This is a genomic window from Geofilum sp. OHC36d9 (genome assembly GCF_052400685.1).
In the GTDB taxonomy this organism is placed as follows: domain Bacteria; phylum Bacteroidota; class Bacteroidia; order Bacteroidales; family Marinilabiliaceae; genus CAZHHH01.
This window is the reverse complement of the sequence record NZ_JBQTGJ010000002.1, coordinates 115,343-173,013: the sequence shown is the minus strand read 5'-3', so window position 1 is coordinate 173,013 and position 57,671 is coordinate 115,343. Positions and strand designations below refer to the sequence as shown.

47 protein-coding genes (2 of these 47 running past the window's edge) are annotated in these 57,671 nt (G+C 39.5%); 29 read left to right on the top strand and 18 right to left on the bottom strand.

The genetic code is table 11. The features are described 5' to 3' along the window. From ACT3CD_RS03570 to ACT3CD_RS03495, 16 genes are all read left to right on the top strand, one after another. Nucleotides 1-273 carry the 3' end of a RagB/SusD family nutrient uptake outer membrane protein gene (locus ACT3CD_RS03570; RefSeq protein WP_444643019.1) on the top strand. Its footprint begins 1,371 nt before the window's first position, so 273 of the gene's 1,644 nt are visible here — the last part of the coding sequence; the start codon falls outside the window, past its left edge; the stop codon is at nucleotides 271-273. A 205-nt stretch (nucleotides 274-478) separates the two neighbouring features. After that, nucleotides 479-589 (top strand): hypothetical protein, encoded by a 111-nt coding sequence (locus ACT3CD_RS03565; protein WP_444643017.1) that lies wholly within the window; start codon nucleotides 479-481, stop codon nucleotides 587-589. A gap of 460 nt (nucleotides 590-1,049) precedes the next feature. Further along, nucleotides 1,050-2,864 (top strand): heparinase II/III domain-containing protein, encoded by a 1,815-nt coding sequence (locus ACT3CD_RS03560; protein WP_444643015.1) that lies wholly within the window; start codon nucleotides 1,050-1,052, stop codon nucleotides 2,862-2,864. Between the two features lie 69 nt (nucleotides 2,865-2,933). Continuing rightward, on the top strand, nucleotides 2,934-4,745 hold the full coding sequence (locus ACT3CD_RS03555) for a heparinase II/III domain-containing protein (RefSeq protein ID WP_444643013.1): 1,812 nt from the start codon (nucleotides 2,934-2,936) through the stop codon (nucleotides 4,743-4,745). Between the two features lie 125 nt (nucleotides 4,746-4,870). Beyond that, the gene (locus ACT3CD_RS03550) at nucleotides 4,871-6,394 is read left to right on the top strand and encodes a cellulase family glycosylhydrolase (RefSeq protein ID WP_444643011.1); all 1,524 of its coding nucleotides are present in this window, start codon (nucleotides 4,871-4,873) and stop codon (nucleotides 6,392-6,394) included. A 146-nt stretch (nucleotides 6,395-6,540) separates the two neighbouring features. Next, nucleotides 6,541-6,690, top strand: coding sequence for a hypothetical protein (locus ACT3CD_RS03545; RefSeq protein WP_444643009.1), 150 nt, complete (start codon nucleotides 6,541-6,543; stop codon nucleotides 6,688-6,690). 955 nt (nucleotides 6,691-7,645) lie between these two features. Further along, nucleotides 7,646-7,777: a hypothetical protein gene (locus ACT3CD_RS03540; RefSeq protein ID WP_444643008.1), complete on the top strand. Its 132-nt coding sequence runs from the start codon at nucleotides 7,646-7,648 to the stop codon at nucleotides 7,775-7,777. A 180-nt stretch (nucleotides 7,778-7,957) separates the two neighbouring features. Continuing rightward, on the top strand, nucleotides 7,958-9,868 hold the full coding sequence (locus ACT3CD_RS03535; RefSeq protein WP_444643006.1) for an Ig-like domain-containing protein: 1,911 nt from the start codon (nucleotides 7,958-7,960) through the stop codon (nucleotides 9,866-9,868). Nucleotides 9,869-10,469: 601 nt separating this feature from the next. Beyond that, nucleotides 10,470-12,263 (top strand): glycoside hydrolase family 2 protein, encoded by a 1,794-nt coding sequence (locus ACT3CD_RS03530; RefSeq protein ID WP_444643004.1) that lies wholly within the window; start codon nucleotides 10,470-10,472, stop codon nucleotides 12,261-12,263. A gap of 79 nt (nucleotides 12,264-12,342) precedes the next feature. After that, the gene (locus ACT3CD_RS03525) at nucleotides 12,343-13,329 is read left to right on the top strand and encodes a nucleoside hydrolase (RefSeq protein ID WP_444643003.1); all 987 of its coding nucleotides are present in this window, start codon (nucleotides 12,343-12,345) and stop codon (nucleotides 13,327-13,329) included. Nucleotides 13,330-13,602: 273 nt separating this feature from the next. Then, a complete protein-coding gene (locus ACT3CD_RS03520) occupies nucleotides 13,603-13,899 on the top strand; it encodes a hypothetical protein (RefSeq protein WP_444643001.1) in 297 nt (98 codons plus the stop codon). Between the two features lie 141 nt (nucleotides 13,900-14,040). After that, nucleotides 14,041-14,880: a sialate O-acetylesterase gene (locus ACT3CD_RS03515; protein ID WP_444643000.1), complete on the top strand. Its 840-nt coding sequence runs from the start codon at nucleotides 14,041-14,043 to the stop codon at nucleotides 14,878-14,880. Between the two features lie 145 nt (nucleotides 14,881-15,025). Further along, nucleotides 15,026-15,925, top strand: a complete 900-nt coding sequence (locus tag ACT3CD_RS03510) for an alpha/beta hydrolase (protein ID WP_444642998.1) — start codon at nucleotides 15,026-15,028, stop codon at nucleotides 15,923-15,925. Nucleotides 15,926-16,117: 192 nt separating this feature from the next. After that, nucleotides 16,118-19,237, top strand: coding sequence for a glycoside hydrolase family 2 TIM barrel-domain containing protein (locus ACT3CD_RS03505; protein ID WP_444642996.1), 3,120 nt, complete (start codon nucleotides 16,118-16,120; stop codon nucleotides 19,235-19,237). 232 nt (nucleotides 19,238-19,469) lie between these two features. Next, nucleotides 19,470-20,582 carry a glycoside hydrolase family 88/105 protein gene (locus ACT3CD_RS03500; RefSeq protein ID WP_444642994.1) on the top strand — a complete coding sequence of 371 codons (1,113 nt, stop codon included), beginning with the start codon at nucleotides 19,470-19,472 and terminating at the stop codon, nucleotides 20,580-20,582. A gap of 1,275 nt (nucleotides 20,583-21,857) precedes the next feature. Continuing rightward, a complete protein-coding gene (locus ACT3CD_RS03495) occupies nucleotides 21,858-22,811 on the top strand; it encodes a sugar-binding protein (RefSeq protein WP_444642992.1) in 954 nt (317 codons plus the stop codon). 409 nt (nucleotides 22,812-23,220) lie between these two features. Here the strand turns inward: ACT3CD_RS03495 and tpx are convergent, their stop codons facing one another. Then, complete coding sequence (gene tpx, locus ACT3CD_RS03490) at nucleotides 23,221-23,733, bottom strand: thiol peroxidase (protein WP_444642990.1); 513 nt, start codon at nucleotides 23,731-23,733, stop codon at nucleotides 23,221-23,223. A gap of 1,207 nt (nucleotides 23,734-24,940) precedes the next feature. Here tpx and ACT3CD_RS03485 point away from each other — a divergent pair. Continuing rightward, the gene (locus ACT3CD_RS03485; protein ID WP_444642988.1) at nucleotides 24,941-25,552 is read left to right on the top strand and encodes a hypothetical protein; all 612 of its coding nucleotides are present in this window, start codon (nucleotides 24,941-24,943) and stop codon (nucleotides 25,550-25,552) included. Between the two features lie 89 nt (nucleotides 25,553-25,641). Here the strand turns inward: ACT3CD_RS03485 and ACT3CD_RS03480 are convergent, their stop codons facing one another. The 7 genes from ACT3CD_RS03480 to ACT3CD_RS03450 all read right to left on the bottom strand — a co-directional run bounded on the left by ACT3CD_RS03480 (nucleotide 25,642) and on the right by ACT3CD_RS03450 (nucleotide 31,608). Continuing rightward, complete coding sequence (locus tag ACT3CD_RS03480; protein ID WP_444642987.1) at nucleotides 25,642-26,622, bottom strand: D-alanine--D-alanine ligase; 981 nt, start codon at nucleotides 26,620-26,622, stop codon at nucleotides 25,642-25,644. A gap of 222 nt (nucleotides 26,623-26,844) precedes the next feature. Then, nucleotides 26,845-27,927: an RluA family pseudouridine synthase gene (locus ACT3CD_RS03475; protein WP_444642985.1), complete on the bottom strand. Its 1,083-nt coding sequence runs from the start codon at nucleotides 27,925-27,927 to the stop codon at nucleotides 26,845-26,847. A 26-nt stretch (nucleotides 27,928-27,953) separates the two neighbouring features. Beyond that, nucleotides 27,954-28,829: a PASTA domain-containing protein gene (locus ACT3CD_RS03470; protein ID WP_444642983.1), complete on the bottom strand. Its 876-nt coding sequence runs from the start codon at nucleotides 28,827-28,829 to the stop codon at nucleotides 27,954-27,956. Nucleotides 28,830-28,961: 132 nt separating this feature from the next. After that, nucleotides 28,962-29,120 carry a 50S ribosomal protein L34 gene (gene rpmH, locus ACT3CD_RS03465; RefSeq protein ID WP_444642981.1) on the bottom strand — a complete coding sequence of 53 codons (159 nt, stop codon included), beginning with the start codon at nucleotides 29,118-29,120 and terminating at the stop codon, nucleotides 28,962-28,964. Between the two features lie 107 nt (nucleotides 29,121-29,227). Next, on the bottom strand, nucleotides 29,228-29,848 hold the full coding sequence (gene rsmG, locus ACT3CD_RS03460) for a 16S rRNA (guanine(527)-N(7))-methyltransferase RsmG (protein WP_444642979.1): 621 nt from the start codon (nucleotides 29,846-29,848) through the stop codon (nucleotides 29,228-29,230). A 30-nt stretch (nucleotides 29,849-29,878) separates the two neighbouring features. After that, nucleotides 29,879-30,484, bottom strand: coding sequence for an RNA polymerase sigma factor (locus ACT3CD_RS03455; RefSeq protein ID WP_444642977.1), 606 nt, complete (start codon nucleotides 30,482-30,484; stop codon nucleotides 29,879-29,881). Then, nucleotides 30,475-31,608, bottom strand: coding sequence for a glycosyltransferase (locus ACT3CD_RS03450; RefSeq protein WP_444642975.1), 1,134 nt, complete (start codon nucleotides 31,606-31,608; stop codon nucleotides 30,475-30,477). The genes ACT3CD_RS03455 and ACT3CD_RS03450 overlap by 10 nt, the downstream gene beginning before the upstream one ends. A 276-nt stretch (nucleotides 31,609-31,884) precedes the next feature. Here ACT3CD_RS03450 and tgt point away from each other — a divergent pair, with 276 nt between their 5' ends. The 7 genes from tgt (at nucleotide 31,885) to ACT3CD_RS03415 (ending at nucleotide 42,430) form a co-directional block, all read left to right on the top strand. After that, nucleotides 31,885-33,015 (top strand): tRNA guanosine(34) transglycosylase Tgt, encoded by a 1,131-nt coding sequence (gene tgt / locus ACT3CD_RS03445; RefSeq protein WP_444642973.1) that lies wholly within the window; start codon nucleotides 31,885-31,887, stop codon nucleotides 33,013-33,015. 61 nt (nucleotides 33,016-33,076) lie between these two features. Further along, the gene (locus ACT3CD_RS03440; RefSeq protein WP_444642971.1) at nucleotides 33,077-34,156 is read left to right on the top strand and encodes an LptF/LptG family permease; all 1,080 of its coding nucleotides are present in this window, start codon (nucleotides 33,077-33,079) and stop codon (nucleotides 34,154-34,156) included. Between the two features lie 160 nt (nucleotides 34,157-34,316). Next, nucleotides 34,317-35,003 carry a hypothetical protein gene (locus ACT3CD_RS03435; RefSeq protein ID WP_444642969.1) on the top strand — a complete coding sequence of 229 codons (687 nt, stop codon included), beginning with the start codon at nucleotides 34,317-34,319 and terminating at the stop codon, nucleotides 35,001-35,003. Nucleotides 35,004-35,203: 200 nt separating this feature from the next. Then, nucleotides 35,204-36,748 (top strand): acyl-CoA carboxylase subunit beta, encoded by a 1,545-nt coding sequence (locus tag ACT3CD_RS03430; RefSeq protein ID WP_444642967.1) that lies wholly within the window; start codon nucleotides 35,204-35,206, stop codon nucleotides 36,746-36,748. Nucleotides 36,749-36,760: 12 nt separating this feature from the next. Continuing rightward, complete coding sequence (locus ACT3CD_RS03425; RefSeq protein ID WP_444642965.1) at nucleotides 36,761-37,081, top strand: biotin/lipoyl-containing protein; 321 nt, start codon at nucleotides 36,761-36,763, stop codon at nucleotides 37,079-37,081. Nucleotides 37,082-37,245: 164 nt separating this feature from the next. Continuing rightward, on the top strand, nucleotides 37,246-38,685 hold the full coding sequence (asnS, locus tag ACT3CD_RS03420) for an asparagine--tRNA ligase (RefSeq protein ID WP_444642963.1): 1,440 nt from the start codon (nucleotides 37,246-37,248) through the stop codon (nucleotides 38,683-38,685). A gap of 406 nt (nucleotides 38,686-39,091) precedes the next feature. Next, a complete protein-coding gene (locus tag ACT3CD_RS03415) occupies nucleotides 39,092-42,430 on the top strand; it encodes a ligand-binding sensor domain-containing protein (protein ID WP_444642961.1) in 3,339 nt (1,112 codons plus the stop codon). An 11-nt stretch (nucleotides 42,431-42,441) separates the two neighbouring features. On the opposite strand, the gene ispE is transcribed toward ACT3CD_RS03415, so the two are convergent. Continuing rightward, nucleotides 42,442-43,257: a 4-(cytidine 5'-diphospho)-2-C-methyl-D-erythritol kinase gene (gene ispE / locus ACT3CD_RS03410; RefSeq protein ID WP_444642959.1), complete on the bottom strand. Its 816-nt coding sequence runs from the start codon at nucleotides 43,255-43,257 to the stop codon at nucleotides 42,442-42,444. A gap of 144 nt (nucleotides 43,258-43,401) precedes the next feature. On the opposite strand from ispE, the gene dnaB reads away from it, so the two are divergent. Then, the gene (gene dnaB / locus ACT3CD_RS03405) at nucleotides 43,402-44,940 is read left to right on the top strand and encodes a replicative DNA helicase (RefSeq protein ID WP_444642957.1); all 1,539 of its coding nucleotides are present in this window, start codon (nucleotides 43,402-43,404) and stop codon (nucleotides 44,938-44,940) included. Between the two features lie 39 nt (nucleotides 44,941-44,979). Here dnaB and ACT3CD_RS03400 read toward each other — a convergent pair whose 3' ends face one another. The 4 genes from ACT3CD_RS03400 to ACT3CD_RS03385 all read right to left on the bottom strand — a co-directional run bounded on the left by ACT3CD_RS03400 (nucleotide 44,980) and on the right by ACT3CD_RS03385 (nucleotide 48,265). Beyond that, the gene (locus ACT3CD_RS03400; RefSeq protein WP_444642955.1) at nucleotides 44,980-45,672 is read right to left on the bottom strand and encodes a YjjG family noncanonical pyrimidine nucleotidase; all 693 of its coding nucleotides are present in this window, start codon (nucleotides 45,670-45,672) and stop codon (nucleotides 44,980-44,982) included. A 91-nt stretch (nucleotides 45,673-45,763) separates the two neighbouring features. Then, nucleotides 45,764-46,636, bottom strand: a complete 873-nt coding sequence (locus ACT3CD_RS03395) for a Cbp1 family collagen-binding glycoprotein adhesin (RefSeq protein WP_444642953.1) — start codon at nucleotides 46,634-46,636, stop codon at nucleotides 45,764-45,766. Between the two features lie 178 nt (nucleotides 46,637-46,814). Further along, nucleotides 46,815-47,489, bottom strand: coding sequence for a 16S rRNA (cytidine(1402)-2'-O)-methyltransferase (rsmI, locus tag ACT3CD_RS03390; protein ID WP_444642951.1), 675 nt, complete (start codon nucleotides 47,487-47,489; stop codon nucleotides 46,815-46,817). Nucleotides 47,490-47,491: 2 nt separating this feature from the next. Beyond that, on the bottom strand, nucleotides 47,492-48,265 hold the full coding sequence (locus tag ACT3CD_RS03385) for a hypothetical protein (protein WP_444642949.1): 774 nt from the start codon (nucleotides 48,263-48,265) through the stop codon (nucleotides 47,492-47,494). Between the two features lie 286 nt (nucleotides 48,266-48,551). Here ACT3CD_RS03385 and ACT3CD_RS03380 point away from each other — a divergent pair, with 286 nt between their 5' ends. After that, the gene (locus tag ACT3CD_RS03380; protein ID WP_444642947.1) at nucleotides 48,552-49,136 is read left to right on the top strand and encodes a thymidine kinase; all 585 of its coding nucleotides are present in this window, start codon (nucleotides 48,552-48,554) and stop codon (nucleotides 49,134-49,136) included. A 14-nt stretch (nucleotides 49,137-49,150) separates the two neighbouring features. Continuing rightward, nucleotides 49,151-51,604 carry a bifunctional UDP-N-acetylmuramoyl-tripeptide:D-alanyl-D-alanine ligase/alanine racemase gene (locus ACT3CD_RS03375; RefSeq protein WP_444642945.1) on the top strand — a complete coding sequence of 818 codons (2,454 nt, stop codon included), beginning with the start codon at nucleotides 49,151-49,153 and terminating at the stop codon, nucleotides 51,602-51,604. Between the two features lie 13 nt (nucleotides 51,605-51,617). On the opposite strand, the gene ACT3CD_RS03370 is transcribed toward ACT3CD_RS03375, so the two are convergent. The 4 genes from ACT3CD_RS03370 to ACT3CD_RS03355 all read right to left on the bottom strand — a co-directional run bounded on the left by ACT3CD_RS03370 (nucleotide 51,618) and on the right by ACT3CD_RS03355 (nucleotide 55,381). Then, entirely contained in the window at nucleotides 51,618-52,088 is a 471-nt protein-coding gene (locus ACT3CD_RS03370; RefSeq protein ID WP_444642943.1) for a methylglyoxal synthase, read from the bottom strand. 10 nt (nucleotides 52,089-52,098) lie between these two features. Beyond that, the gene (locus tag ACT3CD_RS03365; protein WP_444642941.1) at nucleotides 52,099-52,797 is read right to left on the bottom strand and encodes a Crp/Fnr family transcriptional regulator; all 699 of its coding nucleotides are present in this window, start codon (nucleotides 52,795-52,797) and stop codon (nucleotides 52,099-52,101) included. 293 nt (nucleotides 52,798-53,090) lie between these two features. Continuing rightward, nucleotides 53,091-54,740 carry an NAD+ synthase gene (locus ACT3CD_RS03360; protein WP_444642939.1) on the bottom strand — a complete coding sequence of 550 codons (1,650 nt, stop codon included), beginning with the start codon at nucleotides 54,738-54,740 and terminating at the stop codon, nucleotides 53,091-53,093. Between the two features lie 20 nt (nucleotides 54,741-54,760). Continuing rightward, complete coding sequence (locus tag ACT3CD_RS03355; protein WP_444642937.1) at nucleotides 54,761-55,381, bottom strand: porin family protein; 621 nt, start codon at nucleotides 55,379-55,381, stop codon at nucleotides 54,761-54,763. A gap of 503 nt (nucleotides 55,382-55,884) precedes the next feature. Here ACT3CD_RS03355 and gldB point away from each other — a divergent pair. Together gldB and ACT3CD_RS03345 are read left to right on the top strand one after the other, a co-directional pair. Next, nucleotides 55,885-56,895, top strand: a complete 1,011-nt coding sequence (gene gldB / locus ACT3CD_RS03350) for a gliding motility lipoprotein GldB (RefSeq protein ID WP_444642935.1) — start codon at nucleotides 55,885-55,887, stop codon at nucleotides 56,893-56,895. Between the two features lie 19 nt (nucleotides 56,896-56,914). Next, complete coding sequence (locus ACT3CD_RS03345) at nucleotides 56,915-57,469, top strand: 5-formyltetrahydrofolate cyclo-ligase (RefSeq protein ID WP_444642933.1); 555 nt, start codon at nucleotides 56,915-56,917, stop codon at nucleotides 57,467-57,469. 59 nt (nucleotides 57,470-57,528) lie between these two features. Here the strand turns inward: ACT3CD_RS03345 and ACT3CD_RS03340 are convergent, their stop codons facing one another. Then, nucleotides 57,529-57,671, bottom strand: partial view of a DUF362 domain-containing protein gene (locus ACT3CD_RS03340; protein WP_444642931.1) — the 3' portion only. 25 nt of this gene lie beyond the right edge of the window; 143 of the gene's 168 nt are visible here — the last part of the coding sequence; its start codon lies beyond the right edge, outside the window; it ends in the stop codon at nucleotides 57,529-57,531.

Genomic DNA, 57,671 nt, shown 5'->3' with positions numbered 1-57,671 from the left:
GCTGGGTTACCAACTAAACCTGTATCTCTGGAAGCCATTAAAACTGAACGCCGTCACGAGCTGGCTTTCGAGGGAATAAGGTACTATGACCTGTTACGTTGGCACGATGAAGTGGCTGCATTTGCCGCAGTAAAAGATGTTCCGGTAGTGAATGGTGGTATTGAAGATACTTATACTGTTACCTACCGTCCGGAAACCAACGGGTTTTTAGCGATTCCGGAATCACAGATACTCCTTTCCGAAGGTGTTTTAGAACAGAATCCGGGCTGGTAGAACAAAATGAATTTTATTCAAAGTCAATAATTTGTTGATCTTCAATTAAAAATAGTGGTGTCCGGTAAAAGAAACAGAACGGGGTATCTAAATTATTAGCAAAACCCCGTTCATGGTTAAGTTTGTATTTTTCATAAAACAAATTATGACCGTGAGCAAATCTGTAAATTTTACCGGACAACCACTATTTTGACCGCTAATTAAGTTGATTGATCGTCAGTCAGTAAATACCATCGCCAGAAAAGCAGGGACAGACAGATATTGTAAGCCGTTGAAAACTCAAAAACACCTGATACTAATATGTTTCTTGCATTAATGTCAGGTTTGGAGATTATATGGCAATTGGTGGAAATCGACAATTGTTCTTTTCTTGGTAAAATGGATGAGATTAGATTATGGAATGTTGCCCGAACTGCAGTTCAAATAAAAGAGATCTATTAAACAGAACTTACGGCGGCCGATGAAGAACATCTTTTTGCATATTACAAATGTGATGACGATAAAGTCGGTTTGAAGGTAAAAGATGAGACTACAGATTTTGAGTTTGTTGCCGAAGGTCTATTGACCTGGTTGATATGACTGGAGCTACAGTTTATGAATCTGGAGCAAATGGACCAACTTTATCAATTAACGTTGCTGATTTGAGCCCCGGCGTATGTGTAATTATATCCAATAGTTTCGCTGAGAAAGTGATTGTATAATAAGGTGATGATTTTAGAAGATCAGGATCACTTATAATGAAAAGCTGACGAACTTTTATCTGATATTTACCGATTATGAATAAAGCTCATTTCATCGCAATTTTCTTATTTTTAAGCATTCTGATAGGTTGCGCACCGCAAAATAAAGATAATATTCCCGCGCATCCACGCCTGGCTTTTAACAAGCAATTATTCGAAGAGACAAATAATCTCCCCGATCATGTGATCGCTTTAAATCATGTATTGATTACTGCTGCCGATGAGATGCTTCTTTTACCTGCTCCTGAATTTAAGATGGATGGGAAACGTTTAGTAGATGTTTCAAGAACATATCTTAAAAGAGTAGGGTATTTGTCACACGCTTATCATCTTACAAAGGCGCAAAAATACCTCGATAAAGCAGAAGAACTTCTATTGAAGGCGTGTTCATTCCACACCTGGAATCCGGATCACTTTTTGGATGTGGCTGAAATGACAATGGCCATGGCTATTGGTTACGATTGGTTGTACAACGATCTTTCGAAAGAAACAAAAACAATTGTAAAGCAGGCAATTTTAGAAAAAGGATTACAAGAAGCTGTCGGTGATAAGGGATGGCTAAAAGTTGACAACAACTGGAACCAGGTATGCAATGCTGGTATTACATTTGGGGCATTGGCCTTATATGAAGACTATCCGGATCTTTGCGACTCATTAATTCAGCGGGCAATTTCTTCATTAAAACGACCCGAACAAGTATATGAACCTGATGGTGTTTATCCTGAAGGACCTATGTATTGGGATTACGGAACCAGTTTTTATTGTTTGTTCATCAGTGCATACAGACAAAATTTTCCTGAAAAACCAATAGTCCCTGGAAATGGGTTTAAAAACAGTGGTGATTTTTATTTGAATGTTTTTGGTCCTCAAGGAAGCTTTAACTATTCAGATGACCGCGGGATAAAAGGCTTATCTACGAGCATTTTTTGGTTTGCCAATGAATTTCAAAAATCAGAATTACTTTTCAACGTAAAGCCACTTCTGCAGGATTTAATGGATGGCAAGAAAAAAATAGATGCCCAAAATACTGCAAATCGACTTTTCCCATTTCTGATTTCGTGGATGTCGGGAGTTAACCCCGATAATACTAAACCATCAAATATGTTCTGGAAAGGAGATGGTGAAAATCCACTGGCTGTTTTCCGTACCGGATGGGATAAAAACTCAACCTTTGTAGCCGTAAAAGGTGGATCACCCGGACTCAGTCATGGACACATGGATGCAGGTAGTTTTGTTATGGATGCAAACGGAAAACGATGGGCTTATGACTTAGGCATGCACGAATACCTTCCTTTGGAATTGCAAGGACTAAATCTGTTTGATGGTAGTCAGACAGGAGATCGATGGAAGGTATTTCGCTATATAAACAAAGCGCACAATACTTTAACCTTCGACAATAAACATCAGTTGGTTGATGGAAGTGCTAAAATAATTGCAACAACTAACCACGAAAATCTTAAATCAGCAACAGTTGATTTAACGCCCGTTTATCGGGAATCCATTAATAAAGCGATGCGTACAGTGGCCTTAATAAACAATGAGAAGGTACTGATTACTGACGAAATTGAAAATAACATGCAGGCGTCAGAGGTACGCTGGTCCATGGTTACGGTCGATGATGTAAAGGTCAGTTCATCCCATTCGGCTGTTATAACGCAGGGAGATCAGAAAATGGCGTTTCGTATTGTGTCTCCTGAAAATGCACAGATCGAACTGTTTTCGGCACAACCCATCAACGATTTTGAAGATAAGAATCCGGGTAAAATCATCCTCGGTTTCAAAACAAAAATAGAAGGAGATGAATCAATTAAACTTGAGGTCGAATTAAAACCAGTTTACATTAATCAATAAAACTGTATTTATTAATGTATAGCTGCCTGAATTGAACAGGTTTTTATTTTGTCTAATATTTAACCGATTATGAATAAGATATATTGTGTCACCATTATTTTACTGTTGAGCATTTTTATGAGTTGCTCAACCCGTAATAAAAATACCATTCCCGAACATCCACGCATAGCCTTTAACAAGCAACTTTTTCATGACACAGAAAATCTTCCTGATCATGTAATAAAGTTGAACAAGGTACTTATTAGTACGGCCGATGAGATGCTTCTTTTACCCGCTCCTGAATTTAAAATGTTGGGTAGGCGTTTGTTGCCTGTCTCAAGAAGATATCTCAAAAGAGTAGGGTATTTGTCATACGCTTATCAGCTTACAAACGATAAAAAATACCTCGATAAAGCAGAAGAACTTCTGTTGAAAGCGAGCTCTTTTCAAACATGGAATCCCGATCTTTTTTTAGATGTGGCAGAAATGACCATGGCCATGTCTATTGGTTACGACTGGTTGTACAACGATCTCCCGAATGAAACAAAAGAAATTGTAAAACAAGCAATATTAGAAAAAGGATTGAAACAGGCCACAGATGATAGTTGGTGGTTAAAAGTTGATCACAACTGGAATCAGGTTTGTAATGCCAGCATCACATTTGGCGCATTGGCTTTGTACGAGGACTACCCTGAATTTTGCGATTCACTTATTCGACGTGCAATTTCTTCAATTGAAAAGCCGAAACAGGTGTATGAACCCGATGGTATTTACCCCGAAGGAGCCATGTATTGGGATTATGGAACAAGCTTTCATTGTTTGTTTTTAGATGCTTACAGCCAAAACTTCCCCGATGAGACTATAAGTATAGGAGCAGGGTTTCTTAAGAGTGGAGATTTCTATTTAAATGTATTCGGTCCAAATGGAAATTTTAATTTTTCTGATAACAGAGAACCTGTAATACTTTCGCCTACAATTTGTTGGTTCGCTAACGAATTGCAAAAACCTGAATTGCTTTTCAACATAAAACCACTTTTGCAGGATGTTATGGATGGCAAGCGTAAAATTGATGCCGAAAGCATTGAAAACCGGCTTCTTCCATTTATGATTTCGTGGATATCGGGAGTAAATTTCGATAATAATAAACCATCAAATATGTTCTGGAAAGGGGATGGCAAAAACCCATTGGCTATTTTCCGCACCGGATGGGACAAAACCTCAACCTTTGTAGCTGTTAAAGGTGGATCACCAGGACTCAATCATGGACACATGGATGCTGGTAGCTTTGTAATGGATGCAAACGGAAAACGATGGGCTTTTGATTTAGGCATGCACGATTACAATACTCTTGAAGAACATGGCATAAATCTGTTTGATGGGAGTCAGACAGGAGACCGCTGGAAGGTATTTCGCTATATAAACAAAGCCCACAATACCTTAACCTTCGACAATAAACATCAGTTGGTTGATGGAAGTGCTAAAATAATTGCAACAACTAAACACGAAAATTTAAAATCAGCAACAGTCGATTTAACGCCCGTTTATCGGGAATCGATCAGGAAAGCGATACGTACCGTAGCCTTATTAAACAATGGGAAGGTCTTGATTACCGACGAAATTGAAAATAACATGCAGGATTCTGAGGTGCGCTGGTCCATGGTTACTGTCGATAATGTAAAGATCAATTCATCTCATTCGGCTGTTATAACGCAAGAAGATCAGAAAATGGCGTTTCGTATTATTTCTCCTGAAAATGCACAGATCGAACTTTTTTCGGCACAACCTGTCAACGATTTTGAAGATAAGAATCCGGGTAAAATCATCCTCGGTTTCAAAACAAAAATAGAAGGAGATAGATCAATCAAACTAGAGGTCGAATTACAACCTATTCAGACTAAATAGCGTCTGTCTATAAACTAAGTGTTTGAAATATAAAGTTCAAGGCTTACGCAGCAGTTGGACTTTATAGACAGACTTTAAATCCGTGAAGCAATCTTTTAGTGTTTAAACATAATAAATTATTAGGTATGACAATGATTAACTATTTCAAAAATGCCTTTGTAATTATTTTTACTTTAATGGTTACAAATACAATGGCTCAAATGACTGCCCAAGAGGCGCGGGTTTTGATGGGGCGTGGAATTAATATGGGTAATACACTTGAACCGCCTTATGAAGGTGATTGGGCGCCAAAAGCTGAGGAGTATTATTTTGATATGTATAAAGAGGCTGGTTTTAAAAATGTTCGTGTTCCTGTACGTTGGGATAAGCATACTGATACTTCAGCTCCTTATACAATAGATGACGATTGGATGGATAGAGTAGAGGAGGTTGTTGATTGGGGACTAGATCGCGATTTAATAATTGTGATAAATTGTCACCATGAAGAATCGTTTCAGAAAGATTATGAAGGGCAAAAAGCACGGTACGAGAGTATATGGCGTCAGATTGCTATTCGATTTAGAAACAAATCAGAGAATTTGTTTTTTGAGATAATGAATGAACCTCTTGGTATAGCTCAAGAACAGATTGAAGAATTTAATGAGAGTATTTTAGGAATTATAAGAGAATATAATCCTACCCGGGTGGTGGTTTATTCAGGCATTGAATATACAGGTTCAGACCTCCTTATGAAAACTGAGATACCTGATACACAGGATCCATATTTAATGGCCTATTACCATTCATACCAACCCTGGAGCTTTGCGGGTCAAGGTAAAGGTACATGGGGGACGAAGGCTGATATTTGGGAAATGAAGAATCGAATGTCTGCTGTTCAGAAATGGTCTGTTGAAAATAATATACCTGTTTATTTAGATGAATTCGGAGCGCAAAGGGATTGCGATTATAATTCCCGAATGTATTACTATGCCAAGTGTGTTGAATTTGCTTTAGATTACGATCATAGCTTTGCTGCCTGGGATGATAGTTGGGAATTTGAGACCTTGTTGCGTGCTGAAAAATCATGGAATGATATTAAAGATGTTTTAATATATACATCCGATTCTTCAATTACTGATTTAGACGTTGAATTAGTTGATAATAATGTTCATTTAACCTGGGAATCACGGTCAGATGCAGATTTAATTACCAAAGTATTGGTTGAAAAAAGGACTGAGAGTACTGATTTTAGCGTTATTGCTGAATTTAGTGATATTTCAGCTGAGACTGTTCCTTTTGAATATTTAGATGAAGATGCTGAAATTGGGGCTTATTCTTATTATAGGTTGGTTGAAGTTTATTCTAATGAGGATTCAATTCCTTCTTACCCAATTAGAATTTTTAATGAAAAAGCTTTGTCAACATCTATAATTAAAAATGAGGAAATGGTAGTTTATCCGAATCCTGTAACTGATGAAATTAATATTAGTTTGGCTGACATTTTAATTGATTCAATTAAAATTTATAACAGTAACGGTCAATTGGTGCTTTTGGAACAAATGCAATCAAACGAAACATCAATTAACATTGAAAATCTCGACCAAGGAATTTATTATATAGTTGCTAAAACTAATAAAGGTTTGTTGCAACAATCATTTGTGAAAAAATAATAATTGTGATATTACGGTTGTTACCATTATTCGATTAAAACGCAGAGGTTACATTGTATTTTACGATTATTTTCAACGCTTTAATCTGATGGACAACTACAAACTTGAGTTCGGGTTCTGTTAGTAATTAACATTGCTTATGTTTTATGAACCACCGTCTGCCGGCCGGTACGTTTGGTGGTGAGAGTGGTGAACTGGCGGGGGGGCTACAGTCCCGCCAGCCATCTACTCAACTGGGATTCCGTTATTGCCTGGCTCTTTCAGGGCTTATTTGTAATTCAGTATTAATCTGTTGATTTACAATTAAATTTTATAGTCATATTCTTTGATCAACGAAGGTGCTGTGTGCCGGTCAAATTTCCCGTCCTTATAATGGTCAACCCCGGATAGAATCATTAAATCCCTACTGTTTTCAACAACGTTTATTTGTGAAACGTCTGCACTACCGGGTTGTATTTTCTCTCAGTTTTTTATCATTCATTGTGTAAATAGAATCTGTCTATAAAGCCCAACTTCTGCGTTACGCTTGCTCTCAAAATGGTCATTTACGGACGTAAACTCACATTTTTCGAGCTGCGCAAGCCTTGAATCTGAACTTTATAGCTCAAACTCCCGACTTTATGGACAGGCACTAAATAAGGTTTTATTGTCTTCCTGATTTGAGAAGATTTTTTCCTTTAAGCAGTTTTTAGTCCCCTCCGGAAGCCACTGTTCATAAGCCTTTCACGAGGGGGGCAAAAGTATCAATACTTTTCCCCAAAAGTATCAATACTTTTCCCTAAAAGTATCAATACTTTTCCCTAAAAGGACCAATCCTTTTTCCCAAAAGGACCAATCCTTTTTCCTAAAAGGACCAATCCTTTTCCCTAAAAGGACCAATCCTTTTTCCTAAAAGGACCAATCCTTTTTCCTGAAAGGACCTGATCATCGAATTTGAACATTCTTCAGCTGAGGAGCCGGCTCCTATATCCGGGATTTTATTTAAATGATGTTATTTTAAAACAATTAGATTTAAAATAATAAAAGAAAAAAGTGCCATAATATTGCTTTGTAAGATGCTATTATTCAGTCGGAGCATTATTTTATAGATGTATTAAGCACGTTATTAAAGATGCTACTGTCTGGCTTCCTGTATATTTGAATTAGACTAAAGTAGTAAGGTACGGGAATATGAAAAATAAGCAGCTATTAGTCTTATTATGACTATTGGTTTTAGCTTCAATAATCAATGTTCAGAAAACCTTTCAACTCTTGAAATCACGTTCAACTACACCTTCTGGCAATACCCCCGACTGGTATAGTTATGGTGGTTTAACCCACGAAGTGTTGTTCATTGAAGTTCCGCATAATTATATTGACGACTTTACCTTCAGCATAAATTAAAGTGTTGTTGAATGCAGCGTGCTTTGTTATTACTTAATGTTTTAATGAAATGCTTGTGGATTTTAAATTCAATAGAATCCTGATCCGTTTTCCGGACAACAGATTAACAATAGCGCCAAATCGTAAGACCTTAAATACATTTTTTGTGATAGTATATTTATTAACCAAACAATTTGAATTATGAAAAGAATGATTATTACCAATTTTAGTTTACTTGTATTAATGCTGTTTGCGTTTCAGACGTATGCACAAGATCCAATAACAGTCGCAACATTTGAAGATGAAGATGGTATAGACTATGCCGAACTTAATACTTGGCCCGGGGCTACTGATACTGTTGCGAACCCTGTAACTGATGGTATAAATACAAGTGCTACTTGTGCCAGATTTATTAAAACAGAGGCTATCAAGGATGGTTCAATAATGGAGTTTACCGGATTTAAAATTCCTCATAGCATTTACACAAATCCTGAATTTAAGCTTAAAATTATGTCGCCCGATACATCCGGGGTAGCTATTAAAATATCCCTGTATGATTATACCGGTGCAGGTGTTAGTAAAAGCATTAATTTACCTGAGGGTGAGAATGAGTGGCATGAACTAACTTATAATTTTGAAGAATTCTTAAGCTCATCTTCAATCGGTTATATAACAAGTATGAAACTATGGATTAACAGTAATAATACGACGGGTTATGATCAAACATTTTATGTTGATGACTTAACTATTACCGGTGAAAATGCTGCTTTGACAGAATCTGATGTTGTAATCTTATTTCAGGAAACTTTTGCTAATAATGCCTGGTGGATGAAGGCTATGGGTAATGGTTATTATGTGTCTAAAGATTCTACTTTAGCTGAATTAAGGACTACAGCCTGGGGTGGTTCAGCTTTATCTGCAAGTACAGCCAATTATAACGGTGAAGACTCATTGGTTCTGGCTATGACAAATTGGTCTGCCAGGGGTGTCGGACAATTAGATCCTTCATCCACAAGACCAACGTTAAGTTCATTTACGATTAGAGACATCGGTATTGCAGGCAAAGCAAATATGAGTTTATCCTATGATCTTTACTGGCTTACCGCGCCTTCAGCGTTCACCGACGCCCCAACCTTTGAATTAAGTGTAGATGGTGGAGGCTGGACAGAAATTCAGTCAACAAGTGAATTACCCACAAAAACTAAATCATGGAAAGCCGGAATCGAATTTGATTTAAGTACCGTAAGTGGTACTAAATTAAGTCTTCGAATAACTAATAACACCAGCGGTATTTGCCACTTCGACGAAATCAAACTTAAAGGAACAAGCACATTTGCTGGTTCAATATCCATTGCCGGTGATACTGAAATTACAACCAAAGGAGGGACTGTTCAGTTAAGCAGTACCATTCTACCTGAATCAGCTGAGCAGGCTGCATACTGGTATGTTTCAGATGGTATCGGCAATGCAACTGTTAACAGTCTGACCGGTGAAGTAAGTGCACTAAAAGATGGTGAAGTTACAGTCACTGCAATCGCAATTGATAAAACCGGGTTAGCTCAGGCTTCGCATATGATTGCAATAAGCAATCAGCATCCGGTGGATTCTGTTACCATAACGTCAGTTGATGATGTCAATATTATTGACGTTGCTGCCGGTTCATTGCAGTTAAGTGCTACGGTTTATCCCGAATTTGCCAGTAATCCTGAGATTGTATGGAGTTTAGATGGCACTGCTGCTTCAATTGACCAAAGTGGATTATTGACTGCTATTTCTAATGGTGCAGTAGATGTAATTGCAACAGCCGCTGAAAATTCAGCTGTAGCAGATACTTTTGAAGTTACCATTACCAATCAATCCACAGCATTGGCCAATACACCTGGTCTTGAGAATATCAAAATTTACCCTGTACCGGCCAGTGATCAACTTCACATTACCAATATGGAGAATGTTGAAAGAATTGATGTCTTGGATATTAATGGACAATTAATAAAATCCATTGAAAACAATGCAGTAAATACAACCATTAATGTGTCTGAATTAAGCAACGGTATTTATTACTTACGCATGCAAAATAGCAATGGCGTGGTAACTCGTAAATTTGTCAAATAGTTTCGGGTATAGTGTCGTAATAATTAAAGGCTGTTTCATTTATTTGAGACAGCCTTTAAATATTTTCGTAAATGACTGTTTTTATGGCAAGCATAACGAAGTAGTTGACTTTACAGACAAACCCTAAATATAGGGCTTGATATTCGAACAGGATCATCCGTCAACCAGGTATTGGCTGACATTCCCGAAATTCTGTATAACTAATGCCATTTTTAAAACAATCAGATCTAAAAAAGAATAGCAATGAGAAGACTGATATTAGTATTGTTAATACAAATATTTTTTTGCGCCTGAAGCAAAGGCGTTAATGTTTTCAGAGAATGACTTAAATGATCTTATTTGAACGTTGTATCGCAAATTTGAGGCTTTTTTATGAGACGCCTCAATCAAATGATATTAGGCCTGATAACAAGCAGTCTGACACTTGTTTAAAATGAAAAATCAGAGAAATTGCAAGCACTTATTTTCATGATGTTTCTTTGTAAGCTGCTGATAGTCAGCTTGAGCATTATTTTATAGATGTATTAAGCACATTATTAAAGATGCTCCTGTTTCGCTTCCTGTAAATTTGAATTATACTAAAGTCGTAACGTACAGGAAAATGAAAAATATACAACTATTAGCTTTATTATTACTATTGGTTTTAACGCCAATGATCAATGCTCAGGAAGCCATTCAAAACATAGGATCGCGTTCAACAACGTCTCTTAATGGAAAGTGGAAATACATAATTGACCAATTTGAAACAGGTAGTATAGGTTTTAAACCCTTGTGGGAAAACGTTAAAACTACGAATCAATCGGATCGGGTTGAATATAGTTTTGATGATGCACAAACATTATATGTACCGGGTTCATGGAATGCTCAACTGGAAAAACTTTATTACTACGAAGGAAGTGTTTGGTTTAGAAAAACTTTCGACTTTTCGCCTAAAAATATTAATTCAAGAGTGTTCTTATATTTTGCAGGAGCTAACTACAAAACAACAGTATCAATAAATGGTGATGTTATAGGAACACACGAAGGTGGTTTTACTCCATTTAGTTTTGAGGTTACTGATAATATTAAGGAGAAAGACAATTTTGTGATTGTTGGTGTAAGCAATCGTCGTGATTCGACTAGTATACCAAGCATGAGTACTGATTGGTATAATTATGGTGGCTTAATCCGGGATGTTATGATTGTTGAAGTTCCGCAAAATTACATTGACGATTTTACTATCAGCATGAATAAAGAATCGTTGAATGCCAAAGCAAAAGTGATTGAAGGATCTGTAAAGTTAACCGGAGAAAATGTAGCAAAAACTGCAAAGATTGAAATCCCGGAATTAAAATTATTCGCCGATATCCCGATTAATGAAGGTCGTGGAACATTTTCTCTGAAAACGAAGAAACTGGACTTATGGTCGCCCGAAAATCCAAAATTATACGATGTTGTTATCACTGCGGGCGAAGATACGATGACTGATAAAATTGGTTTCAGAACAATTGAAACCCGCGATAAAGAAATTCTTCTAAATGGTAAACCAATATTTTTAAAGGGTGTTGCTCTTCACGATGAAAATTCTCTTAAAAAGGATCGTGCTAACACCATGGAAGATGCTCAACGACTGCTTGGATGGGCTAAAGAAATGGGATGTAATTTTGTTCGTTTGGCCCACTATCCTCATCAAGAGAATATTGTAAAACTTGCCGATGAGATGGGAATACTGGTATGGGAAGAGTTGCCTCTGTATTGGGGTATTAAATGGGAAAGCGAGGAAGTTTTAGCAAAAGCCAAAAAGCAATATTCTGAAGTTATCAGAAGAGATAAAAACAGAGCTGCTACTATTATCTGGTCTATTGCTAATGAAACACCGGAAAGTGATGAGCGTCTGGCATTTTTAACTGCTGTAGCTAATCATGTCAGGGCATTGGATAATACACGCTTATTAAGTGCTGCTTGCCGTAAAGATGGTTGGGAAGGTGTGGATGATGACACTCTTAAGGTTAGTGACAGACTTGGTGAGATACTTGATGTTATAAGTTTCAACGATTACATCGGCTGGTACGAAGGATCGCCGGAAACCTGCCGGGAAAAAAGCTTTGAGATACCTTACAATAAACCTGTTATTATTAGCGAATTTGGTGGGGGAGCCCTGGCCGGATTTCATGCCGATAAGGAAACCCGTTGGTCGGAAGAATATCAGGAATATATGTATGAGGAAAACGTGAAAATGTTTAATCGCATTGATGGCTTAGCAGGTATGACGCCTTGGGTTTTAGTCGACTTTCAGTCGCCTCTTCGACAGTTGCCTGACATTCAGGATGGTTGGAATCGTAAAGGATTAATATCTGAAAAAGGATATAAAAAGAAAGCTTTTTATGTGATGAAAAAGTTCTATATGAACAAATAGATTAGATTATTTTGGATTCGTTTCCAAAGTGAAAACTAATGCCCATGCTTTTTTGAAAACTTCGAATAATCTGATTATTATGAAAAAAATATTAGTTGTGTTCGGTTGTTGTTTCTGTTTGTTCATACTTTCAACGTCTGCTCAGGTTAAAATAATATTTGACACTGACATGGAGTCAGATGTTGACGATGTTGGTGCTTTGGCTATGCTTCATAGTTTGGCCAATAATGGGGAGGCGGAAATATTGGGAACTATGGTTTGTAGCTTGAATCCTTGGTCGGTACCTACGGTTGATGCTTTAAATACGTATTTTCAAAAAGGGGATATCCCAATCGGGGCCGTTAAAACTTTGGGCGTGTACCGGAACTCTAAATATGCTAAAGTTATAGCTGAAAATTTCCCCCAAGATATTGGAATAGGTGAAAATTCGGAAGATGCCATCTCTCTATACAGAAAAATATTAACCAATCAACCAGATAGTAGTGTGGTTATTGTGACTGTGGGGTACCTCACAAATCTATCTAATCTGCTAAAAAGTGAACCTGATGATATAAATTCATTGAATGGGGTGGAGTTGGTTCGTCAAAAAGTGAAGCATTTGGTCTGTATGGGCGGTCGATACCCTTATACGCAAAACCCGGGCAAGTGGGGTAATTTTAAGCCCGACCCAGAAGCTGTCAGGTATGTTGCCGCAAATTGGCCTGGCATTATTACGTTTACCGGAGGTGGAGAATTTGCTGATCGAATTAAAACCGGAAGGACGCCTTTTAATTATGATCCTGATTCCAACCCGGTATCCAAGGCTTATAAAATCTTTTTAGACGGCTGGAGGGATTGGCATCATAGTGCCGATTTGATCGCAGTTTATATCGCTGTGAGGGGGTATGACGAGTTTTTCGAACTGAATACTCAAGGCTATAACCACATTTTTGAGGATGGAACACTCATGTGGCGGGTACGCCCGAATAACCCCAGCCATCAATACGTAAACAGTTTGAAGAAAGGAGTTTCAGAGGTCATGGTGTCGAAAGTTTTTGATGACCTTCTGGTTAAATCGATTAGATAAAATATCCTATTCCTTTATAGCTTTTATTGTTACTATAAAAGCCTGCAATGTATGGTGAACAACTGTTTAGAAGTAGGTCTTTGCATTTACTTATGCGGTTATCAAAATAATAATGGGTTACAGGTGTTAAAGTAAAACTATAACTGTAAATAGTGCCTGTCCATAAAGTTCAAATACGAGGCTCGCGACGTCATAAAAATCAAGGGACCGACGAACGAAGTAAAGGCAGAAGCAAAGCTGTTATTGTGGATTTATCTCATAAATGCTTTGATTATGCTTTACAAGGAGGAAGAAGACGAAGTCAGTTTACTTTTCGTAAATGACTGTTTTTATGACAAGCATAACGAAGTAGTTGACTTTATAGACAAACACAAAATAGTGCCTGTCCATAAAGTCGGGAGTTTGAGCTATAAAGTTCAAATACGAGGCTCGCGACGTCATAAAAATCAAGGGACTGACGAACGAAGTAAAGGCAGAAGCAAAGCTGTTATTGTGGATTTATCTCATAAATGCTTTGATTATGCTTTACAAGGAGGAAGAAGACGAAGTCAGTTTACTTTTCGTAAATGACTGTTTTTATGACAAGCATAACGAAGTAGTTGACTTTATAGACAAACACAAAATAGAGGTTTCACAAGCTTTGTCCTTGGGTTCATATTACGAGCTACTTAAAAAGTATGAGTTTACTAACAATCATAAAATTGATATACGATGAAAAGCAAATTTTTATTTGTCCTGCTTGCAATTTTTTTAGCGACAAACATATATTCTCAAGATAGTAATTTCCACATTTACCTTTGTTTTGGCCAATCGAATATGGAGGGGCAGGGAACAATTGAGAAACAAGATAGTGTCGTTGATAGTCGTTTCCTCGTATCGAAGGCTCTTGATAGTTTAAGTACAGGAGAATCAAAGGCTATATGGCAGACAGCGGTTCCGCCTTTATGCTTAACCTCCTCAGGGCTTTCACCTGCTGACTATTTTGGCAGAACCATGGTGGCCAATCTTCCGGACAGCATTAAGGTCGGGATTATTAGTGTTGCTGTTGGCGGATGCGATATCAGGTTATTTGATAAGGATCTCTATCAGGACTATGACTCCAAAGAAAATAAAGAATGGTTTAGTAAAAAAGTGGCGGATTATGGCCGAAATCCTTACCAATATCTTATAAACCTTGCTCAGGCAGCTCAGCAAGACGGTGTCATTAAAGGTATTCTTTTGCACCAGGGTGAAACCAATACAGGCCAAACTGAATGGCTGTCATTTGTGAAAAAAATTTACAATGATATGTTGACTGACCTTTCATTGGATGTTAATTGTACGCCTCTTCTTGTGGGAGAATTACTGTCTGCTGAGGGAAATTGTTGTTCATCAATGAATTCGATCATTAACCTGCTTCCTGATACTATCCCAACTGCACATGTTATATCATCGGAGGGCTGTGCTGCCAAGGATAGAGCGCATTTTAATTCAGAAGGGTATCGGAAGTTGGGTAGACGATATGCCATACAAATGCTTTCACTCATGGGATATCAGGTGGATGAAGAATAATCTTAACCGGTAATAACAAATAACGATTAAAAAATCATTTACTATTTGTTTATGGTTTTGAAGTTTTTAAACCCGTTTGTAGCAACTATTAAAATGCGGGCATAATGGGCCAATTTTAATAAATTCTGACAATAACATAATTACGATGAAATATTTAGCGACAATCATATTTATTATATCAGCAAACGTTTTATTTGCTCAAACACTGTATAAAGACAGTGTCTTCTCTGAAGTTAATAAAACCACTTACAGCTACTGCACTTGTACAAATGAAACATTGCAATTCGATTATTATGTAGCTGAAAATAATCAGGAGCAGATGCCCTTATTGGTTTATGTACATGGGGGTGGATTTTCAGGTGGTATAAGAGATGATAAAGGATTTGTGAATTTTGCGACAAAACTGGCTCAAAGAGGATATGCTGTTGCATCAGTTTCATACAGGCTAACGATGAAGGGGATTGGTTTTGGTTGCGATGTTGACGCTGATCAAAAATTGGCAGCTATTGATTCGGCTTCGTACGATGTTAGTCTGGCAATTAAATATATTCTTGATGATGCTAAAGAATTCCACATCGACAAAAATAAAGTCATCCTTGCCGGGTCAAGTGCAGGTGCTGAAACGGTATTAAATATGGTATATGTTTATGAGAATGAAATTTTACCATCCGGTTTTAAATATGCAGGTGTAATCAGCATGGCAGGCGCAGTAACTACATTAGATAAAATAAACTGTGACACGGCTATTCCTACACAACTTTTTCACGGTACAGGCGATAAATTGTTGCCTTATGACATTGCTCCTCACCATTATTGCAATTCAAATGATAAAGGCCATCTAATGCTATATGGCTCAAAGCCAATTGCTGAGCGTTTAAAAGGCTTAGGTGCTTCATATTATTTTTATTCAGTTTGTGGTGGATCCCACAGCTGGGCAGGTTTGCCCATGTCCAGGAGTTTCGATGAAATTATTGACTTTTTGTATCACGACGTCGTTAGCATTAATGGCATAAGACAAACTAATCGAACTATATGTGATTTATAATTGGAAAAGATTAGTGGAAATAGGACAATACGTTCTAAAATATTGTCTAAAAACAATGGACGATACAGTCGTAAATTAAATGGTTGCAGCCCGCTTATGTTATTCTTGTAACTTGATAGGAATGAAGTCCGAAATCGGTTACTGTTATATGTGAGCAAAAAATAAACAGGAATTAATCATAAAAAAAACACCATGAAATTATTAAGCTACACCATCTTTATTCTTATACTATTTCATACTCATAGTGTTTATTCTCAAAACGACTGGGAAAATCCTGAGGTATTTCAAATAAATAGAGAAAAAGCCCACGCATCATTTTATCCTTTTTCTTCTATTGAAAATGCACTAAGTAACGACCTTTCAAACGAAGCTTTTATCAAAAACCTGAATGGTAAATGGAAGTTTCAGTATGCCCCAACATTGGCCGAAAAGAATGATGACTTTTATAAATTAGGATATGATGCCAGCAGTTGGGATGAAATTCCGGTACCGGGAAATTGGGAAATGTATGGTTATGGATACCCGCATTATACCAATATTGAATTTCCTTTCGATAAAAATCCGCCACTAATAAATGAATCGCAAAATGCTGTTGGTTCTTATATTACGCATTTCGTCCTGCCTGAAAAATGGGAGGGTAAAGAAGTGTATATCCAATTAGGGGCCGTAAAATCAGGGTTTTATATTTGGGTAAATGGAGCGAAAGTCGGGTATAATCAGGATTCAAAATTACCGGCTGAGTTTAATATAACGCCTTATTTAAAGTCGGGTACAAATAAACTTGCACTTCAGGTATTTAAGTTCACAGACGGGAGTTACCTGGAAGATCAGGACTTTTGGCGATTGTCTGGCATACAGCGTGATGTGATGCTATATGCTCGTTCTAAAACACATATCCGCGACTTTTTTGCAAAAGCATCGCTCAGCGAAAATTATCAGGACGGCGTCTTTTCTTTGGACGTAGAAGTAGTAAATACTGCAAAGAAAAGCATCAAAAACTATGGTGTAGAATATAAAATTTTAGATAAAGCGGGGAATGAAATATTAAGTGATCAAGCGCATTTTAGTATCAAAGAAAATACGCATTTGATTACTTTCAAAAATACAATTCCCAAGGTGAAAAAATGGTCGGCTGAAGTACCAAATTTATATAAATTGGTGTTAGTTCTTAGTGATAAAAAGGGTGAACTAATAGAAGCGACCTCGACCAAAATTGGATTTAGAACCTCTGAGATTAAAAATGGACAGTTATTAGTGAATGGTCAACCCATCCTTTTGAAGGGTGTTAATCGTCATGAACATGATGAAATTTATGGACATGTAGTCAACAAGCAGAATATGTTGGACGATATTAAAACAATGAAGCAGTTTAACATCAATGCGGTCAGAACATCTCACTATCCTAATGATCCACTCTGGTATAGCTTATGTGATGAATATGGCCTTTATGTCTATGATGAAGCAAATGTTGAATCACATGGAATGGGGTACGAACCGGAGAATACATTGGCGAATAAACCTGAATGGAAAGAGGCACATGTTGAGCGTATGGTCAACATGGTTGCGAGAGATAAAAACCATCCATCCATCATTGTCTGGAGCATGGGAAATGAAGCCGGAACCGGTCCAAACTTTTTGGCTGGTTATAAGGCGATTCACAAAATGGATGATAGTCGTCCGGTGCATTATGAACGTGCAGAAAAATTAACCGATATCACTGAGAGACATACAGATATTATTGGGGATATGTATGCTGGCATTAATTGGGTAAAAAATAGTTGGATAGGAACCGATAGTACGCGTCCCTTTATTTGGTGTGAGTATGCGCATGCAATGGGTAATAGCTCTGGCAACTTTAAAGAATACTGGGATTTAATTTATTCTCATCCACAGCTTCAGGGCGGTTTTATTTGGGACTGGATGGATCAGGGCATTGTGCAATATGATTCTGCAGGGAACAAATATTGGGCCTATGGCGGGCATTTTGAACCCGATGGAGTTCATAACGATGGTAATTTCTGTATGAATGGGGTCGTAAATCCTGATCGGACTCCTCATCCTGGGTTATTTGAAATCAAAAAGGTTTATCAGAATATAGCGTTTAAGTCTGTAGATATTGCCAAGGGGAAGATTAGTGTTAAAAACGATTTCTTTTTTAAGAATTTAGATGATTATCTCATTAAATGGGATCTGATTGTCAATGGTATTCCTGAAAAATCAGGGACTTTTAAGCCACTGGGGGTGGCACCTCAATCCGAAAAGGAATTTGTGATAGAAATGCCTTTGTTGGATGAGGGTAATGAGTACTTTCTTAACTTTTATGCGCTGCAAAATACTCAAAACCCAATAATACCTATCGGGCATGTCGTTGCTTCAGAACAGCTGAGCTTTGGTGATGCTGATTTTATAGTGCAAACGGAGCGATCTACAGAACCAATTGAATTAAAGGATGACATAAATGGCTATACAATTATTGGTTTAGATTTTACAACGTATTTTTCTAAAAAATCCGGGTCATTGTCTTCCTATATTCTTAATGGTTTTGAATTAATCAAAGAGCCTATGGTTATTGATTTTTGGAGGGCTCCAACCGATAACGATTTTGGAAACGAATTACAAAAGCGTGCCGCTGTGTGGAAACAAGCTGCTGGTAACGCAGTCCTTCAAAGCATTCAGACAAAACGCATCTCAAAATCAGAAATTGTTGTCGAGACGGAATATAAGATTCCGGACGTACAAGGAATGGTAACCATTGACTATACAATTAAAGGTAACGGACAGATTGTTGTTGATTATAATTTTGAAGCCAGGCAGGAAGAACTGCCGGAGATTCCAAGAATAGGATTAACATTAAGGCTCCCAAAGGTATTTGACAACTTAAATTATTATGGTCGTGGACCATGGGAAAATTATATTGACAGGAATACAGCTGCTTTTGTTGGAATTTATACATCTAAGGTAGCGGATCAATATTTTGCGTACAGCAGACCTCAGGAAAATGGCCATAAAACGGATGTACGTTGGTTGTCGTTAACAAATCATACAGGCTTGGGTTTAAGGTTTGTGGCGAATCATGAAACGCTTGAGTTTAATGCTTTACACAACAGTACTTCTGATTTTGACCCTGGAGAGGAAAAGCTTTCCCGGACGCCCTCTGACATTATTGAAAAAGATTTTGTGGAACTCCATCTTGATCACAAAATGATGGGGGTTGGAGGCGATAATAGCTGGGGAGCAAAGCCGCATGATCCGTATCTGTATTTTCCCGACCGGGTCTATAATTTTAGCTTTACTATTTGTCCTGAAAGATGAATAAGCAGTTGCAGGAAAATTGAACCGTCTTTTTTTATAAAAGTTAAAGTCGTATTATTGGCAGCTATGCAAAAGGTGAAATTTAATGTATTTAGTGTCTGCAAGAAAACACCACGTTTTGGGGTTTTTGATAAGAAAACGTCGAATACAAACGTAACGCAGTAGTTGACTTTATAGACAAACATTGATTGTTTTTTGTACATATCCATAAATACTAACTAATTCGGAGAGAATGAAAACACCCAACATTTTTATGTTCGCTATTGTGTTTGCCATAGCAACCTTCTCGCAAGCACAGGAAATAAAACCAAAGGAAGTAAAGAAAGAAATGAAAAGAGTTGCCGAATGGCAAATTGCTCATTTTAGAGATACTTATAGCGATAGAAAAGATCCGCATCATATTGCTGATTGGACAAATGGTGCTTTGTATGTAGGAATGGTAAAGTATGCTGAGATTGCCAATAGCAATAAATACTGGAGATGGTTGAAGAAAATAGGAAAGGAACAAAATTGGAAATTGCACTCTCGTAGATATCATGCCGACGATCATATCATTGGACAGATGTACATTGAATTGTATCGGAAATACGGAGATGAGAAAATGATAGCAGAGACCAGGAAGTCTTTCGATTATATTATCGCACACCCAAGTAAACAGCCAATTACGCTTGACAACTATAAGCATTTGGAGCGTTGGACCTGGTGTGATGCGCTGTTTATGTCGCCACCTGTTTGGGCAAAATTATCCAATGTTACCGGAGATGAAAAGTATTCTGCTTTCATGATGAAAGAATATGAAGCTACCATAACTCATCTATTTGACGAAGATGAAGATTTGTTTTATCGGGATAACAGCTATATTGGAAAATTAGATGATGGAAAGAAAATTTTCTGGTCACGTGGAAATGGTTGGGTGTTTGGCGGTTTAACCTTGTTAATGGAAGAATATGAACCCGGCTCCAAAGAGTATGAATATTTTAAAGCCATCTATTTAAGAATGGCTGAAAAATTGATTAAGATCCAAACTCCGGAGGGGCATTGGGCAATGAGTTTATTAGGGCAGGATAAATATCCAACACCTGAAACCAGCGGAACTGCGTTTTTTACTTTTGGCTTGGCATGGGGGATAAATCATGGTCTCTTGGATGCTGAAACGTATCAGCCACATGTTGAAAAAGCCTGGAATGCTTTAGTGAGTTATATTACAAAAGATGGTATGCTAGGTTATGTGCAACCAATCGGAGCGGCTCCAGGTAATGCCTGGCCCGATAAAACAGAGGTTTACGGTACCGGAGCATTTTTAAGTGCTGGCTCAGAGGTCTATAAATTGTATGGAGGTGAATAAAGCATTCGGGAGTGTTATCTGAACTCTGTCCGGTGGTTTTTATCAGGTTTTCAAAATAAGTTGTTTTTTTCTTTGGAGGGATTTCTAACAGCTTATTCAGGTGGCAATCAGGTTCTGTCATGGGGATAGGGGCAAGAGGCCGTTTATTTACCCTTGACGGGCCCTGAGAGCTACTTATCTTAGCTTTCGGTCATTGGTGCTTGTAATTCTAGTTTAAAGCGTCCTTCAACCAAAATTCACCATTGCTGGACTGTCAACGCCCAATTGAGCCGGGGCTGAGTCCATTTCTTTTTTGGGATGTTTTCATCGGTTTCAAAAGTGCCATACCGCTGGTGAAAGCCTCTTTAGTTTTGGTCACTTTACGCACCTGGCCATGGAAGCCTTCAGTGGCATTAGTGGGGTGTAAGTTAACTTCCTGATCGGCTCATCATATCTGAGGTGATTTGATAACTCATCACGGTTTTCGTACCATGAACGCTGCATTACGGGGTGTTTTTATCCCATATTTCTCTGTCTCAGCCTTGAACTTTTTGGAGTCGGGTACCCTATTTCTGATCTTTTATATCGGTTTTTTGATGGTTAGATGGCGTATATTTCAGGGTATTGCGTATCTAATGATTGATGTACTTTTGAATTTCAGCTTCCGGCTAAATGCTATGTATAATATCAGAAAAGCCTGCCGTCAATCAGAATGTCCTTATACCGCCGCTTTTTAATTGTCCCAATGCCAGGTCTCGCATTGCTTTGTACTCTTGGGTTTCTTCTTTCTTGTCACAATCTGCTAATTTATAATTCTACCAAATTAAGGTATGAGTTGAGAGTACAGTCTTTAAAACCTGGACTTCAATAATTTGAATTGTTTTAGTACTGTTTTAAAAAAGCAAATTCGAGTAGGCCTGGTTGCATATCAGAAATTTCTTAAAAAACAATCAATAATCTTCATTGATATCTCTTTGTAAAGTCCTCATTTTCAGTCAGAGCATTATTTTGTAGATGCATTAAGCACATTATTAAAGATGACCATTTTTTGCTTTATCTAAATTTGATATACAGAAAAAATACGGGATATATAAAGTTTAAATGATGGAGATTTAAGTTCTGTTTTCACTTTCATCACATATTGGAAAAACAGTGCATTCTCATAATTTATAAAAGGAAAATAAAATAACGTTGTGTTTTCTTAATGATGATTTTTTTTTGAACGAGGATTTTTGAATTAAATCAATACGACAATAAATAGTTCACATTTAATAAACCAATCAAAATTTTTAAATTATGAAAAGAGTTTACTTATTTTTAATTGCTATTGCATTGGTATCTACAGTTTTTGGTCAAAAAAAGCATGTAGATGTATATCGTAGTTCTTCAATCGTAATTGATGGTGACGAATCCGATTGGGAAGGCATTGATCCGGTATTGATAGAAACAACGGTGCCGGACGAAGTAGCAACTGTGGGTGTGCCTTATTGGAAAGCAGCTTATGATGACGAATACATTTATGTTTTAGTTAACGTAGCTGAAGATGATTCTCACTATCCATCATGGATATCAGGTGGTTATAGCTGGACTGCTGACAAAGTCGAAGTTTATTTCGACGTAAACGAAGAATTGGTTGATGGACTTGGTACTATGCATGGTGCTGGTCACTACCAATTTGCTGAATCTATGCGTGAAGACACTTACGATGTTGAAACAGAGGCTTCAGATGCCAATATTGCAGGTACTACTTACTGTTATAGTCGGGTTGGCGATAATGGTTATCTTATCGAATACAAAATTCCAATGAGCGTTTTTGTGAATGATGAGGGAGACGAAATGGATCTTGAATCGTTAAGAGCACTTCCGGAAAATATTGGCTTTGATGTAACTGTTAACGACTTAGATGTAACCGCACCCAGAGCACGTGTTAACTGGGCTAATGATTATTCTATTGATGAATCATATGTTAATATGGACGGCTGTGGTACCATTTCATTAGTCGAAGCGACTGCCGTTAATGACATTTTAGACATTTCAATGGATGTTTATCCGAACCCGGTTTCAAATGTATTAACGATTGGTAACTCATTTGATAAAGTTGTTTTTATGAATATTGTTGGACAAGTAGTTAAAACTATCGAAACTTCATCTAACAGAGTTGACGTTAGTGATCTTTCCAGTGGTATATACATTATCAAAGCTTATGAGAATGGTGTATTTAAACGTGCTGCTAAAATCACTAAATACTAATTCTTATAAAAAAATGACTAGTCCTGGCTGACTGATACAGGTTTTGCGGATTAGAAATAAACAGATTAAGTGAGAATGAGATTTATTTCATTCTCACTTTTTTTGTGAAGTGTATGGTAATTTCAGGCATAAATCATTTTTTATAGGTCAGATGGCACACTCATGCCCGATTTTCACTGTCTGTGCGCCGTTCGCCAGCCGGTTCGTCATGGCCCTTGAAAGATGTGAGCTTCCTTCCTTAAAATGATAATTTTTAGAGTTGTCATAATGACCGTTGTTCTATTTTTCAGCCCGACTTTATATCGCGTGTATCTCAGAAGGTTAGGCGCAGGTGTTTTTAGTCTCTTTTGCTCAAAAAAAAATCCGAAAACAGATGTCTTCGGATTTACTGCTTCTATGAACAAAAAGATTATATCAATTCCTTAATTACTTTAAGAGCCGCGTCATAATCAGGTTCCTGGGCAATTTCCGGAACATACTCTACATATTTAATTTTATTATCCTTACCTATAATAATAGTGCCGCGGGCCAGCAGTCGCAATTCTTCAATTACAAAGCCATATTTGTAACCAAAATCAAGGTCTTTATGATCCGAAAGGGTTACGATGTTATTAAGGCCTTCAGCTGCACAAAAACGACTCTGAGCAAAAGGTAGATCAACCGAGATTGAGAGGACGGCGATATCTTTAAGTTTGTCGGCCTCCTGATTAAAACGTCGGTTTTGAGCCGCACAAATGCCGGTGTCTATTGAGGGGTAAACTGCAATTACTTTCACTTTCCCTGCATAGTCCGATAACTTGACCGGGGCCAGATCGGAGGATAAAACCGTGAAATCAGGAGCTGTATCTCCTACTTTAGGGGCTTTACCTAAAAGCGTTACGGCTCCGCCTTTAAAGGTTACTTTTACATTATTCTTTTCCATGTTCTTATTTTATTAAGTTTCGTAAATTAGTTCATTTTGTTGTGTTAAAGAAACGTTCATCTGTCTCTTTTGTTTATTCAGCTTGTCTGTTATTGGTTGAAGGGTTTAATAAGTGTCTGAACGAAAACTTATGTGACTGATAAGAAATGTTCAAATTCAAGGCTTTCAATGTCCTGAAAATATGAGTTTACTTTAGTAAAACACCGTTTTGAGAGTTAGCCAACGCCGAAGTCGAACTTTATAGCCGGACTCTGAATGAAAATTTTAATTGATGTTATAATGTAAAACTCGTTCCATCGCATCGGCCATTCATTGTAGGGAAGGAGGCCCGCGTCCTTAAACCTGGTGTAATCAAATTCTTTTCTCATTATGCGAAAATATAGCTTTTATACTTTAGCGTGACTCAGCGTTTTGAACACGCTCGCTTTGACTCCCGACATGGTACCTATTATACACATCGAAACCTGTATAACCATCATCAAAGCGCATCAGACACGCATTGAAACCTGTGTGGCACACTTCGAAGCTTATTCTCAGACTTAGAAGCTCATCTGGCACACTTAGAAGAGTATCTGGCAGACTTAGAAGAGCATCTGGCATAGTTAGAAGGATGTCTGGCACACTTAGAAGAACATCTGGCATAGTTAGAAGGATGTCTGGCACACTTAGAAGAACATCTGGCACAGTTAGAAATAAATTCTCAGACTTAGAAGAGTATCTGGCACAGTTAGAAGGATATCTGGCACACTTCGAAACTTATTTTGTGCCCGCAGGGAATTCCCTTTCTTTATTAGTCTTTTTTTGAACGGTTATTTAATGCTTGTTCATAAAGTTTAGTGTTTGAGCTGTAAAGTCCAAATAAAACATTAAACGTTACTATGGCCGTGCCCATTTTGAGGGCCGGCATAATGCAGATTTTGGATTTTTGATATAGACAGACTTTAATTAATACAAAAGAGTCCGGTTTTTGTTAACAAAAACAGATAGATCTGAAAAACTCCTTCGATTGTTAACATAGTGTAAATAATTTAGTGAAATTCTGTTAGTTACCCCTAATTTTTTAGCCCCGTTGGTTAACGATTAGTAATTATATTTAAACCTACCCCCGTTAACTTGCACCTTGATTATTTCAAAAATATATTTGTACTGTGATTTGACATTCAAAGGTTCTTATCACAACTTTATTACTAATTTAAATTGTTTAATGATGAATGTAAAAAAAGGAATGAAAAGTTGGTTGCTGGGTGCAGCTGCTTTTGTTGTTAGTTTTTCGGCTGTCGCTGAAGGGGATATTTCGGTGTTGCCTTATTTGAAGACCGGGTATACTTTGATTTCTGCCAAGCCTGCTGCTTCTGATGTTTATTCCGTTTCTATAACTGGCGCCTATGGTGATGTAATTTATAACAGTGGTCGCATTTCAGGCAGTGAAGTTTATTCAAAGGTTTTTGATTTTTCTCAGCTTTACGACGGTGCTTATACTGTACGTGTTAAAAGTAAGTCAGCCGGAGCTTTTGAAACATCTTTTGAAGTGAAGAATGGTGCGCTTAACACTGGGGCTTCCGAAAATACAGATGTTGCAGCAGAAGATGTTAAAATCTGGAGTAAAGATGACATGGTTTTTATCAGTCACCTAAATCGTTATGGTAACGATATGCGAGTTAAAATGGAAGATAAGTCTGGTGTTGTTCTCTACAATGCTGAAATACCTGCCGAGTTAACTTATTCTGCAAAGTTTAATGTCGCAACTCTTCCAAAAGGTGATTATGTCGTAAGTTTTGTTTCAGGTGAAGATGTTTTTAATTATGAATTCGAAAAGTAATCAGAAACCTGATGGTATAGCTGACCAGTCCCTGGTGACCTCTAAAAGTGTATCCCTGTTAATGTAAAAGGATACACTTTTTTTATGATCTATCGTTTGATTGCATCTTCTATAATTTCGGAGAATACTTGCTTTATGTCGAGCCCTTTGGCCTTTATTTGCTGAGGAATAAAACTGGTTGGCGTCATGCCTGGCGTTGTATTTATCTCCAATAAAAACACTTTGTCATTGCTAATGATGTAGTCAGCTCTGATAAATCCTTTGCAATTTAATAAGTCATATATTTTCGAAGTCTCTGTCTGTATGCTGAGTGTTAGTTCTTTATTTATGCGGGCAGGTGTTATTTCCGTTACTTTTTCTGCGGTGTATTTTGCCTCAAAATCAAAAAATTCATTTTTACTGACCACTTCTGTCAATGGCAGAATCTCTGTCTTTTCGCGTGTTTTGTAGATGCCGCAGGTTACTTCTGTCCCTTCTATAAATTGTTCAACAATTACTTCATCGCTTTCGGTAAAAGCTTTTTGAATGGCTGGTTCGAGCTGTTCAATGTTTTTTACTTTTGTTACACCAAAGCTTGATCCACCGGCGTTGGGTTTAACGAAGCACGGAAATCCTGTGGTTTTGGCTATGTGGTCAATTGTATACGCTTTTCCTTTGCGTATCAGGGCCGAGTTACCCACCAGTATTCCGAAGTTTTTTAATAATTGGTTGCAAATGTATTTATTGAAGGTGAGTGATGCGGCCATAACGTCGCAGGTGGTATGTGGAATATTGAGCATTTTCAGATAGCCCTGAAGTTGCCCGTCTTCGCCGGGTGTGCCGTGTATTGTAATATAGGCACAGTCGAATTTTACGGTTTCCCCATTTTCGGTAATTGTGAAATCCGATTTGTTAACCGGCATTTCCTGATTGTTTTTAACCACGCTCCATTTATCAGCCGTTATCAGTAGTGGATATACGTTGTATTTTGAAGTGTCGATGAACGATGATACCCCATCGGCGCTTTTACGACTTATAATTTCTTCGGATGAGTAACCTCCGTAAACAATAGCAATATTTTTCCGATCCATAATCTCAATAGTTAACACAGATATTTTTTGAATTAGCTAAAGTAGTTGGTTTTTGAATTGTGTGTGCCGCAAAAAGAAAATCTTTTTTGCCGCCGTCTTGCTTTGTGCCTGTCCGGATATCCCGATGGCAGATTATAAAGCGTTATTTTTGAGGCTTTTGAAATTTGTGAAATTGGGGTTTCTTGTTGTAAATGAACATTTTGAAAGCGCGTCTGATATTATCTATTCTTCAACATCTCTTCCCGATATGTAATGACGCCATTTTTCGATGGCAGCAACCATGTCGGTAGGTAACTCTGAGTCGAATTCGACGTATTTCCCGGTAACGGGATGGATGAAACCAAGCGTTTTGGCATGCAGAGCCTGTCGTGGCAAAACCGCAAAACAGTTTTCAACAAATTGTTTGTATTTACTGAAAGTGGTTCCTTTTAGAATTTGATGACCACCATAGCGTTCGTCATTGAACAGTGGATGCCCAATATATTTAAAATGAGCCCTGATTTGATGTGTGCGCCCCGTTTCCAGTCGGCACTCAACGAGTGTTACATAGCTCAGGCGTTCCAGTATTCGGTAATGGGTCACTGCGTGCTTCCCGTAGTCACCGTCGGGGTATACAGCCATTTGCTTGCGATCGCGGACGCTACGGCCTATATGCCCGGTTATGGTACCTTCTTCTTCGGGTGGCGTGCCCCAAACAATTGCCTGATAGGTACGTGTACTTGTTTTATTAAAAAATTGACCGGACAAATGAATTTTTGCTGCTTCTGTTTTAGCAATTACTAAAAGGCCTGAGGTGTCTTTGTCGATGCGGTGCACCAATCCCGGGCGCGGATCATCGGCGTTGAACCATGGCTGATCTTTAAAATGCCATGCCAGCGCATTGACCAGTGTGCCTGTGTAATTGCCGTGCCCCGGGTGAACTACCATACCCGGTTTTTTATTAACGATGATGACTGCATCGTCTTCGTAAACAATATTTAGCGGGATGTCTTCCGGAATGATTTGTATTTCGCGCGGCGGGTACGACATTACAATTGAAATAATGTCATTGGGCTTTACCCGATAATTTGATTTTACTGGTTTCTCATTTACCAGAATGCAGCCGGCATCGGCAGCTTCCTGTATCTTATTACGGGAGGCATTTTCTATCCGATTGACCAGAAATTTATCAATGCGAAGCAGGTTTTGACCGCTATCGGCTATAAACCGATGGTGCTCGTATTGTAAACCATTTTCCGATGCATCATTGTTTTCCGAAAAATCAGGCTCGTCCAACAAATCATAACTTTCTTCTCTATCATTCATTCTGGTTGGCTGCTTGGTCTGCTTTTTTAAAATAATTCATCCTCGATTGATGTGGAGGGTGGGGTGTTTGGCATTGCGTTATCAGGAATTAACTCTGTCGGGATTTCCGGTTCATCGGCTTCCATTAGTGTTGAATCGGTGGTTAGCCAAACATCGATTGAGGCCCCCAGACGTTGAACAAACCCTTTGTGTGAAGGCGGATTTTGTTGCCAGATAAATGCTTTTAGGGTGTCTGTTCCCGTAACAATAGTCGAATCATATATGGTTGATCCGATATTGAGATAGACGCTTTGGGCGGTGTGCCGTGCTTCCGGGAGCTTCATGCCAACCAAATGAGGCACTGCTGTTGTTTCATTGCTTAATCCACGCCCAACCAGCAAATCAATACTGGTGCCACGAGGTAATAATGTGCCGGGGGAGACTGGTTTGCCATTTACATGTTGACCCAGAACCAAATTGGTGAATTCAGAGGGGATATAAATGAGATCGCCAACTACGAGTCCGTATGATTCAACCAGGACCTTGGCTTCGCGTAAACTGTAATCAAGAACATCGGGAACTGTTACCTTCTCTTCTGACCAGGCATTGATGGTAAAGAACATCCGACGGTTTTGCTTCACTTTTTCGCCGGCGCGGGGCACTTGTTCAACAACAATTCCTTTGGGGGTATTGCTTAAATGTACGGAGTCGATGATGGTGTATCTGAGGTGATTAGAGTGAACCAGATGCTGGAACTGTGTTTCAGTAAGCCCCGTAAAATCAGGTACCGCATTGCCTTGCCCGTGACGGGTATATATTTGTAAAAATATAAAAATAACAATCAGTAGTAAGAAGCCTGAGCTGGTAATAATGGCTATGTGTTTCCAGATGGTTTTGTCGATGAGATTTTTCCAGTGAAACATAGATGTAATTTTTTTGATGGTTTTCAAAAGTAATACAAAATCTTTAATTGTCGTTGATTCTCTTGTCTACCAAACAAAAAAAAGACTCCCTACAAAAGGAAGTCTTTTTTTGTATTACGAAGCCTCTGTTATTTAGGCTTTATGCTTTTTCTCGCTGGAAACGGTCAGTTTTTTTCTTCCTTTGGCACGTCTTGATGCCAAAACACGACGACCATTAGCTGATGCCATCCGGCTACGGAAACCGTGTTTGTTTCTTCTTTTCCGGTTGGAGGGTTGAAATGTACGTTTCATCTTAATATCTTTTTATCTTGTTAGTGTGCTTTTCTGATTTTGGTTGGCAAAAATAGAGTTTTTTTTATTTAAACCCAAACATTGTGTTTTATTTTTTAGTGTATTAGTTAAAAGGAGAGGTGCAGAATTTTTTTTGTACTAAAGAAAGGCTCGTCAAAGTAATCGCTCAATCTGGTTGATGAAATTCTACTTTTAAATGGATTGATTTCGTCGGTCAAATCACCTCCTTTTAAATATAGTATGCCATTGGTAATGGCATTTTTTTGTTTGGGTGAGACCAAATGTTGTGTTTGTTTATAGAATTCGGGCAGTGTTGTAACAGCCCGGCTAACAATGAAATCAAACTGTCCTTTGTAGTTTTCGGCTCTGGTTTGAAGTGCTGTTACATTTTTCAGGTGCAGGGTCGCGGCTACTGCTTTAACTACTTTTATTTTTTTACCAATTGAATCGATAAGCGTAAAGTTGACTTCAGGAAACATAATAGCCAATGGGAGGCCAGGAAAACCACCACCGGTTCCTACATCAATAATTGTTGTTCCCGGAGAGAATTTTATGAAAAGACCAATTGCAAGCGAATGCAGCACATGATGTTCGTAAAAATTTGCCATATCTTTTCGTGAAATAACATTTATCTGCTGATTCCAGTCTGAATAAATGTCTTTCAATCGACTAAAATGGTTGATTTGTTCGTCTGTCAATCCGGGAAAATATTTCTGAATCACCTCCATGGTATAAATAGAACCGATAAATATTAAAGATTAATGCTTGGCGTCGGTGTTTTTTAAGGTGTTGAAAAGAAGTTCGCGTGCTCTGAAAAGCTGGGCTTTTACGGTGCCCAGAGGTAAACCTAGTTCTTCAGATATTTCTTCATAAGAATATTCCTTGAAATAGCGAAGCTCAATAAGTGTGCGGTATCGTGGTTTTAATTTTCGTACCACCGTGCGCATCAATATAACCTTTTGTTCTTTTATTAGGGTTTCTTCCGGATCTGGAGCTTCATCACGCAAATGAACCTGAGGTTCATAATTTTTTTCCGGTGAAAGGGTGCTGTCAATGGAAATATGATTGGTGCGTTTTTTTCGTAAATAGTCAATGCAATTGTTGGAAGCTATTTTGAATAACCAAGTGCTGAAAGCGTAATTTGGTGAATATTGTTCCAAATTTTTGAATGCTTTGCCAAATGCCTCAATGGTTAAATCTTCGGCATCAGTCTTGTTATTAATCATTTTTAGCAGCATAAAATAAATGGCATCTTTATAGCGAGCCATCAATTCCGCATATGCTTTTTGATCACCTTCAACCGCCTTGCTTACTAATTCTAAATCATACCTGGCTTTATCTGACAGATTGGGATTTATTTCCATCGTTTTTTATTTCTTCGAGAATTACCAGTGAGTGCCCAAAGCAATATTAGAGGGTGAAGCCATTCAAAAAGAATAACGGCACGGTTAATTTTGGGTTGATTTAACTGACGGCTCACTCTTCCCCATAAAAACAATTGTGTAACTGTTTTTAAAAATATCGCTCCTGCGGCAATCCAGACAAATGTATTAAAAATTATTAAACCGATACTTATGGCCCAAAAAATTAATCGACAGAATGGCTCCATGGCAAGACGCCATTTTATGTTTTTTTTGTAATGGACTGAAGTGGTAAGGTGTCTTGATTTCTGTTCTTTCCATTGTGTGAGTGACGTCGGCGGAACAGATATGGTCTGAGCTTCATGATTAATTACGACTGCGGTATTTTTTTTGGTGGCTGTATCGCGTACAAACAGGTCGTCGTCGCCCGATGCTAAATGATGGTGGCTCTGAAGTCCTTTATTTTTAATGAATAGTTCTTTTTTGTAGGCCAGATTTCGCCCTACACCCATGTATGGTTTTCCACTTAATGCAAAACCCAGGTACTGAATAGCCGTGTAGAACGTATCGTAACGCGTTAATAGGTTTGTGAAACCTTTGCTTTTTTCATAGGGGCCAAATCCCAGCACCAGTTCTGTTTCAGGGTGCACAAATCCTTGCATCATCCCGCGTAGCCAGTTTGGCCCGGTAACGCGGCAGTCGGCATCGGTTAATACAAGGTATTCACTGGTCGCCGCTTTTACGCCAATGGTTAATGCCAGTTTTTTCCCGTGTGAAAATTTCCGGTCAAGCGGAATATTGGTATAATAAAGATTTGGATATTTTATTTTTAAGGTGGCCAAAACCATTTCGGTATCGTCTTCCGAACAGTCGTTTACTACAATAACCTTATAGTCAGGATAATCCTGCGTTAGAATTCCTGGTAGGAAATTTTTTAGATTTTCGGCTTCGTTTTTGGCACATATAATGACGGACGCTGCCGCTGTAATCTCCTTTTCGGGTGATTTTGCCTTAAAAAAAGCCAACGGTCTGACGCGAATAATTAGAAACAGCATTTGTTGCAGCCAGGTAAAAAAGAGCAGGCCTGGCAATATATATTCGGTTATCGTTAGGTTAATTAGGTTCATACGTTTTTTGTTTAATGGCTTGCAAAGTAATAATTTTTCCTTAATGGTTGTCGCTTAAGAATCGTGTTTTGTTGCAGCAACAAATGGGTTTAAATAATACAAATATGTATGATTATTTTGAAAGAAGTGGCATTCAACTTCTTCAGACAAATTCCTTATCTGGTCTTAACAAGATAAACCAGGCACTAGCTATTAAATATAAAGAAAGGTTCAGGGATTGGGGCATTATTTATTTACAGCAAGTTGTATCTTTGTCGTTTAAAAATTTAATTAGAGATGGATTTTGAATTGCAGCATAAAGATGGCGCATCACAAGCGCGGGCAGGTCTTGTTACCACCGATCATGGAACCATTGAAACGCCGATTTTTATGCCGGTAGGCACGGTGGGTTCTGTAAAAGGGATTCATGTGAAGGATTTGGAGGAGCAGGTGGGAGCTGCTATTATTCTGGGTAATACATATCATTTATATCTTCGTCCGGGACTCGAGGTGCTTAAGGAGGCCGGTGGGTTACACCGTTTTAATGGCTGGTCCCGTCCCATATTGACTGATAGTGGTGGCTTTCAGGTTTTTTCGTTGAGCCATCGTCGTAAGTTAAAGGAAGAAGGGGCCGAGTTTCAGTCGCATATCGACGGCTCGCGTCATTTTTTTAGTCCCGAAGGGGTGGTTGATATCCAGCGGGTGATTGGAGCTGATATTATTATGGCTTTTGACGAATGCCCGCCCGGCGACTCGGATTATACTTATGCTAAGCAGTCGATGGAGCTAACCCATCGTTGGTTGAAACGTGGCATCGATCGGTTCGATAGTACCGAAGGGGTGTATGGGTACCGTCAGACCTTTTTCCCAATTGTTCAGGGAGCAGGTTATCCAGATCTGCGCCGGCAGTCGGCTGATTATGTAGCTTCTTTTGGCCGCGATGGAAATGCCATCGGTGGACTGGCCGTGGGGGAGCCGGAAGAGGTGATGTATGAAATGATTGAGGTCGTTAATGAGATTTTGCCTGTTGATAAACCGCGCTATTTAATGGGGGTTGGAACGCCTGTTAATATATTGGAAGCCATTGATCGGGGTGTTGATATGTTTGATTGCGTTATGCCGACCCGTAACGGACGTAACGGTATGCTCTTTACTTCACAGGGAATTATCAATATTAGAAACGAAAAGTGGAAGCATGATTTTTTGCCTGTCGATGCGGATGCGCCCTGTGCTTTAGATGCTGTTTATTCCAAAGCCTATTTAAGACATCTGTTTATTGCCGGCGAAATGTTGGGGCCCCAATTGGCTTCTATTCATAATTTATCTTTTTATTTGTGGCTGGTGAAAGAAGCGCGTCGCAATATTATCGCGGGAAGCTTCAGGCCCTGGAAAGAAAAAATGGTGAAGCAATTGGCTACCAGACTCTGAAATTTTAAAGGTTGGCGCTTTTTTTGTTCCTTTGTTGAGCTATCATTAAAAATAAGGTGCTTTGAAAAAGCTTGATTTATATATATTAAAAAAGTTCCTTGGAACTTTCTTTTTTGCTATTTTGCTGATAATTAGTATTTCAGTTGTATTTGATATGGCTGAGAAAATTGATGATTTTCTGGAATCTGCAGCGCCACTCCGGGCTATCGTCTTTGATTATTATTTCAATTTTGTCCCTTATTTTGCCAATCTGTTTACGCCTCTTTTTGTTTTTATTGCGGTTATTTTTTTCACCTCAAAAATGGCTTATCAAACTGAGATTATAGCCATTTTATCCAGTGGCGTTAGTTTTAAACGTTTGATGGTGCCCTATTTTTATGGGGCTTTAATCATTGGCTTGTTTTCGTTTGTGTTGGGGGCTTATGTCATCCCGCCTGCCAATAAAATACGCCTCGATTTTGAAAATACTTATGTGAAGAATCGGAAGGAAATTGGTCTTAAGAATATTCACATGCAGATTGAACCCGGCGTTTTTGTTTATGTGCGTCGGTATTCTTCGCTGCGGGACGTAGGCGATGACTTCAGTATGGAAGTGTTCGATGGCAAAGTTTTGAAAACTAAAATTTCAGCAAAATCAGCTGTTTATGATACCGCAACGATGGGTTGGTCATTGCGTAACTGGATACGTCGGGAGTATATTTCAGCTGATCAGCAAATACTGTCAAGTGGTTCTTCATTAGATACACTGTTGAATATGAAGCCCAGTGATTTTAAAGAAGAACGCAAATTTTATGAAACAATGACGAATACTGAACTTACCAGCTATATTAATGACCAGCAAATGAGAGGTGTCGGTAATGTTGAAGAGTTTCTGATAGAGAAGCACAAGCGTATTGCCTCTCCGTTTTCGGCCTTTATTTTGGCGTTGATAGGTGTTTCGCTGGCTTCACGGAAGGTGAGAGGGGGGATGGGGTTGCACATCGGTGTTGGAATAGCTCTCAGCTTTGCTTATATTTTGTTTATGACTATTTCTACAACATTTGCCATTAATGGCGATATGCCTCCCTGGCTCGCGGTGTGGATCCCTAATTTTGTATTCTTTGTGGTAGCTGCTTTTCTATATCAACGGGCCCCTAAATAAGCCTGTTTTATCTGCAAAAAAGTCCTGTCTGTCGGTTTTTCTTAAAAAAGTGTTTTTTGTTTTGTAATCTTATATCCAATCACTCAATGTCGTACTTCGAAATTGGATATAAGGCTCTCCTTACTGGTGTTTGGAGATTTAACTTTAAAACTGCTTTTTGATGAAAAAAATTATTTTGTTAGGGATTTTTCTGTCCTCCTTTTTGGTTAAAGCACAGGAGGAGCAACCTGTAAATTTTATTGAAACACCAATGCTTTCTTTTGGAATAAATGGTGGTGTTATTCATAATATGAATGGGTTTAATATGGGGCTTGATGACAATGGCAGCTCATATTATGGCATTGATGGAGGGGGAACTTTGGGAATTGACATGGCCGTGAAATTGTCCAGCAAATTTAGAACACGTTTGGGTTTGCGTTATGCCGAGATGCAATATGGTATGACGTGGAGTGGGGGGGATGTCAATACCTTTTATAAAACGGATGTTAAGGTTTACAATATGGAGCTTAACTTGAATCTTGATTATATGTTGTTTCAGGGTAAACGATTTGAATTGTTCCTGTCTCCCGGATTGTTGTCAGAATTTGTGGCGGATGTTGATTATAAAAATTATAGAAATGACGACTCGTTTACTTATACCAAATTCCGTAATTTTAATACCACGCAGCATCCTAAAAGTATTGCCGGCTTTAATATCTCAGCCATAGGTCGCATTCCTTTGACGCAACGGATTGGGATAACTCTCACCCCGGGATATACTTATTTTTTGAGAAATTATGTGCTGGATAACGATAAAGCTTATCAACGTTTTACTTTTGATTTTGGGTTTGATTTTCGGTTTTTCTAGCTGATTAATGTTTTTAGAGATAGTTGCAAAAGGGGTTGCTTTATCTTATTTATAATTAGATGGTTATTTAAAAAGTGTGTAAATTTGTTAGCTGTAATGAGTTGATTTGGCACTAAAATTTGTAATTATGTACGTTCTTTGTAGGTTTAGAATGAGTGTAAGACTCTGGCTTACAATTAAATAACCAAAACTAATTGATTATGTCATTAAAAAAGAACATCCTTGATCTTCGCAAAAGAAGAGAAAAGGTTCAGTTAGGAGGTGGAGCGAAAGCCATTGAAAAGCAGATGGCCATGGGTAAGATGACTGCCCGTTCTCGTATTTTGGCACTTCTTGACGAGGATTCATTCACCGAGTATGACCTTTTTGTTGAGCATGAAGCCCGTGACTTCGGAATGGACAAAAAAGAGTTACACGGTGATGGTGTAATTATTGGCACAGGAACTATTTATGATGAGCCTGTTTGTATTTTTGCGCAGGATTTTACAGTGGCTGGAGGATCTTTGGGTTTGATGCACGCCCGTAAAATTACTAAGATTATGGATCATGCCTTGAAAATGCGTGTCCCTCTTATTGGTATTAACGATTCTGGAGGTGCCCGTATTCAGGAAGGGGTGAATTCTTTGGCCGGTTATGGTGAAATTTTTTACCGTAATACAATTGCTTCTGGCGTTATCCCGCAAATTTCTGTTATTCTTGGCCCTTGTGCTGGTGGTGCTGTTTATTCCCCGGCATTAACCGATTTCGTTTTTATGGTTGATAATATCTCCAAGATGTTTATCACCGGTCCGAACGTGATTAAGACTGTTTTGGGTGAAGAAATTTCGATGGAAGAATTGGGCGGTGCACGTGTTCATGCTGAAATTACTGGTAATGCGCATTTCTTTGCTGAAAGCGAATTGGAGTGTTTCGATCAGATTAAAAAGCTGATGTCTTTTATTCCATGGAGCAATACTAAAAAAGCCAAGGTGTTTCCGCCACGTGAACCCAAATTTAAAGGTAGTATTGAGGATATTATTCCTTCTGATCCGAAAATGCCTTACGATGTTCGTGATGTGGTTAGGGCCATTGTCGACGATTCCGATTTCTTTGAAATACAGGAATTTTTTGCGCCCAACATCGTCATTGGTTTTGGCCGTATGAAAGGACAAACCATTGGTTTTGTTGCTAATCAACCGCTAGTTTTGGCAGGAGTCCTAGATTGCGACAGTTCTGATAAAGCAGCTCGTTTCATTCGTTACTGCGATGCCTTTAACATTCCGATAATTACGCTTGAGGATATGCCTGGATATCTGCCAGGTGTTGATCAGGAACATGCCGGGGTGATTCGTCATGGGGCTAAAGTGCTGTACGCCTATTCTGAAGCTACAGTGCCTAAAATTACTGTGATTCTGCGTAAAGCTTATGGCGGTGGTTATATTGCCATGAACTCACGTCATTTGGGGGCCGACTTTATGTTTGCCTGGCCAACGGCCGAAATCGCAGTGATGGGACCTGAAGGTGCGGCTAACATTATCTTCAAAAAAGAGATTGAAGAAGCTGAAGATTCAGATGCCATGCGTGCCGAAAAAGTGAAGGAGTACATTGAGCGATTCGCTAATCCTTATGTGGCGGCAGCCAAAGGTTATGTCGACTCTGTTATTGAGCCGGCCGAAACCCGACAGATGCTTCTGCATGCCATTGAAGTATCCGGCAGCAAAATGGACGCACGTCCGGATAAAAAACACGGAATTCCACCTTTTTAATGCTTAGTGATTATGGATGATAAAAAATCGGAGCTGGTTGACTTTCCCATTTTGTCGCGAAAGTACAAAACTTTGCTCACTGTTAAATATGCCAATCGAAAGCCTTATGTCTCACCTAATCCCAATGAAATTGTATCTCATATACCTGGTACAATCATTAAGGTGAAGGCTAAGGTGGGGGCCCGGCTTAAAGAGGGCGACACGGTTCTGGTGCTGGAAGCCATGAAAATGATGAATCAGGTTAAGATGCCTTTTAATGGCAAAATTAAAGAGATCCAGGTTGCCGAAGGACAGAAGATTCCCAAAGGCACGGTGATGATTGTTATTGAATAAATTTTTAAAGAGTCCCGCTAATAGTGGGGCTCTTTTTGGTATATGTTGATTTCTTGCCTTAAAAGTTCTAATTCTTTAAGCTGGTTCCTGAACAATTGATTATTTTTGTGACTTAAAACCAGACTATTTGTTGGGGTGATATTTAACAATTTTAAAAACACAATATGCGACGCACAAAAGTTTCAGACATCATCAAAAGTGAAGAGATAGGAAAGGAGTTTCTTGTAAAAGGTTGGGTTAGAACTCGTAGAGGTAATAAGAATGTTAGTTTTATAGCGCTTAACGATGGGTCGACTATTCATAATCTGCAAATAGTTGCTGATGTTGAAAAATTTGATGAAGAATTGCTGCGTCGGGTTACAACAGGGGCTTCTATTGCTGTTACAGGAACACTTAATCCTTCGCAGGGAAGTGGTCAACAGGTCGAAATTTTAGCACAAGCCCTTGATGTTATCGGTGATTGTGATGTAAATGTGTATCCGTTGCAGCCAAAGAAGCATTCATTGGAGTTCTTGCGTGAAATTGCCCACCTGCGTTTCCGTACCAATACTTTTAGTGCCGTTGCTAGAGTTCGGCATGCCATGATTTTTGCCGTTCATAGTTTCTTTTCTTCCAAAGGCTTTGTTAACATTCATACGCCTATTATTACCGCGTCTGATGCCGAAGGGGCCGGTGAAATGTTTCAGGTGACTACGCTCGATCTCAATAATTTGCCCAAAACGGATGACGGGAAAGTGAATTATGCAAATGATTTTTTTGGTAAATCAACAAACTTAACGGTTTCGGGTCAGCTGGAAGGCGAGTTAGCAGCTATGGGATTGGGTGAAATTTATACTTTTGGTCCTACTTTTAGAGCCGAGAATTCAAATACGACTCGTCATTTGGCTGAGTTTTGGATGATTGAACCCGAAATGGCCTTTTATGAGCTGGAAGATAATATGGATCTGGCAGAGGAGTTCCTGAAATACCTCATTAAATATGCTCTCGATAATTGTATGGACGATTTGAAGTTTTTGAGTGCCCGTTTACAGGAAGAGGAGAAAAATAAAAAGGCCGAGGATCGCAGCATGGAATTGATAGAAAAAATGCAATTCGTATTGGCCAATGATTTCTGCCGTTTGACCTATAGTGAAGCGATTGAAATTTTGAAAAATTCAAAACCTAACAAAAAGGGGCAGTTTAAATATCCTGTGGAAGGTTATGGTGTCGATTTGCAAAGTGAACATGAGCGTTATCTGGTCGAAAAGCATTTCAAGAAACCAGTTATCCTTACTAATTATCCCAAAGAGATTAAGGCTTTTTACATGAAAATGAACCAGGATGAGAAGACGGTTCGGGCTATGGACGTCTTGTTTCCTCAAATTGGTGAAATTATTGGTGGTAGTCAGCGCGAAGAAAACTACGACAAGCTGGTGAAACGGATGAACGAAATGAATGTGCCAGCTGAACAAATGTCGTGGTATCTCGATACGCGGCGATTTGGGACTGTTCCACACAGTGGTTTTGGTTTGGGTTTTGAACGACTGATGTTATTTGTTACGGGTATGGGAAATATTCGAGACGTAATACCATTTCCCAGAACACCCAATAATGCCGAATTTTGATAGTTTGTTAAATAGTGATTTAAAGATCCGTAATGTTTTTTACGGATCTTTTTTATTTAACAGAATAGGAATGCCGATTTTGGCTGAGGGTAAAATTTCGTTTTTTTATGAGGAATAGTTGTCACAGCTAATTATCGAATTAAGTGTTTAAAATTGATTTATTGTTAACAATAAAATTGATATTTTAGACAACAAAGGTTGTGTTTTTATGAGGACGATCTTTTTTTATTGTTAATAAGCTATTTATAGCCCAAGTGAAAAAATAGGTTTTTTGCAACATTTGTTTGTATTTTAGGTATAAGTTTTAAAATTACGTGGAGTGCATGCTTCGGTCTTGTTGACAAGGGAAAGATTCAATTCCGGCATGATTACTCCTTTTTAAGTATCATTGTTTGAGCATTAAAAATTGAATGCCAACGAGGGGTTTGACTACATGAAATATTGGATGGCATTGGTGACATGGTTGTTAGGGATATCCCTATTGGCTGAAGTTCCTGTTTTTAATTTTATACGCCTTTCGTCGTATGAGAATTTGAGCAGTCTCTACATTTCTTCTATGGCACAGGATTCTGATCGCTATATTTGGATTGGAACAAACGATGGTGTTAATCGTTTCGACGGTGCAAACATTAAAGTCTACAAGGCCTTTAACGGCCGTATTAATACTGGTTTACCTTCTGGTATTATTAATACAATATTTGTTGATTCCAAAAACAGAATTTGGGTGGGGACACCTTTGGGGGTGTCTGTATATGACCGTGAATATGACCGTTTTCACATTCTTGCTTCTACGGCTAACCGGAATGGTTTAAGTGATAAAATCCATGTTAATCAGATTCTTGAAGATGGTCAGGGTAATGTTATTCTTGTTGTCGGAAATGGATTTTATCGTTTTGATGAGGAACGAAATTCTTTTGAATTATTGTTTTCTTCCGGGGCTAGAACCTTATCCCAGATTTATTTTGATAAAAAAGGCGGCTTTTGGGTGGGCTATAAAAATGGGTATGGCATTGAGTATTATGAGACTTTAGATTCGTTGAAACCCAAATGGTCTTTATTTTATGCCCCTGAGGATATTAGCGGGTTGTCCAATATGTGGAAAATGGCGTGTTATAAAGGCGAATTATGGGTGGCTATGGGGGCGCGTGGAATAGCAGTTGTTAATTCTGAAACAGGGCAGTTAAGACGTCATTTCGTTTATGAGAATAATTCGGTTTTTTTTAATTTGAAGGTGGATGATCAGGGGAGGTTATGGGCGTTCGATTACAAAGGGATGAGGTATTATGATTCGGCGAAGGATGAGTTTATTCTTTTGGAGAGTATAGAGGATGGGCGTGGTACTATTCGAGCCAACGTGAGGGATCTTTTTGTCGACAGTCAGGGTAATTACTATACGATTCATAATGGCGATGGTGTTTTCGTGGATTACAGGCAACGCGGATTTAAACTGTATGATACCTCTGAAAAATCGAAATGGCATTTAACCAAGCGCAATATTTACGCTCTAACAGTTGATGGTGAAGGGAATTTATGGTTGGGTGGTTACAGCGACGGAATTGATGTGTTTAAATGGAAAGAGAATAAAGTCGTGCGGTACGACTCAACAACTAGTCGGATAGAAGATAAATCAATCCTTTTTTTATATCGGGACAGTCGGGGTAGTATTTGGACTAGTTCATACATGAATGGGCTGAAGAAGTTCGACAACAGGAAAAATGATTTTAGAACCTGGGTTCATTCAGAAGATCCGTATTCACTTGTAAGTAATGATGTGAGATCTGTACTGGAAGATGAGAAGGGTAATTTTTGGGTGGCCACACATGGCGGTGGTATTGACTATTTTGAGGTCGATAAAAATTTGTTTCGTCATTTCAGAGTTGAAAATAGTCAATTGAACTCAGATTGGGTGAATGAAATGGTGCTCGACAAAGATGGCGTTTTATGGGTCGCTACCTCTTATGGTGTTTCTACTTTGGCGCCCGGTGATTCTGTCTTTAAACAATACATTCCTGATTTTAATAGCGGTGACGGGTTGAAAGGTAGTAATGAACTTTCTATCCTTATCGACCACAAAGGCGTCATTTGGGTCGGAGGTGATCAGGGGCTGTTTTATTTTGATGAACAGATAGCTGATTTTGTTAGGATCGAAAATTTGCCGGTTAATTATGTTGCTTCTATTGAGGAAGATAAAAATGGAAATTTGTGGTTAGGGACACTAAATGGATTGTTGCTGTTTGACAGGTCTTCTAATCTGTTTTATCATTTTACCGAGGCAGATGGTTTACAGGGTAGCAATTTTAATCCCGAGGCGTCTTTTTATGACCCGATAACCAATACGATGTATTTTGGCGGGACGATGGGTGTTAATGCCTTTAATCCGGATGAAATAGTTTTTAACCAGGAAGCTCCCAATATTAGATTTACCGGTTTCTTCTTATTTAATCAGCTGGTGAATGACTATGGCAAAGGCCATCTGTTGGAGAAGGAAATTAATTATACCGAGGAGATAGTTCTTGACTATCATCAGAATTATTTTGGGATTGAGTTTTCAGCCCTTAATTTTATTAACCCTGAAACAAATGAGTATGCCACCATGCTCGAAGGTTTTGATAGTGATTGGAACTATATTGGATCACGAAGGTCGGCTTTTTATTCAAATTTGAATCCCGGACGTTATATTTTTAGAGTGAAAGCAGCAAATAACGATGGTGTCTGGAATGAGGAGGGTATTAATTTAAAAATAAGAGTGTTGCCTCCTTGGTGGATGTCGGTTTGGTTTTTTGTGATTTTGGGATTTCTTCTTATTTCGTCTATCATTTGGTTTCTTCGTTATCGCACGGCGAATTTGAGGCGACGAAGTATTCGTCTGGCACATTTGGTGGAGGAACAGACATCCCGTCTGAGGCGAACTAATAGCGCCCTAAAGCAACGAACGGTGGAGCTTCATACTACAAATCATCTTTTGGAAGAGAGGCAAGTCTTGATTCTTAATCAGTCCACGGAGCTTAGGGAACAGTCGGCCAAGCTTAAACAGAGTAATAAAGAGTTGATTAAACTCATTGCTACCCGGGATAAGCTTTTATCGATAATCGCTCATGACCTGAGAACCCCGTTTAATACGATTCTCGGATTTACTCAGATTCTTACTGAAGTAACTGATTTGAAAGATTTTAATAAGGTTAAGAAATATGTGCGATATGTTCATGACTCCTCGTTAACTGTTTTTAATCTGTTAGAGAATATGCTATTTTGGGTTCGTTCGCAATCCGACAAAATTCGTATTAATCCTGCATCGTATGATTTGGATGAGGCTGTTACCGAGACCATTGAATTGGTGCGTGAGAGTGCCCTTAAAAAGAGTATTTCTATTGATGCGTCTGACTACCATAATTACAGGGTTTATGCTGATGTGGATATGATCCGGATTGTGATTCGGAATCTTTTAATCAATGCGATTAAATTTACGCCTGCTGATGGTTTTATAAAGGTTAAAACCTCTTTGGAATCGGACTTTGTCCATTTTTATGTGATCGATTCAGGGGTTGGGATGAGTCCCGAAGATCTGAAAAATCTGACAGCTAACATGACAATAAACTCTAAACCCGGCACAGCGGGAGAGACAGGATCCGGTCTAGGGTTATCTCTTTGTTATGAATTTGTCCACCGAAATGGTGGGGAAATGAGTATATCCAGTAATCTGGGTAAAGGATCTTCTTTTAGTTTTACCATTCCTCTCGCCAAATAAGAATCTTGTTATTATGAGATTTCTTCGGTGTGCACGGTGAATGAGTCTGTCCAATCATCTTTTGGCTTTTCTTTAAAGATGCCGTAAACAGAGGAGCCGCTACCCGACATGGAGGCGTAAATGGCGCCATTTTGGTAAAGCGTCTCTTTAATTACTCTGATTTTAGGATACGATTTAAATACGGGGACTTCAAAATCGTTGTAAATATTATTTTTCCACTCTTCCAGTGGCAAGCGAATCATTTCGTTGAGAGGTTGCCGTGGTTGGTGAGGTATGATGTCTTTGTACGCGGCTGCAGTAGGTATTTTAATATTTGGAACGACGATCTGTAACCAATGTTGTGATAGATTCAGGTTGAGATTTTCGAACAGGTTTCCGATGCCTTTGGCCAATACTGTTTTGTTTTGAATAAATACTGGGCAATCGGCTCCTAGTTCGGATGCCATTTGTTCCAGTTCATCGGTGGAGAAACCGCCATTATATTGGTCATTTAATAGCTTTAGCATAAAGGCGGCATCCGATGAACCTCCACCTAAGCCTGCCCCAAAAGGGTTTTTTTTATGAAGGTGAATCTGTAACGGAGGTATTGTCCTTTTTTGCCTGAATAAGTTCAGGGCTTTTATAACCAGATTGTTTTCTTTTGATCCGTTAATTATGATGCCTGAAGTTGTGAATTGATCTTCGTTCCCGCTGTGATTAATCACTTCCAGTGCGTCACACATTTTTTTTACCGGCAGGAAAATGGTTTCCAGATTATGATATCCGTCCGGCCGTTTTGAAGTTACAAATAGGCCGAGGTTTATTTTGGCATTGGGGAAGACGATCATAATTCAAGGTTGTTAAGATTGATTTCATTTATTGGGGGCAAATATAAAAATTAATATTTTGTGGTAGCTTTTAAAACAATCTTCACTTTAATAGCTTGGTTAATTTTATAACTTTGTCATCCGCATCAAGAAAAGGGAATTTTAATGGCCGAAAATAATTTCAATAATAAGAAAAAGTCTGTTGATACTTTGGATCTGTCGCAAGGACGTATGCCGCCTCAGGCAGTGGAAATAGAAGAGGCTGTTTTGGGTGCCATGTTGCTCGAAAAGGATGCGTTTATTAATGTCTCAGAATTTTTGAAGGCGGAAGCATTTTACAAAGAATCTCATCAACGGATTTTTGAAGCGATATCGGGATTGTTTATGCGTGAACAACCCGTAGACATGCTTACGGTGACAGAAGAGTTGCGCCGCATGGGCAAACTTGAAGAAGCAGGTGGCGCTTTTTATATAACACAACTGACAGGCCGGGTCGCCTCGGCAGCTCACATTGAGTACCATGCTCGTATTATTTATCAGAAGTATCTTCAGCGGGAAATGATTCGGATCTCCGGCCTGATGACGACCAAGGCGTATGATGAGTCGGAAGATGTGAATGATTTATTGGAGGAGGCCGAGAATTCTCTTTTTATGTTGTCGCAAGGCACCATGAAGCGGGATGCTATTCAGATTAATCCGGTCATTGAGGACGCCATTGAGCTGATTCAAAAGGCCGGTAAAAGAACCGATGGTTTGAGTGGGGTTCCCAGTGGTTTTGACGAGTTGGATCGTATTACTTCTGGCTGGCAGTCGTCGGATATGGTTGTTATTGCGGCTCGTCCGGCTATGGGTAAAACTGCATTTGTATTGTCTATGGCCCGTAACATGGCGGTTAAATATAAGCAGGGCGTGGCTGTCTTTTCGCTAGAAATGGCCAATGTTCAGTTGGTGAATCGTTTAATTGTAGCTGAAACAGAGCTGCCGGCCGATAAAATTAAAAATGGCAATTTGGCGCCCTTCGAATGGGAGCAACTCGACCATAAAATTCAGTCGCTCATTGATGCCCCTTTGTTTATCGATGACACGGCTGGTCTGTCCGTATTTGAACTTCGGGCTAAGTGCCGACGATTAAAGAAACAGCACGACATCAAAATTGTTATCATCGACTACCTTCAGCTCATGAATGCCAGTGGCATGCGCCCCGGTAACCGACAAGAGGAGGTTAGTATGATTTCAAGGTCTCTGAAGGGGTTGGCAAAGGAACTTAATATCCCCATTATTGCTCTGTCGCAGTTAAACCGTGGGGTGGAAAGCCGTACAGGTGAAGGTAAACGACCACAGTTATCTGATTTACGTGAGTCGGGTGCCATTGAGCAGGATGCTGATATGGTACTGTTTATTCACCGTCCCGAATATTATCATATTACTGAGGATGAACAAGGCAATAGCCTAATTGGACTGGCCGAGATTATTATAGCCAAACACCGTAATGGTGCTACAGGAGATGTGCGGCTGAGGTTTCGTCCTGAAGCCATTCGTTTTGAAAATTTGGTGGACGATAGTTATGGAGGTTTTGGCATGGAATCGTCGGCGCCCATGACTTTAGGCTCTAAAATGAACGAGCCGGCTGATTTAACGTTGCCTCCCACTGGCGGTAACCCATTGGGTGGCGGAGGGAGTATTGAGCGAACACCTGATTTCTAAGACCTTTAGTAAAGATGTTTTTTGTATTTCACACGCTTGCTATAACCATTGCATTAATTCTTTGAGTGAGCGGATTTCTTTGGTTATTTTTTCCTGATGTATTGTACCATTCGGGTTGAAGAATACCTGATCGAGACCAAATTCTTTGGCGCCTATGATATCGGCTTCCAGATTATCGCCGATAACCAGACTCTCTGATTTGCGGGCATTACAACTTTTTACGGCATACTCAAAAAAAGCCCGTTTGGGTTTTTGATGCCCCACTTGCTCCGAAATAAATATTTTATTGAAATAGGAACTGAGTCCACTGCCATTCAGTTTTACATATTGGGTTTCTACAAAGCCGTTGGTTATGATGTGCAGTGTGTATTTCTTTTTCAGATAGTTTAATACTTCAATGGTATGAGGTACCAGTGTCGTCTGGGTGGCATTTATGGCTATAAAGTCGTTTCCAAATTGTTCGGCCATGGCCGAATCATTTAGTCCTTTGGTCAGAAATGTGTGATGAAAACGGTTTACACTCAGGTATTTTTTTGTGACTTCACGATTTCGGTATTGTAACCATAAATTTTCATTGATGGGTTGATACGTTTCTAAAAAAGATTCAAAATTTTCAAAGTATTGATCCAATTTGTATTTAATAAATAAATGGGAAAGCGTATGTTTTTCGTTTGTTGCAAAATCCCATAAGGTATGGTCTAAATCAAAAAATAGATGTTTGTACTTCAGCATATTGATTCGTTTTTTAAATATAAAACACGGAAACGGCGGTTATAAAAAACCGTCATTTCCGTGTGAGGTATAAAGAGGAGGTTTAGAGCGTTTATTGGACTTCCACCACCAAATAGTTGGAGATACTCCAGAATGAGGCTACGTCGCTGATTTTTAGGATCAGATTGCCATCATCCGATTTGGTGAGTTCGTATGATGAGCTCGGATGCGACGTCAAAATAGTCGCTTTGGTTCTGAAGAGTTCAATCTCTTGGTTGTCGCGAATGTCGATCCGCGTAAAGTATTCTTTTTCGAAATCATCTTTCAAAATTTTATTGTTACCAAAAAACAGAAATCCTTCTTTGGTGACAATATTTTTGTCTTTGAGTTCTTTGCGTGTCCCAATGGCGTAATAGGCTGTGTTGGCCTCGGTGGTTGTTGCTTCCAGTTGGCTACGTGTTGCTTCGCTGACTTTTTGAACGGAGTCAACGCGCGAACTCAAATCCATTACTTCATAGTTTAGTTCATCAATTTGGATGTTTTTCTTTTGAAGCTCTTCTTGTAACAAAATGATTTCTTCAGTTTTGGCCCGTAACTGTTCATTTAAGCTTTCAATTAGTTTTTTGAAATCTTTGTTATCGGCGCCGGATCGTTTCAAACGACTTTCGAGCTGCTGAACTTTTTCTTTGTTTTGAAGCATCAAATCGTAGATCATGTGTATGTCTTTATTGATGCTTTCACTGCTTGTCGGGGCTGTTTCGTCGTCGTTGGATTGTACCGAAATAATCTTTTCTTTTTCTTTTATTGTGCGCAGGTTTTCTTCAATATCGCCCAATGTCTGAACCAGATAATTCATTTGTGAATCCTTTTCAGCTGTTACCGATTGTAATGAGTCATTGGTTGCCTGTAATTGTTTAGCCGATGGGCCTGTGGTGCATTGCCATAACACAGGAACAACCAGCAGAAGTAAAAATAAATGTTTCATAGTTTTCTATTATTTTATAGGTATTGAGATTTTGGGTTTAATACCGCTTTCATCTCGTACGAAAGAGGTGCATCCAATTTCACGCCAAAGATAGATACCGAATGAATACGATAGTCAAAAATATGAAAATATATTTTTCCTATTTGGTTAGTTATAAGTGGCTTTTGGTGGTTGTTTTTTATTTATGAACGCCCTCAACTACCAGCACAATCTCTCCTTTGGGCGGATTCTCCATGTAGTACTGCATTAATTCCTCCACAGTTCCACGCTTTATTTCTTCGTGAATCTTCGTCAACTCCCGACAAACAGCGGCCTGGCGGTCGGCGGTGAAAAATTCCACACATTGTGTCAATGTCTTGACCAACCGGTGGGGCGATTCGTAGAATATCATGGTGCGTGTTTCTTCCTGCAGCGATAAAAATTTTTTCTGACGACCTTTTTTGGGGGGCAAAAATCCTTCGAAAGCAAAACGGTCGTTGGCCAATCCCGCCACAGCAATGGCAGGTATCAGGGCTGAGGCGCCGGGCAAACATTCCACTTCGATGTTGTTGTCGATGCATTGTTTTACCAGCAGATAGCCAGGGTCTGAAATGCCCGGTGTCCCGGCATCGGTTACCAGAGCCGCTTTCTCTCCGGCTGCAATGCGTTGTGCTACCCGTTCAACAGTGGCATGCTCATTAAATTTATGATGCGACACCATTTTGGTGCTAATTTCGTAATGCTTTAATAAAAAACCGGTCGTTCGTGTGTCTTCGGCCAGGATGAAATCGACTTCTTTGAGGGTTCTAAGGGCTCGTAGCGTGATATCCTCCAGGTTGCCTATGGGCGTCGGAACCAGAATTAGTTTGCTCATGGTTAATCGTTTTTAAATCGGCGTTTTACCGTTTTTATGAACATTTCGTATGTTTCGGAGGTCGTGTCCCAATTAAAATTGGTCTTGAGAAATGATAGCGCAGAACCTAAATCCTGCATCGAATTTAGCTGGTCAAGTGTTTGGTTGTATAGTTCTGCGCTGCCTTTGAACAGCTCCCGCTGAAACAGAAACCGGTCGTTTATGCCTATTGCTTTACGTAAATCGGGCACCGACGGCTGGTAAGCCTGATCGCTGCTTTTCTTTTGGTCTGCGAGTATATCAAGCACTGATTTGTTATTTTTACCCAATACCTCTCCAATCACAGCTTGCCTGACTGAGGATGCTGGCGCAGGAGCGGGCGTTTTTGCCTTCTCACCGGGTTGCTCATCAGCGGATTCAACGATGTTGGTTTCTTTTGGAACGGCAACCTCTTCTTCATGACTTTCGATGGTAATGGGTGCCGTAGTCTTAGCCTGAGGTTTGGGAGCCTCTTTTGGTGGTGCCGGTTCGGATTGGATCTCGTTTTCTGCTTCCGGAACTGTTTCTTCAGGCGTTTTTTTGTTTTCGGGTGTCGGAATTATTTTTTCCTTGCTTGTTGAAGTGGATGGCTCAAGGGTGTTTATTAAACTTAATTCATCCTGTATTACCTTGGTTTTACTTTGGGCCAGTTGAATATATACAGCCGGTATATTTTCTGTCCCGCTAAAGGTCGATACCAGCGTTTCCAATTCTTTGATGTCCTGGAGGACGATTTTTATTAATGCTTCTTTTTCCATAATATCAAGTTGACAACCATTTTCTTTACCTTTGCAAAGGTAGTGAATGAAACTAACATGTTTGCGCAAAATGAAAAACACACCTGTAAATTGCAAACAGAAGAGTCCCATCCATCCTTTACGAAAAGACTTTTTTAATTGAAATATTTCTGTTTGGAAGTAATCCCAAATTGAATATTCTAAGTCTTATCCATTTTAACACGCATTTTATTTTTTGGTGAATTAAGATATTTTTGTTTACAGTTACAGATAGTTATTAACAGTTATCCTGTTCAAAATTAGTCACATGTTTTTGGAAAGTCGTTCTGATAAGAATAAAAAGCAGGGCTGGATTGAAGTCATTTCCGGCTCAATGTTTTCCGGTAAAACGGAGGAGCTGCTTCGTCGTCTTCGTCGCGCACGAATAGCCCGACAGCGGGTGGAAATTTTTAAACCGTTGGTTGACAATCGTTACAGCGAAGAAGAGGTGGTGTCGCATGATGCCAACAGCATACGGTGCACCACGGTTGAGTCGTCGGGGAATATTTTATTGTTGAATGCCGATACCGATGTGATAGGCGTTGACGAAGCACAGTTTTTTGATTCCGGCCTTACTGCTGTTTGTAATACCCTGGCAAGTCAGGGGGTGCGTGTGATTGTGGCAGGGCTCGATATGGATTTTAAGGGCAAACCTTTTGGCCCAATGCCTGACCTCATGGCTTGTGCTGAATATGTTACTAAAGTGCATGCTATTTGTGTACGATGTGGTGATCTGGCTCATTATTCGTATCGGCTTAAAGGTAGTGATAGATTGGTCGAGGTGGGGGCAGGCGAGTCGTATGAGGCGGTTTGTCGTGCCTGCTATCATCAGTTAACAGGAGGAAAACAGTAATAGCTATAATTGAAATGGAAACGGGGTATTTACTTTCGGAAATAGCACAGATGTCGGGTGGCACCTTGTTGGGTGATAGTTCATCAAAAGTTTTACGATTATTTTTTGACAGCCGGCTGGTATTCGAGCCGGAGGGGGCTCTATTCTTTGCCCTTAAAGGAGGTCAGAATAATGGTCACTATTATATCCCTGAGTTATATAGTAAAGGGGTGCGTTTTTTTGTGGTCGACCGGTCTTATAAGCCGGCATCCGGGATGACTGACGCCGGCTGGATTTTGGTTGATGATACGCTTAAGGCTTTGCAGGATGTGGCTGCATTTCATCGACAACAGTACCATCCGCAGGTGTTGGCTATTACCGGGAGTAATGGTAAAACCATTGTGAAGGAATGGCTGGCGCAGGCTTTAAATGACGATGTGCCGATGGTGCGGTCGCCTCGTAGCTATAATAGTCAGATAGGGGTGCCCCTTTCGGTTTGGCAGTTAAAGTCCAGACATCGATTGGCGGTGTTTGAGGCTGGCATAAGCCGTAAGGGTGAAATGTCCCGGCTCAAAGAGATCATTCAACCCACATTGGGGCTGATTACAAATATTGGAACGGCGCATCTTGAAAATTTTGAATCTCAATCGTCGATACTGAACGAAAAGCTTGGACTATTTGATGATGTGGAGGTTTTGTTTTATAGCCGGGATGCTCAACTTATTCATGAAGCCGTGATGGCCCGTTGGCCGGATAAAACATGTTTTACCTGGGGACGTCATCCTGAGTCAGATCTGAGATTGCTCTCTTCGGGGGAAGTTTTGAATTTTCAATGGAAAGGGAAAAGCTTTGAAGTAGAAATTCCTTTTTCTGATTTTGTGTCGCTGGAGAACGTAATGCCGGTGGTGCTATTTATGCTGTTCCGAGGCTATAATGAATCTTTAATAGCTCAGCGTGTGGCCACATTAGAACCCGTTGCGATGCGTATGGAACGTAAGGAGGGGCTCAATAATTGCTTAATTATTAATGATAGTTATAATTCCGATTTTACGTCGTTGGAGATAGCGCTCGATTTTTTGGACCAGCAAGGCCGGAAAAAGTCGATGAGCCGAACGGTTGTGTTATCTGACATGTTGCAGACCGGTTATACCGATTCGTTATTATATCCTCGTGTAGCCGGGTTACTTCAAAGCCGTAAAATAGATCGGCTTATTGGCGTGGGTGACCATATTATTAATTATCAAGCCAGCTTCAGACCAGGTGATCGTTTTTTTAGATCCACGGATGAATTGTTGGCAGCTTTGCCTGGTTTTTCTTTTCGCAATGAGGCCATCCTTATAAAAGGGGCGCGTTCGTTTGCGTTTGAGAGGGTGAGTGATTTGCTTGAGCAGAAGCAGCATTGCACTGTTATGGAGGTAAATCTGGATGCCCTTATTAGTAATTTGAATGTTTTCAGGCAGCATCTCAATCATAATACCAAGGTTTTGGCTATGGTAAAGGCCTTTAGTTATGGGAGTGGTTCGTATGAAATTGCAGCTGCCTTACAGTACCATAAGGTTGATTATTTGGGCGTGGCTTTCGCCGATGAGGGGATGGAACTGCGGCGGGCCGGGATTACATTACCCATCATTGTGATGAACCCTGAGATGAAGACGTTTGGACAGATGCTGGAATATGGCCTGGAGCCTGAAGTGTATAGCTTTAAGGTGCTGAAGGCCTTTGAAAAGGCGGTGCGCGAAAGTGGGGTTTCTGAAGCGTCTGTTCATATAAAGCTCGATACGGGAATGAATCGTTTTGGTTTTGAGTCGTCTGATGCCGATGAATTGGCACGTCAGATTAAGGCGATGCCGCATTTAAAGGTTCGGTCGGTATTTTCGCATCTGGTGGGTAGCGATGACGTGAAACACGATGATTTTACGCGTCGGCAGATTGATGTTTTCGATCGGTTTACCACTTATCTGAAAACTGTGTTGGGATATTCTTTTATTCGCCACATTTTAAATTCGGCCGGTATTGAACGCTTTTCAGAAAGTCAGTATGAAATGGTGCGAATAGGCATCGGCATGTATGGCTTGAGCGCCATTAATGATGCGCAAATGCAGAATGTGGTTACGTTAAAATCCTATGTGTCACAAATTCGTACGGTTCATGACGATGCTACGGTGGGGTATGGCCGTAAGGGATTTATTCAGGCCGGCGGAAAGCTGGCGGTTATACCGGTTGGATATGCCGATGGCTTAAACAGGCATCTGAGTAATGGCGTAGGTGAGGTGCTGATAAACGGACGGCTCTATCCCATCATCGGTAATATTTGTATGGATACTTGTATGATTGATGTTAGTAATGGTAATGTGCTTGAAGGTGATGAGGTTGTCATTTTTGGGGATGATTACCCGGTTACCGTTTTATCAGATAAATTAAATACGATTCCCTATGAAGTTTTAACAGGTATCAGTCGCCGGGTGAAGAGGGTTTATTTTAGAGAATGAAAAAACCGTTAACTTATAGGTTAACGGTTCTTTTAATATATTCTGAATAGTCTTTTATTATGGGATTGTATTCGTGGTGAAACAGTTTTGACGATATAATGAAGTCGGCTGTTGCCCTGTTTGCAGCCATTGGAATGTTATAGAGTGTTGAGATGCGCATCAGTGCTTTTACATCAACATCATGTGGTTGGGGCTGCATTGGATCCCAGAAAAATATTAACAAATCTATTTTTCCTTCGCTGATCATGGCTCCCAGTTGCTGGTCACCTCCCAATGGACCTGATTTTAAACGGGTTATTTTTGGTGCTATAACACCATGTTCTTCAGTCTTGGTGTGCATGGCTTCCTGAACCAGCTTTCCTGTCGTTCCGGTGCAAACCAGGTCGTGGTCTGTTAGCTCTTTCCAATTCCAGGCCACCCATTCAATTAAATCTTTTTTTCTATTATCGTGAGCCACGAGTGCGATGGTCTTTTTATTTTTCATATTTTATTATTTAACCTAATTTAGAAATTCGTTCAAGTTGATTTTCATCCAAAATGCGGATGATACGACCATCTACGGCTATCACATTTTCTTTCACGAAATTGGTGAGAGTTCGGATCGCGTTGGAGGTCGTCATATTTGAGAAATTAGCCAGATCTTCGCGCGACAAATAAATATTGAGGGTTGAATTGTCTTTTTCGAAGCCATAGATGTCACGAAGTAACATCAGGCTCTCAGCTAACCGGCCTCTGATGTGTTTTTGTGTTAATGTAACAGTGCGATATCGCGAAAATCCCAGCTCTGATGCAAAGGCATTGATGATGTTCATGCACAAGTGATTGTTGGTGCTCATTAGTTGGTCGATTACCTCTTTGGGTATTTCGAAAATGGTACATGGATCAATGACAACCGCAGAAGCAATGTGTGGCTCGTCTGCAAATAAGGCCCTGTAACCAATTAGCCCGGGTGCTTTGGCCATTCTCACAATCTGGTCGCGTCCGCCAATGCCTTCCTTGAAAATTTTGGCTTTCCCGGCACCAAGGCACAATAGACCGGTAGGGCTTTCTCCTTCCTGGTATATGATCTGGTTCTTTCGAAATTTTGCAACGTTATGATTTTCTTCAAGAAATTCTTTCTCTTTAGGTGTTAATACACTATAAATGATGGAGATATCTTTTATCGTTGGTTCCGGAAACAATCCTTTTTTCATTATTTGTTGAATGATTATGCTATAAAACACTGTTGTAAAACACTCAAAATTAGCAAAAATATTATTGTTTCAAACAGATGTTGTGTAAATGGTTATTTAATAGAGGGTTTCGGAAATTACTTCGTATCTGCAAGCACTATTTAGTGCCTGTCCATAAAAGTCGGGAGTTTGAGCTATAAAGTTCAAGTTCAAGGCTTGCGCAGCTCGAAAAATGTGAGTTTACTCCCGTAAATGACCATTTTGAGAGCAAGCGTAACGCAGAAGTTGACTTATAGACAGACTCTGTTTAGAGGTTATGGGTTTATTTTTGATACGATTGGTATTCTTCGTCCAAAACCAAAGGCTTTGGTGGTGATTCTTAAAATAGGCGGTGCCTGAAACCGTTTGTGTTCGTTTCGGTTTACCATTTTCAGGGTTTTGGTGACTGTGGGTTCATCAAAACCGTCGGCAACGATTTCATTTAGTGATTTGTTTTGTTCGATATATCTGAACAGGATGGCATCGAGAATTTCATATTCCGGTAACGAATCACTGTCTTTTTGGTCGGGACGCAACTCAGCCGATGGTGGTTTTATAATGGTGTTGTTGGGTATTATTTCCCGTTCCTTATTGATAAAGTGCGCCAGGTTAAATACCAGCGTTTTATAAACGTCGCCCAATACGCTCAGGCCGCCGTTCATATCGCCGTAGAGTGTGCCATATCCAACGGCAGCTTCACTTTTATTGGTGGTGTTGAGGAGTATGTTTCCAAATTTATTGGAATAAGCCATTACCAATGTCCCCCTGATGCGTGCCTGTATATTTTCTTCGGTTACATCTTCCTCTTTACCGGTAAAGGTTTGCTCAAGTGCTGTTTTAAATTGTTCGAAGATGGTTTTAATGGGAATTATTTCGTGTGAAATGCCTAGATTGTTGGCTAAATCGCGCGCATCGGTAATACTGTGGTCACTGCTGTATTGCGACGGCATTAAAATGCCATGTACATTTTCTTTTCCCAGTGCAGCCACGGCAATGGCAGCTGTTACGGCCGAATCCAGCCCCCCGGATAAGCCCAGTATGGCTTTTTTTAGTCCTGACTTGGAAAAATAATCTCTGACACCTGTTACCAGGGCACGGTGAATTAAATCTATTTCTTCGGGATGGCGCTGTTCCGATTGTTTGGGCCTCTCATTGGTGTTGGTGAAATAAAGTTCTTCTTTAAAGAATTCTAACCGGTGTGTTACTTCTCCTTTGGAATTAATGACCATTGATCCGCCATCAAATATCAGTTCGGTGTTGGCCCCTGTTTGGTTCACATAGTATACCGGGAGGTGGTATTGAGCGGCTTTTTTGCAGATGACCTGCTGGCGGATGGCATGTTGATGGTGTGAGAACGGGGAGGCGGCAATATTGATGACCATATCGGGTTTCAGTGCGGCCAGCTTTTGCATGGGTGATAGGGTATACAGATGATTGCGGTCAAATTTGTGTTCCACCGGCCGGTCGTCCCAAATGTCTTCGCAGATTGTAATGGCCAGACGTTGCCCTTTGAAGTTTATCACATTAAAGGTTTCATTGGGTTGGAAATATCTGTATTCATCGAAGACATCGTAGGTGGGTAACAATGTTTTGTGAACGGCGGGGGTTGCTTTACCATCCTGTAACAGCCAGGCCGAGTTGTACAGTTGTTTGCCTTTGGTACCCGGATTGAGTGACGGACCGCCTACGATGGCGGCTATCCGGACACATTCTTGGGCTATTTGATGAATGGTTTCGATGGTTCGATTCACAAAGTCACCGCTATTGAGGAGGTCTAACGGCGGATAGCCGCACACTGCCAGCTCGGAGAAAAGGACCAGATCAGCGCCTTTATCCTTAGCGTCTTTGATTGTCTTTATTATTTTGGTGGCATTGGCTTCAAAATCGCCAATTTTGTAATTTAGTTGTGCCAGTGCTATCTTCATTGTTGTTGCTCTTATATGGTTCAAAAGATGAAGCCGACCTCAAACACAAATCGGTTTAAAATGGCTTTATCGTCAAAGTCTTCGTTTTTGGTTATGTCGGTAAATCCATTGTTGAAAAGGAGACCAAACATGAGCGCATTGCTGCTGTTGATGGCATATTCTATACCGCCACCCAGATGGTAGCCTAATTCAAATAACCGGATTTCGTCGCTGATGGATTTGTCATTATTGTCGTTTGCCTGAATGTTGATTTGTGGCGACAGACCAAAACGACCATATATATTCATGCGGCGTAAGTCGGCCGATCTAAGTTTTAAACCCAAAGGTATTTCAAGATACTTCAGCTGGTAGGTTTGACTATAGTTGTTCTGCGCATCTTCGTACTTATAATTTAACTTGCCTCCGGTAGTGTTTATTGTAAGTCCTGTGGTGAAAGCATAGTTCTCACCAAAGAAATTATCCATCATAACGCCAAAATTATATCCGAACCGTGAGGTCTTTTGATCTACCATTTCGTGGTCCGATTTCATCCATGAAATTTGAGGGGTCGCCACAAATGTAAAGCGCGTACGCCCTGAATCCTGACTATATATATATTGTGTTGCCATCAGGGCAATTAAAATAATAGCTGCATTTTTCATTTTATATTGTTTTTTGGAGGTTAAGCCTACTTTATTTTATTATCGGCATAAAATTGAGTAGTAGCCTCAAAAATAGTTTTTTTTACATTGAATGTGATATTGTTATGTGCCTTTCGTCTTTAAAATCTGTTAAAATTATGTGTAATGGTCTGAGACATATCATTTGTTTGGGAGCAAATATAAAATGATAGCGGTTCAGTCGTTGTTTAAATTGAATGAAAATCTGGTGTTTGAGCTGTTGGAATTAGCTGTCGGCGAATTAAAATTTTGTTTTGTACGTCGGGTTAAATAACCGACACTCATTTTTTTTATCTTTAGTCGCTAATAAAAAAGGTTCGCGGTTTTTATTGATTTATTGAATTGTCAGGACTCCTCCGGAGTCCGATAATTACGCTGATGATGGACTTTTGTGCAAGTACGGTGAACGAGCGTTAAAAAATTAATAAGAGTAGCTTAATACATATTAGGCAGACTCTGGGAAACGTATTTTTAAAAGTGATAGCATGAAACGAATAACACGTTTGTTTTTAGGGAGTTTAATCTTGATGTCTTTTGTAGGATGCTGGCGTAAAAATGTCGCGCCCAATGTCGATCATGTTAATGTTGAGGTAAATCTGACGGATTTTTATGAAGATTTATTTTCATTTTCGGCAGATAGTCTTGAGGAACGATTGCCTTTTATAAAGGAGAAATATGGCGATTATTTCAGGGCTTACAGCATGGCTATTGTAGGCGCAGGCGATCCCGATGATGAGAATTATCCCGAACGAATGAAACGTTTTTTGGCCTATGAACCCAACCGGGAAGTGATTGACAGTGTCAGGGATGTGTTTGGAGACGATGCGTGGCTGAAAACGCAATTGGAACAAGCCTTTAAATATCAGAAGTATTATTTTCCCAATGCGATAATTCCTCATGTTTACCTGCATATTTCAGGGTTTAACCAATCGGTGGTTATTGATTCATCGTGGGTGTCGGTGAGTGCCGAGAAATATCTGGGTGCTGATTGTATCTTTTATGAATGGCTGTCTGTACCGTTGTATTTGAGGCGGGGTATGCAGCCCGCGAAAGTGGTGCCCGATGTCATGAAGGCCATTGCCATCTCAAATTATGTGTATAACGATTCGGTGGATAACCTGTTAAATCAGATGGTTTATAATGGTAAAATACTCTATTATGTGAAAAAAATGGTACCCGGTTTACCCGATTCTTTGTTGTTTGATTATACCCAGCAGCAGCTGAAATGGGCCGAAGACAATGAGTCGATAATGTGGGCAACATTAGTTGAAAAGAAACATCTGTTTTCAAATGATCGGATGACCGTGCAGCGTTATGTGGGTGATGCACCGTTTACTTATTATTTCGGACAGGAATCACCGGGGCGTGTCGGTAATTATTTCGGTTTGAAAATCGTTACTTCATTTATGGAAAAACATGATGAAGTGACACTACCTCAACTTATGCAAATGAGCGACGGACAGGCTTTGTTTACGCAAGCCGGTTACCAGCCATAGTTTATTAAATAATTGTATTATGGTTATAGAAATGACGTTGTCACAACAAAAAGAGGCTTTGCGGCGTGTAATTGCCGCAAAGAAAAATGTTTTGTCTGTCCGTAAAAGACAGACCGAAAGTTTGTATCTGGCCAATCAGATTGAGTCCTCTGAAAGCTTCCGGAATGCAGGGGTGGTGTTGGCATACTGGCCAATGGCCGATGAGGTTGATTTGCGATCGTTAATTCTTAAACGGGAAGATAAGACATGGTTACTGCCTTGCGTGGTCGATGATCATCTTTTGTTACGTTGTTTTGAAGGGGTGGCTTCTTTAACCGAAGGGATGCGTTTTGGAATACCGGAACCAACCGGGGAGGTGTATGCCGATTATGGTAAAGTGGACATGGTATTGGTGCCCGGGGTGGCCTTTGATAAGGCGGGGAGCCGATTGGGCCGTGGCAAAGGATTTTATGACCGATTGCTGCCTCAGCTTCATCAGGCTGAAAAGGCCGGGGTTGGCTTTTCTGTTCAACTGGTTGATAAAGTGCCCTGCGAACCGCACGATGAATTGCTGGACAGGGTATTTATTGCCTAAGGCATCTTATTTATATAAAAAAACCGCTGAAGTTTTTCAGCGGTTTTTTTATTATTTGCTTAAGCAGGATGTATAGCCTCAGTAGGACAAACATCTGCGCAAGTGCCACAATCAGTACAGGCTTCCGGATCAATTTTATAGATATCGCCTTCGCTGATAGCTTCTACAGGACACTCATCAATACATGTACCGCAAGCAATGC

What these genes read in the sequence shown, in the direction of transcription:
- ispE (WP_444642959.1), bottom strand. Translation starts at nt 43,257, where the DNA reads ATGATCGTCTTCCCCAATGCCAAAATAAACCTCGGCCTATTTGTAACT.
- ACT3CD_RS03560 (WP_444643015.1), top strand. Translation starts at nt 1,050, where the DNA reads ATGAATAAAGCTCATTTCATCGCAATTTTCTTATTTTTAAGCATTCTG.
- ACT3CD_RS03485 (WP_444642988.1), top strand. Translation starts at nt 24,941, where the DNA reads ATGAATGTAAAAAAAGGAATGAAAAGTTGGTTGCTGGGTGCAGCTGCT.
- asnS (WP_444642963.1), top strand. Translation starts at nt 37,246, where the DNA reads ATGCGACGCACAAAAGTTTCAGACATCATCAAAAGTGAAGAGATAGGA.
- rsmI (WP_444642951.1), bottom strand. Translation starts at nt 47,489, where the DNA reads ATGAGCAAACTAATTCTGGTTCCGACGCCCATAGGCAACCTGGAGGAT.
- ACT3CD_RS03515 (WP_444643000.1), top strand. Translation starts at nt 14,041, where the DNA reads ATGAAAAGCAAATTTTTATTTGTCCTGCTTGCAATTTTTTTAGCGACA.
- ACT3CD_RS03525 (WP_444643003.1), top strand. Translation starts at nt 12,343, where the DNA reads ATGAAAAAAATATTAGTTGTGTTCGGTTGTTGTTTCTGTTTGTTCATA.
- gldB (WP_444642935.1), top strand. Translation starts at nt 55,885, where the DNA reads ATGAAACGAATAACACGTTTGTTTTTAGGGAGTTTAATCTTGATGTCT.
- ACT3CD_RS03480 (WP_444642987.1), bottom strand. Translation starts at nt 26,622, where the DNA reads ATGGATCGGAAAAATATTGCTATTGTTTACGGAGGTTACTCATCCGAA.
- ACT3CD_RS03435 (WP_444642969.1), top strand. Translation starts at nt 34,317, where the DNA reads ATGAAAAAAATTATTTTGTTAGGGATTTTTCTGTCCTCCTTTTTGGTT.
- ACT3CD_RS03365 (WP_444642941.1), bottom strand. Translation starts at nt 52,797, where the DNA reads ATGAAAAAAGGATTGTTTCCGGAACCAACGATAAAAGATATCTCCATC.
- ACT3CD_RS03395 (WP_444642953.1), bottom strand. Translation starts at nt 46,636, where the DNA reads ATGAAACATTTATTTTTACTTCTGCTGGTTGTTCCTGTGTTATGGCAA.
- ACT3CD_RS03345 (WP_444642933.1), top strand. Translation starts at nt 56,915, where the DNA reads ATGGTTATAGAAATGACGTTGTCACAACAAAAAGAGGCTTTGCGGCGT.
- ACT3CD_RS03510 (WP_444642998.1), top strand. Translation starts at nt 15,026, where the DNA reads ATGAAATATTTAGCGACAATCATATTTATTATATCAGCAAACGTTTTA.
- ACT3CD_RS03520 (WP_444643001.1), top strand. Translation starts at nt 13,603, where the DNA reads ATGCTTTACAAGGAGGAAGAAGACGAAGTCAGTTTACTTTTCGTAAAT.
- ACT3CD_RS03360 (WP_444642939.1), bottom strand. Translation starts at nt 54,740, where the DNA reads ATGAAGATAGCACTGGCACAACTAAATTACAAAATTGGCGATTTTGAA.
- ACT3CD_RS03505 (WP_444642996.1), top strand. Translation starts at nt 16,118, where the DNA reads ATGAAATTATTAAGCTACACCATCTTTATTCTTATACTATTTCATACT.
- ACT3CD_RS03430 (WP_444642967.1), top strand. Translation starts at nt 35,204, where the DNA reads ATGTCATTAAAAAAGAACATCCTTGATCTTCGCAAAAGAAGAGAAAAG.
- tgt (WP_444642973.1), top strand. Translation starts at nt 31,885, where the DNA reads ATGGATTTTGAATTGCAGCATAAAGATGGCGCATCACAAGCGCGGGCA.
- ACT3CD_RS03425 (WP_444642965.1), top strand. Translation starts at nt 36,761, where the DNA reads ATGGATGATAAAAAATCGGAGCTGGTTGACTTTCCCATTTTGTCGCGA.
- ACT3CD_RS03400 (WP_444642955.1), bottom strand. Translation starts at nt 45,672, where the DNA reads ATGCTGAAGTACAAACATCTATTTTTTGATTTAGACCATACCTTATGG.
- ACT3CD_RS03555 (WP_444643013.1), top strand. Translation starts at nt 2,934, where the DNA reads ATGAATAAGATATATTGTGTCACCATTATTTTACTGTTGAGCATTTTT.
- ACT3CD_RS03470 (WP_444642983.1), bottom strand. Translation starts at nt 28,829, where the DNA reads ATGTTTCACTGGAAAAATCTCATCGACAAAACCATCTGGAAACACATA.
- dnaB (WP_444642957.1), top strand. Translation starts at nt 43,402, where the DNA reads ATGGCCGAAAATAATTTCAATAATAAGAAAAAGTCTGTTGATACTTTG.
- tpx (WP_444642990.1), bottom strand. Translation starts at nt 23,733, where the DNA reads ATGGAAAAGAATAATGTAAAAGTAACCTTTAAAGGCGGAGCCGTAACG.
- ACT3CD_RS03530 (WP_444643004.1), top strand. Translation starts at nt 10,470, where the DNA reads ATGAAAAATATACAACTATTAGCTTTATTATTACTATTGGTTTTAACG.
- ACT3CD_RS03375 (WP_444642945.1), top strand. Translation starts at nt 49,151, where the DNA reads ATGGAAACGGGGTATTTACTTTCGGAAATAGCACAGATGTCGGGTGGC.
- rsmG (WP_444642979.1), bottom strand. Translation starts at nt 29,848, where the DNA reads ATGGAGGTGATTCAGAAATATTTTCCCGGATTGACAGACGAACAAATC.
- ACT3CD_RS03495 (WP_444642992.1), top strand. Translation starts at nt 21,858, where the DNA reads ATGAAAAGAGTTTACTTATTTTTAATTGCTATTGCATTGGTATCTACA.
- ACT3CD_RS03500 (WP_444642994.1), top strand. Translation starts at nt 19,470, where the DNA reads ATGAAAACACCCAACATTTTTATGTTCGCTATTGTGTTTGCCATAGCA.
- ACT3CD_RS03545 (WP_444643009.1), top strand. Translation starts at nt 6,541, where the DNA reads ATGAACCACCGTCTGCCGGCCGGTACGTTTGGTGGTGAGAGTGGTGAA.
- ACT3CD_RS03355 (WP_444642937.1), bottom strand. Translation starts at nt 55,381, where the DNA reads ATGAAAAATGCAGCTATTATTTTAATTGCCCTGATGGCAACACAATAT.
- ACT3CD_RS03535 (WP_444643006.1), top strand. Translation starts at nt 7,958, where the DNA reads ATGAAAAGAATGATTATTACCAATTTTAGTTTACTTGTATTAATGCTG.
- ACT3CD_RS03385 (WP_444642949.1), bottom strand. Translation starts at nt 48,265, where the DNA reads ATGGAAAAAGAAGCATTAATAAAAATCGTCCTCCAGGACATCAAAGAA.
- ACT3CD_RS03550 (WP_444643011.1), top strand. Translation starts at nt 4,871, where the DNA reads ATGACAATGATTAACTATTTCAAAAATGCCTTTGTAATTATTTTTACT.
- rpmH (WP_444642981.1), bottom strand. Translation starts at nt 29,120, where the DNA reads ATGAAACGTACATTTCAACCCTCCAACCGGAAAAGAAGAAACAAACAC.
- ACT3CD_RS03455 (WP_444642977.1), bottom strand. Translation starts at nt 30,484, where the DNA reads ATGGAAATAAATCCCAATCTGTCAGATAAAGCCAGGTATGATTTAGAA.
- ACT3CD_RS03450 (WP_444642975.1), bottom strand. Translation starts at nt 31,608, where the DNA reads ATGAACCTAATTAACCTAACGATAACCGAATATATATTGCCAGGCCTG.
- ACT3CD_RS03370 (WP_444642943.1), bottom strand. Translation starts at nt 52,088, where the DNA reads ATGAAAAATAAAAAGACCATCGCACTCGTGGCTCACGATAATAGAAAA.
- ACT3CD_RS03380 (WP_444642947.1), top strand. Translation starts at nt 48,552, where the DNA reads ATGTTTTTGGAAAGTCGTTCTGATAAGAATAAAAAGCAGGGCTGGATT.
- ACT3CD_RS03475 (WP_444642985.1), bottom strand. Translation starts at nt 27,927, where the DNA reads ATGAATGATAGAGAAGAAAGTTATGATTTGTTGGACGAGCCTGATTTT.